This window comes from Psychromonas ossibalaenae ATCC BAA-1528 (assembly GCF_000381745.1).
Taxonomy (GTDB): domain Bacteria; phylum Pseudomonadota; class Gammaproteobacteria; order Enterobacterales; family Psychromonadaceae; genus Psychromonas; species Psychromonas ossibalaenae.
This window is the reverse complement of record NZ_KB907007.1, coordinates 1-43,821: the sequence shown is the minus strand read 5'-3', so window position 1 is coordinate 43,821 and position 43,821 is coordinate 1. Positions and strand designations below refer to the sequence as shown.

Genomic DNA, 43,821 nt, shown 5'->3' with positions numbered 1-43,821 from the left:
TCTCTTTTAAAAAGCCCGTAACTGAAAAACGTTACGGGCTTTTTGCTTTCTACGAGCCTCTACCCAGAAACCTTTGGGGCATTCATTGGTTCGAAGTCTCTATCACCCCCACATTTGATTAACCCGCTTGATATTTAAACGCAAAGCATTTTTTCGCCAGCCGTTTGAACGGGTTTATATCTATTGCTTATATTCATCACAAGGAGTGCTTCAAAGTAGTGCATTGTGCACTGTTTTTGTGAGTATATGGACAGATTGTTATTTTTTTATCGCGTTTACCTCCTACACGAAACCGAAATAACAAATTATTTAATTTATTCTTTCTTCTATTAGCGCAGAAGTATTTTTGGGAACAGTATCTTGTTCCCGGGTTGTAAAAATGAATTTCCCTTTTTCAAAATACTGTTTTCTGCAGTTGAATATTAAATGCAGATAGAAAAACATGAGAATAATTCTATCTGCAGTGTTTTATAAATGTATATGTAGAGTTTATCCATGAAATGTCGTTGACGTATCTGTTGTTCGGTGCTCTGCATTGCTGCCGCTGTAAGTCTTCCTAAGAAGAGGCTGCTCGAACTGTATTTCAGCTGTCTGCTGTTAGACCTGCTTTTTGGTATCTGCTGATATTTTTGATGCTTGTTTATTCCTGGCTTGTTAATTGCTCTGTAATAAAAAAGTTATTTACAACAGATAGGAAATTTAATGAAATTTAATAAATCGATACTGTCGCTGGCACTTGTTTTTAGTATTAATGTATTTGCGGCTGATAAACCTGAAGTTATGATACTTGGAACAGGCGGAACGATTGCCGGGGCTGCACAGAAGGCGACGGATGTTACCGGTTATACTGCAGGGGAAATTGCAGTATCAACGCTGATTGAAGCTGTTCCTGAAATTGCTAATGTGGCCGATGTTAAAGGAATTCAGGTGGCAAATACATCGAGTTCAAATATCAGCAGTGATATTTTACTGGAGCTGGCTAATACAGCCCGAAAAGCCCTCAATGGAGATACAAAAGGTATTGTTGTAACTCACGGTACAGATACCACAGAAGAAACTGCATTTTTTCTGGATTTAGTTAACCAGACAGAAAAGCCGATTGTTGTTGTCGGAGCGATGCGTCCGGCAACTGCAATTAGTGCAGACGGGCCGATGAACCTGCTTAATGCAGTAACACTAGCTGCCAGTGATGAGGCGAGGGGACGAGGCACCATGATCATGTTAAATGACTTTATCGGTGCGGCTTATTATACCTCTAAAACGAATTCCACCTCGTTAGATACTTTTAAAGCTTATGACCAGGGGTTCTTAGGTACATTTGCCGGTGGTGTGCCGAAGTTTTATTACGGGCCGTCACAAGCAACAGGCAAGCCTAGCTTCAATATATCTAAAATAGAGGCCCTGCCGAGAGTTGATATTATTTACAGCTATCTGGATATGCAGCCTGATCAGCTTAATGCGTTAGTTGATGCGGGCGCAAAAGGTATTGTGGTGGCGGGCAGTGGTAATGGTTCGACGCCTAAAGCAGTACGGGATCGTATAGCTGAGTTACAAAAATCCGGTTTTCCTGTCGTGCTGGCATCACGTACAGGGGCTGGTTATGTGACAGCGAAAGAACACGGTATAGGCTCCGGTATGCTTAACCCGCAGAAAGCACGTATTATGCTGATGTTAGGGCTAACTAAAACACAGGATCTTGCTGAGCTGGCTGACTTATTCGGAACACGAGCCTAACTGCTTCCTGTTTGCCTATGAAAAAACCGTCATTAGGACGGTTTTTTTACTCTCAAGACCATTCAGATATGGTTGTTTAAAACGGCTGGTTAAGCATTACCCACATGCTTGAACCTTCGCTTCCGTGTGCATACTCAAAGCGTACCGGTACTTTTGCCGCTAATGCGCGTAGACTAAATCCGACATCATATTTCATGTCAGAGAATAAAGTACTAATATCATAGCTTTCAGCGACACGACCCGCTTCAACAAAGAGTACGGTCTGAAACCAGTCAATGGCGAAAGGACTCCAGTTTTGATCCTGCATCGGATTAAATTCAGGGATAATTCGGTATTCCAGCGCTGTATATACCGCCGCTTTATCACTAAAACGGTTGTTATCGTAAGCACGCATTCTATTCCAGCCGCCTAATCGGGCACCTTCCCACATGGGAGTCTGGTGCTTTTCTAGAATACCATCATCATTAATTGTTTCGTCTATCTTCCATGACGGGGAGTAAGCGGTCCAGGCATTAAATGCGATTACATTCTGGCGAGTCCATGAAAAATTAAGCAGCTCAATATAATGTGCGTAATCAAATTCCAGTGAATTCCAACTCTGAGTAGAATTTCCTATACCGACGTCTGCTGAAAACTGGCCTTTAAAGGAGTAGCCGCGGGAAGGGTTGCTCGGGTAATCGGTGTTATTATGCTCTAAATAGAAGCGTACGCCATTGGTATTGATTGAGGGGGCTTCACTAAGTTTTTCCGCACTCCATTTAGAATAAAATAATTTACTGCCGAAAATAGTCTGTCCGGTTGAAAATGGACGCCTGCCTCCAATCTCGTCGCGATTAACGGCTATCCCCCGGTTCAGTTGTATGACGGGCAATATCTGATCAGCACTTTCCCCCCAGGGCATTACGTAACGAAAATCGATGTCAAACCAGTTATTGTAACCTTGAGATTTAAAAGGAGTTGAACTACTCGGATCGTTTGACTCTAAGTTTCTTTTTGAATCATTGCTGCCGTCCAGATAAAGGCGCTGATTAGGGTAGTATCCATATGCCCCCATTGCCGTAATAAACATACGCTCAGAGAAGAAGCTCTGATAACTATCGACAGCTATCATTGCGCCGGCGGCCCGTTCCTGTTTGATTTCCTGATCCGCCTGAACTTTTACGTTAAACTCTTCGCCGACAAAAGTGCTGGCAACAATATTCATCTGAGGCTGTATGTAGCCGTTAAAAATACCGACAGCACCTGCGGTAAGGCCCATGCTGTCTGAACTGAAAATATAAGGTAAAACAACCCAGCTTTTCTGACTGCCTGAGCGCTTGATGTCTTTGCTAATATATTCACCTGCGCCTGCCGTTAACTGCTGGCTCAAGACCAAGATAACAAAAATAAAGTGCTTTATTAAAGCTGATCGAGTTATTTTCAACATAAAATCCGTTTATGCATTGTAGACAACACCTTGTAGATGCACTTTTTGAGGCCTCTACATGCGACAATTGTTTCTAATAGAAAACTTAGCATCAGATCAAGATTTTATCTGAGATAATTCTCGATTATCCCTCTAAATCCTATGATATATTGATGAAATATGAGAAATATCAGCCGTGTTGTTAAGAAATAAACTTCGGCATAAATTGATATGTGCATGACTTTAACTTAAATAACAAGCTTGAGGCCGCTACAGTAAGATGTACGAATCACATTACTTATTGAGGAAACAGAGCATGAAAAAGACATTAATCGGTTTAACCTGTTTTACAGCTTTATTCACAACCACGGCAGTTAATGCCGATATAAAAGCAGGTTTTGCTTTTGATCAGGGGTTTGGTATTACTGCACAGTTTGAGAATATTAATACCTTCGTTGGTAATGATGGTGTGAGTCTTGATTATATTTTTAAGCAGGGTTCATTTTCGCAGGATGATATGCCGTTTAACTGGTATGTGGGCGGTGGTGCGTTTGCCGGCTGGGATGATGGCTACGGAGTGAGGCTGCCGTTGGGAGTAACACTTCCTTTTGCCCACCAGTGGGAGTTATACGGACAGGTTGCTCCTGATCTAGATTTTGATGACAGCTTTAAATTTGGTGTTGGAGCCGCTTTAGGTGTGCGTTACGCGTTTTAGTATTAGCTTTTGTTACAAATCATTTGTGTAAATCACCTTTGTCAGCCTAAATGGGTGTTATCCTGACAGGATAAACTTTATTAGCAGACTGGTATTTTCTTCTAGGAGTATGTAAATGAGCATGGTTCAAAAAGTATTAATGGCGGAGCAGGGCCCTGAATTTTCTCAGCTGGTGCAGGGGTACTGGCGTTTAGGTGAATGGAATATGGATGCACAGACGCGTCTGACCTTCCTTAAGCAGCATGTTGAAATGGGTATTACAACCGTTGATAACGCGGCTATTTACGGTGATAGTGAAGTATTATTCGGTGAAGCGTTAAAACTTGATCCTGCCGTGCGGGAGAAAATTCAGATTGTTTCTAAATTTGGTATTAACGGTATTCCTCCGGCTACCGGCGAAATACGAGTATCACATTATGACAGCAGCAAGGCGCTTATTTTAAGCTCAGCTGAAAATTCTTTAAAACGCTTAGGTGTTGAGCAGTTAGATGCATTATTAGTACACCGCCCAGACTTTCTAATGGATGCCGATCAGGTTGCCGAAGCATTTTCTGAGTTAAAACAAAGCGGTAAGGTAAAATACTTTGGTGTTTCTAATTTTACTGCCTCGCAGTTTGATTTATTACAGTCGCGTTTAGATACGCCGCTGATCACCAATCAGGTTGAAATTAATCCGATTAATTTTGCTGTACTGGAAGATGGTACAACCGATCAGATGCAGCAGTACCGCGTTCGTCCAATGGCTTGGTCATGTTTAGCCGGTGGCGGTATTTTCAGTGAGCAGACTGATCAAGCGAGGCGTTTACGCGGTGCATTAACTGAATTAGCAGAAGAGTTAGGTGCAGACTCGATTGAACAGGTTATTTTTGCCTGGGTGTTGCAACACCCGTCAAATCCTGTTGCTTTAATCGGCTCAGGAAAAATCGAACGGGTTAAAGATGCCGTTGGCGCGTTGGCGTTGAATATGAGCAGAGAGCAGTGGTATAGAGTATGGGTTGCATCAAAAGGTCATGGTGTCGCTTAACTTTGTCTGCTTAACTGTAAAGATATAAAATATCCCCGCTATAATGCGGGGATCTTTTTTCCCGCTGCACATCCGCCTCTCAATTAATATGGTAACTTTATGTCAGTACTTGCAGACTTTCCGATTCCTTTATTAGGTTTTGCCGCTTTTAGCGGTACAGGTAAAACAACCCTGCTGGAAAAGTTAATTCCTCTGTTAACCGCTCAAGGTTTAAATGTAGCTTTAGTAAAACACAGCCATCATGATATTGAGATGGATAAACCAGGCAAAGACAGTTACCGGCTGCGTAAAGCTGGAGCATCGCAAGTTGTTTTAGCGGGTACTCATCGTTCCATTTTATTCTCAGAACACGGTCAGAAGCGTGACAGCAGGCTGCTTGAACAGCTGGCGCTGCTGCAGACTGACAGTCTGGATCTGGTGCTGGTGGAAGGTTTTCGCGATGAAATTTTTAATAAAATAGAACTGCATAGAAGCGCTTTAAATAAACCATTTTTGTTTAAGTCTGACTCGTCTGTTATCGCCCTTGCCTGCGATCAGACGGTAAAAAACTGTCCGTTACCGCAAATAGATTTAAATGATCTGCATGCGCTTGAGCAGTTTGTACTTGAGTTTGCCAAGGCTTAAAGTTAGGCCTTTTATTCTAATAATGAGTATAGGTTTTTAACATCCTGCAGCTGTGGAATTAAATCCAGCTGCCGGCCGATATTATGCTGCTTTGCCAGGGAATAAATTAATCTTAATACCGAATAATCTTCAAGAGAGAAACCTACCGAATCATAGATAATCGTGCCGTCTTTATCTACATTTAATATTTTTTCTTTATTCACTATTTCATGAAGTTCAGTACAGGTGAAGTCGGCCGGCAGCTGCTGTATCTCGCCTTCAATTTTTGATTGAGGAAGATATTCAACAATCACTGTCGCGCTTTCAACTAAGGCTTTTTCCAGCTCTGTTTTACCCGGACAGTCTCCGCCTAGTGCATTAATAAAGACATCCTGATTGATCATATCTTTTGTTAAAATGGTTTGAAACCTTTTATCAGCAGTGCAGGTGGTGATTAAGTCGGCTCCGTCCGCGGCATCGCGGGCATCTTTACAAGGCGTGAGCTTAATATCAACCTGTGCCAGATTACGCTGGAACTTCTCCATGGCTGCCGAATCGATATCAAAATACCTTATTTCCTGCAGATCAAAAATAATAGAAAAAGCTAAATACTGGAATTCACTTTGTGCACCTGTGCCGATTAGGGCTAATACTTTGCTGTCTTTTCTGGCTAAATGCGATGCGGCCATTGCCGAGGCTGCCGCTGTTCGGAATGCCGTAAGCAGCGTCATTTCCGAAAACATCAGCGGCTCACCCGTTTCTGTTAATGATAACTGCCCGGTTGCCATTACCGTCGATTTTCCCTGCAGCGGGTTTTTAGGATGACCGTTAACATATTTAAAGCTGTACATCTTATTGTTAGAAATGGGCATTAATTCAATTACCCCGTCTTTAACATGATTAGCAAGGCGCGGGCATTTATCGAACTGCCGCCAGTTTTTATAATCTTCTTCTAATGTCGATATCAGCTCTAAGAAAAAGGCGCGATAGCCTATTTCAGACAGCAATGCTCTGATGTCTTTAATTTCGAGAACAATCATAGGAACCTCTTATTATTAACCCTTGCTGCTTTTAGTGTTGCTGTGTTTCTTATCATTAGCAAGTTGTCTATATCAGGTTCTTTATGTTCTGTTAAACCAAATAGAGGAATAGGACTAATATTAAAGTAGTAACATGTTATTAACATTTGTAAGCGCCAGTTCAGAATTATCAATAGGAGGGTTGTATGGCATTAATTCAGGCACCCGCTGCCGTAATTATGATTCGCCCCTGGAAGTTCTTTTCAAATCCAGAAACGGCTGCAGATAATGCTTTTCAAGCTGAAAGTGGGCGACCTTCCTGCGAAGTGGCTCTTCAAGCCAGGCAGGAATTTGATAACGTGGTTGATATGGTGCAGAAATGCGGTATCAAAGTGCATGTGTTTGATGATTTCGGAGAGAAAAACACCCCTGATTCAGTTTTTCCTAATAACTGGATTTCCACCCATAGCGGCGGCCATGTAGCTTTATATCCTATGTGTTCGCTGAACCGCCGTGGTGAGAGACGCACAGATGTGATTGAAATGCTCAAGTCGCAGTATCGTGTTCAGGATGTGGTGGACTTTTCAGGGTTAGAGATGGACGGGTTGTACCTAGAGGGAACCGGTGCGATGGTGCTTGATAACGTTAACCGCATTGCATACAGCGCAAAATCGAATCGTGCCAGTGAGGTTATTTTAGAACGTTTCTGCTCTCAGTTTCTTTATGAGCCGATGGCTTTTAATACAAAGCATGCATCGGGAAAAGCTGTCTACCATACCAATGTAATGATGTGTGTCTGTTCTGATTATGCGCTGGTCTGTTTAGAGATGATAAAAAATAAAATTCGCAGAGTGGTGATTAAGCAGCGCTTGATCGACTGCGGCTTAGAGGTAATTAATTTAAGTTTTGCACAGGTAGATAATTTTGCGGGTAATGCAATTGAGTTAACCGGAAAAAAAGGTCAAAGTTATTTGTTTATGTCGTTACGTGCAAAAAATTCATTAACCGAGGAGCAGTTAAATAAAATTGAGCTTTACTCGAAAATCATTGCAGTTAATGTCGAAACGATTGAGCTTGGGGGCGGTTCTATTCGCTGTATGATGGCAGGCATTCATTTGAATCCCAGAAATTAAACAGGCAGGGGAAATGGATGGATAAGAATTATGTAAAGTCAGCCTCGGGAGTATTAAAAGGTGTTTTGTTGTGCCCGCCGCGGTTTTTACGTTTAGAGCCGATCAATAAAATCGCTGTCTCCTGGTTAAATAAAGGCACAAGACTGGATCGCCGCAAGTGTTTAACGGAGCACCAGCAGCTGATTGATATTTACCGTGAAAATGCAGTTGAAGTTGAACTTCTCGAACCTAATGAGCTTTTACCCAGTCAGACTTTTTCACGTGATTTTGGTTTTAATATAAAAGAAGGTTACGTACTCGGACGTTTTAAAGAAAGGATCCGGCGTCCTGAAAGTGCTGAGTATGCGGCTAAGCTGCGGGCACTTAATATTCCTTTAATTGCCGCCTGTGATGAAGGTTTTATTGAGGGCGGGGATTTCTGGCAGTTAGATGAAAAAACTTTAGCGGTCGGGTGTGTACAGCGCTCTAATGAAACGGGAGTGGAGAATATAAGGCGCCAGCTGAGCCCTTTGGGTTATCGTATTATTTCAGTACAGGCAGATCCTGAATACCTGCACCTTGATATGATTTTTAATATCGTCGGCGACAGGGTGGTCGTTACTTATTATGATGCTCTGCCGGAGCATTTTAAACGTTATCTGCATGATACAGGGTTTGATCTGATTAAGGTTGACCGCCAGGGAGTGTTCAAACATTTTTGTAATCTGCAGGCCTTAGGCAATAAACGAGTGATCTCTTTAAAGGCGAATAAAAGAGTCAATGCCGAGTTAAGAAAGAGGGGGTTTGAGGTGTTTGAACTGGATGCTGCTGAAATATTGAAAGCCGGCGGCGGCCCTCACTGCATGACATTTCCGCTGCATAGGTCTTAATCTGTCAGCAGCAGAAAAGTTTCTGATTAACTGGAGCTGCAGTCAGGCAAAAGTTATAAATACAAACTCCAGCATGTTTTCCTGTAATGCCGAAATATATTTATCATAGGTGGCGGATTTGAGAGCAATAGCCGTCAGTACTGCATTCATAATTAGTAACTGTACAATAAGCAGGGTAAGCAGCCAGAATCCCAGTGACCGTTTTGACTTCTCTTTAAGTACTGCTCCTTCATTGACTGCATAGTTATCAGGAAACAATTCAGGAGTGGTTTTTCTATCTGAATACAGCTGTTGTTGTGACATATGATTCTCCTCAAAAATGATCTCAGTCTTAATCTAACGTATTAGAAAATTCTCTCTGATTTACCTTTTTGACATAAATTGACAATGTTTTGTTAATATAATCAATTTCTTTATACTTTCACAATGCTGCTTTCAATAAATTTGATCTGCTTAGAGTATTCACAGCACCTGCTTTTGTAATCTGTATCAGGGACTGCATTTTGTACAACAGTCCGCAAACCTGTAATGGTTAAGAACGATTCATATTAACCACACATAAAGCGCTGATATTTTATAGTCAGAGTGCAGCGAGTTTTTCTGATACTTTGCCTTGTGCGAATATTGAGTGCTTTTGATTTTATAGTCAGAGCGCAGCGAGTTTCTCCGATAATTTATATTGAGCTGCATTTTCGGGCAGCTGCTGGCGGTTTTTTCCGGTCATATAATTTTCTTTAAAGGTTTCAAATAAAAGATCCATAAGATGCGCATTATCTGACTCGCCGATGAATTCCAGCACTCGTCCGGCAACCTCTGCGGTTGCAAGCTGATTATCTTTTACGGCTTTACGCACCAAGTAGCGGGACAGTGTTTCCGGGGAGAATGACAATACCGGGAAGTCATTTAAGTAAGGGCTTTTATGAAATATTTTCTTTGCCTGTGCCCAGCTTCCGTCGAATAAAATAAACAGAGGGCGTTTATTATCCTCGAGGGCTTTATATTCGCTCAGCAGCCGTTCAGGTCTGGTGTATTCAGCAGGAAAAATAATAATAGGAAACCACTGCGGATCTTTTAACAAGGCTAACAGTTCAGGATTCGGCTGTGTGCGTGACCAGATATAAGCAAAGGTATCGGGAATCAAGTCGGCAATTAAGCGTCCGGTATTACTGGGTTTTAATATTTCATTATCGTGCATTATTAATAAAAAGGCGCTATCGCTAGTCACTGTTTTTTTAATGGCGCAGATGCATAAATAAGGCAGTAACATACAGTGAGTACAGCGTTCTATGCTACCCCCGCGCGCTAAAAAAGGGCGGGTGCATTGACTGAGGCGCCACTGGTAAAGTTTGTGCAGGGCATGGATGCGCATGGAGCTGTTAACCGTTATTTAATAAAAGAGCGTGTATTATATGTTATAAATGCTTTTCAGTTAATAATGGTTAAGGTTTATTGATGCACCAGTTACTTCAGCAGTACTTCGGATTTTCTACTTTTAGAGAGGGGCAGGAGCAGGTTATTCAGGCTCTGGTAAATGGAAACAGTGCGGCTGCTATTTTTCCAACCGGTTCCGGTAAATCCTTATGTTATCAGTTGCCGGCTTTACACCTCCCGCATTTGACGCTGGTGGTTTCACCACTACTTGCTTTGATTCAGGACCAGTTAGAGTTTCTACAGAGCAAAGGTATCAGTGCATCCAGTATTCATTCAATGCAGACGCCTGCTGAATCTGCTTCGGTTTATAAAGAAGTTGCTGAAGGCCGGATAAAAATTCTTTTCATTTCGGTAGAACGTCTAAATAGCGAGCGTTTCAGGATGTTCTTAAAACAGGTGCCGATTTCCCTGTTAGTCGTTGATGAAGCGCATTGCATTTCTGAGTGGGGTCATAATTTCCGTCCTGATTATTTAAAATTAGCGCAGTATCGCCGTGAATTTCAAATTCCACAGGTGTTGCTGTTAACTGCTACAGCAACCAGTAAAGTGATAAAAGATATGGGCGAAAAGTTTGCTATCGAGTCGCAGAATATCACTTTAACAGGTTCATATCGTGCGAATTTGAATTTGTCAGTACTGGGTGTAGCTGATCAGGATAAGCTCAATAAACTGGTTACCTGGTTAAATCAACGCAGTCATCAGGCGGGGATTATTTATGTCACTCTGCAGAAAACAGCAGAGGATGTTGCCAGATCATTGGCTGCTTCCGGCATAAGTGCGCAGGCTTATCATGCCGGCATGAGCAGCGAACAGCGGGTTTCGATTCAGCAGCGGTTTATGTCCGGGCAGCTCCCTTTAATTGTTGCGACTATCGCTTTTGGTATGGGCATTGATAAAAGTGATATTCGTTTTGTGGTGCATTATGATCTGCCGAAATCAATTGAAAACTATGCTCAGGAGATTGGCCGTGCCGGCCGAGATGATCAATCTTCGGACTGTCTGGTGCTGGCTAATAAAAATAACTTAAATATCTTAGAAAACTTTGTTTATGCCGATACCCCGGAGCCGAGTGCCGTTGACTTTATTTTAAATGAGGTTGCAAAAACACAAGGACAGTGGGAAGTATTGATGAACAGTCTTTCCAGCCAGTCAAATATCCGCTTATTGGCGCTGAAAACCTTACTGGTTTATCTGGAATTAGAAGGGGTTTTACAGCCAGCTTATAGTTATTATGCGGAGTATAAATACAAATTATTAGTGCCGGAAAACGAACTTTTAGGGCGTTTTAAGGATGAGCGTTATAACTTTGTGCAGGCAATTTTAAGTTCATCGGATAAAGCGCGTACCTGGGCGACGCTTAACTTTGAAAAAATGCAGTCTGTCTATTCATCGGATCGAAGCAGAGTGATCACTGCCATTGACTACCTGGATCAGCAGGGCTTGATTGAACTGCAGACCAAGCAGATGACCAATGTTTATAAAGTATTTAAAGAACAGATAAGCCCTGATTTACGGGATCGTCTGGTAAAACGTTTTGTAGATAAAGAAGACAGTGAAATTCAGCGTATCCATTTTTTATTAGATTTCTTTGCCAGTAAAAACTGTCTGAACCTGCAGCTGGCGTATTATTTTTCCGATCAGAATCTACAGCAGGACTGCGGGCACTGCAGTGTTTGTGCAGGATATCCGGCTGTTATGCCCGCTACCGAGGTTTTAAAGCCTTTAAGTGATTATGATTTTGCTGGATTAAGTGCTGATATTATTAATAAATTAGGCGCACATAATACACAGGTATTATTAGCGCGTTTCTTTTGTGGTTTGACTACGCCAATTTTCACTCGTTTAAAAGTACGCAGTGTAAAAGGTTTTGCTGTGCTGGAGAGATACCGCTTTTCACAAGTAAAAAGCTGGATAGAGGGACATTGCAGGAATAAATAAAAAAAGGATAAACAGCATTATTCTGCTGTTTATCCTTGCTAGGAAATTGTTCAGCATTAATTATTAATCAGTGCTGAGCTCTGTCCTAAAGTCGGGGAAACGGTGCCGGCCTCTTCCTGAGCCGGCTGTTCAAAACTAAATGAAGATAACTGCTCTTCTAACCTGTCAGTCTGCTGCTTTAAGCAGCTACTCGAAGAGGCTAACTCTCCGAGATCTTTGCTGGTTTCTGCCAGCTCGGTATTCAGGCGGTTGATATTCTGACTCATGGTCTCTGCAACGTTTCGCTGCTGCTCGGCGGCCGTGGCAATCTGCAGATTACTGTCATTAAGCAGCGTTATATCTTCGCTGATATCTGTAAATTCATTACCTGCAGATTTAGCTGCATTCATACCGGTCTCTGCTGTACTGACACTTTGATTAACCTGAGCAACGGCAGACAGTGCCTGATTATTAAGGCTGGCAATCATCTCTGTGATTTCACGTGTGGCTTCTTTGGTGCGGGAAGCCAGCTGACGAACTTCATCGGCAACGACTGCAAAACCTCGCCCCTGTTCCCCGGCACGGGCTGCTTCAATGGCTGCATTTAGTGCCAGCATATTCGTTTGTTCGGAAATGGCATGGATTGTATCGACGACTGAATCAATAGAAACGACTCCGTCTTTTACTTCAGTTACTGACTGTGCGCAGTTACTGAGATTGCCGCACAAAACTTCAAGTGCTTGAATGCTCTCATTTATCTGTTTAGAACCCTGCTGTGCGCGCCGATCCGTTGATTGTGTGCTGCAGCTTGCCGAGCCTGCGTTCTCTGCAACCTCAGCAACGCTGCAGACCATCTCTTCCATGGCGCTTGCCAGCTGATCTAAATTACCAAGTTCACTGCGGATCAGCTGGTCAGTATGATTAAGGCTGCGGTCAATTTGTAATGAAGCCGCTGCGATATTTGTACCGTTATCCGCCTGTTGTTTTAAAACCTGTTTTAAACTTGTCTGGCTGATATTTAAGGCATTCGCTAAAAAGGCCATTTCATCGCGCCCCTTTAGAATTACCGGAGTACATAAATCTCCTTTAGCCAGGCGCTGCATTGCTTTGTTTAGATAGTCAGCCCGGCTGTTAAGGTGTCTAGTGAGAATCGAGACAAAAATCAATACAAAAAGAGTGATTAATGCCATTGGAGTGAATATTTTCTGGTAGATGCTGAATAAAATAGCATCGGATTTATCTAAATATTCGCCGGCAATTAAGACCGACTTACTTTCTTTGATTGGATATAAATAAGCTGCTTTTAAGTTTGTTGTATCAGAGCCCGGCTTAGAGTGCGGATAATGCACCATCTCTGCAATACCGCGCCGGCTGGTACGAATGATTGCCTGCTCTAATGTTCCTCCTTCAAGAAGCTCGATGTTCACCATTTTATTGCCCTCTTTAGCCGGCTTCGGGGGATAAATGATATATCGACCAGTTGCACCATCAGCTAAAAATGCATAACCAGAATCATCACTATGCCAGCGTGCAGGATAAATAACGGCTTTTAATGCCTCAAGTTTTTTAGACGGAAGCTGTTTTACTGATTCTTGAGTGTAAGCAACAATTTTGGCGAGTGAGACCACATGTGATGAAAGAGCTTGATGTTCAACGGCAATAACGCCTGTACGTACGCTGTTGGTTGAGAAAACAGTGCTGATCAGTAAAGTTACAATAACCGTCAGAGATAAAATTAACATGAGTCGTGACAGCTTGAACTTACTAAGCAGATAATAAATCGAACCTAACATACATAACTCCCTGTGCGTTTTTTTATTTTCGACAAAAAAATCATGTCGGTATTTACGTTTTATACAAATACATTGTTTTAATTAACTAAAATAATATATTTTGTGCGATTGAAGTACTTCTTAGCCTAGTTTTACCCATTCGTAGTATCAATTAAAAATACCTTAAAAGTAAATGTGATGTATGCATGTTTGTTTTAAATCAAGTTTATTAGAAAAGCAGAGGTGTTGAATTAAGTTCCGTTATTGGCAGTTAGTTTATCGCCGAACAGTGATAATAGGAGTAGCTGGGTTAGCAGCTTACCCTTTGACGGTAAATTCAGTGCTTTTTATGGTTGTGTTTGGAATTAAACTGCAGAGAATCTTTGCTGATATTAATATCGTCATCATGCTGCGGCTTGAGTACTCTGCTTAAACTTACCTGAGTGATATTTAATGCATCTGCTAAAAATGCCGTTTCATTTCGTCCGGCTAAATAATCCATCTCATATAAATCGTCTTTAGTCCGGCCGCGCATGGTTGTGCTGAAATAATTTTCCCGGTAGTTTATATATCTGCTGAAAATAAAAATAAAAAACTGTACAAAAATCGTGCTGGCAATGACAGGTAAAACGATCTTTTTATACAGTTTAAGCTGTAGAAGATCGGATTTATTTAAGTAGGTTCCTGCGATTAAAACGTCACCGCCTTGTCTAAGGGGGTATAAATAAGCCGCTTTTAAGTGGATTTTGTCAGAGCCTGGCTGGGAGTGCGGGTAATGTATCATTTCTGCACTGCCGCGGCGGCTGCTGCGGATAATTGCCTGCTCTAAAGTTCCTCCTTCAATCAATTTAATATTGACCATTTTTTTCCCTTCTTTAGCCGGAGTGGGCGGATATACAATATATCGTCCAGTTGCACCGTCGGCTAAAAATGCATATCCGGAATCATCATTATTCCAGCGGGTGGGGTAAATAATATCCTTTAGGCTCTGCAGCTGCTGGCTCTGTTCTTGTTTTTGTGTTGTTTCTAAGGCTTTGGCTAGTGTGCTGACATGTGAAGCCAGGGTCTGGTGTTCCGCCTCCAGCACCTCGCTGCGCATGTTTGTTGTTGATAAAAGCGGACCGATCGTCATGGTAAAAATAACCAGGAAAGCGATGAGCAGAATAAAATGTGATATTTTAAGCTGATTCAGTATATGAGAAATCGAAGTTAACATAATAAAGCACCTGAAATATGTGTTTGAAAGCCGCTAAACTATCCAGCATGGTTCTGTTATGGGCTGATTTCATTGTAAATATTAGTTAGCAGACTTATCTGTGAGGATATTTACCTTCTTTTGACTTTATAGTCTAGTTTGCATTTCTCCAACATCAATTAAATATCACCACTCAATGGCTTTAGTTACTGTTCTGTGCGTAGGATCAAATTTCTAATATAACCTTTTTTAAATTTCGTAAAAAAAACAGGGGTAATATAAAAATGCATAATCTTGTTTTTTGATAAATTGCTCTGTTGTGTTTAGTGCCTACAATCAATAAGTCAGAGTGAATTAATCAGGTGAAATAAGTGATGAATGATAAACGCGATCATATATCTTGTTGTGCAATGCAGGTCTTAAAAGAGTCCGGCTGTGCCGGTTTTTCTATAGAAAATGTTGCTGTGCAGGCTAATCTGGAGTTGAGTACTGTACTGCTGTATTTTAAAAACAAAGAGATACTTGTAGAGTCGATATTGATCTCTTTTGTTGAGCAATGCACAGCGCACCTTAAGTCTTTTAAAATAGAAGAAAACAGGCATGCAGATAAGGCGTTAAATCAGTTTTTTCTGGATGTTCTTGAGTATCGGGAAAGTGATGCCTGTGCCGCTGTTTTCAAAGAACTCTGGGCTGTTTCCTTACATAATAAAGAACTGCGTTTAGTGTTAGATCAATATTATCGCGAGCTCTATCAGATTGTATTTCAACAGCTGCAGACTGCCGCACCTGAATTTTGCGACGAATTAAAAATAGATCATGCAGTCTGTTTTGTTCTGCCGTTTATGGAAGGTTATAGTTTGACCCGCTCAACCTTACCCGCTTCGGTTCTGTTTTTATCTGAGCAGCTCAGTAAAGTAGTAAAAGATATTTTATTTAATTGAAATCCTATTTCTGCTTTTTTACACATTCAGCTGTCGTTTTACTACTGTTTTCTATCTCTTGGTGATTCGTATTAATAATAAATGTCATTTTTAGATATTAAAGTCGAAATTGTTAAAGATAACCTTTCTGAATATCTGTATTAGCTGTTAACTTACGGCTGAATTAATTAGATGATAAATTAGATAAAAGAGAATAAGCATGGCTGATAAAAAAAGAATTTATATCGCATACACTGGCGGCACAATCGGTATGAAACCTTCAAAAGATGGTTTTATACCTGTGGCCGGTTATCTTTCGCAGACAATTGCAAATATGCCTGAATTTTATCATGAAGATATGCCTGAATTTGAGATTCATGAATACAATCCTCTGATTGATTCTGCGAATGTTTCTCCAGAAATCTGGCAGACTTTAGGTTTAGATATTCAGAATCGTTATCACGACTTTGACGGTTTTATTATTCTGCACGGCACAGATACCATGTCTTATACGGCTTCTGCATTGTCATTTGTTTTTGAAAATTTAAGCAAACCGGTCATTGTGACGGGCTCGCAGATTCCATTGTCGCAGTTACGTTCAGACGCACGCGTTAATTTATTGAATTCTTTATATATCGCTGCGCATCATCCAATTAACGAAGTGTGTATCTTTTTTAATAACCAGTTATTCCGCGGCAACCGTACAACGAAACAGTACGCAGATGGTTTTGATGCATTTGTTTCACCTAATTATCCAGTGCTGTTGGAAGCAGGGATTGAGATAAAAAATATTGCCGGGCAGACACAGAAATCGGTCAATACCCGTTTACGTGTCAGTGAGCTTGAGGCGCAGTCGATTGCTATTTTACATCTGTTTCCCGGGCTGGACTGGCAGGTATTGGATAATTTATTGAAAAGTCCGCTGCAGGCACTGGTATTATTAACCTATGGTGTAGGTAATGCGCAGCAGGATGAGCAGTTATTGGCAACATTAAAAGAAGCTAGTGAGCGCGGTATTCTGATTGTTAACTGCAGCCAGTGCCTTAAAGGCAGTGTCAATATGGAAGGTTATGCAACGGGCCACGCATTAAGCGAAGCCGGGGTGATCAGCGGTTTAGATATGACCACTGAAACTGTGATTGCGAAGCTTTATTACCTGCTTAGCCAGGGATTATCCAACAAAGTGATCCGCGAGCTGCTGGTGACTGATTTACGTGGTGAAGTAGGTTAATTGTTGTATAAAAGGCCCTGACAAAACAGGGCTTTTTGTATGCAGAGCTATTTACTAGTATGGGAGTAAGTTTAACCACCCGCCATTATTAAACCACTTCTGATGATGCTTCTGCAGTTCTCCTGACTTCTGCAGCTGCTGCAGCTTTTCCGTTAGTTTGTTTTCTAACAGCGGTTCATTTTTATTGAGTGCAATGCCGATCTCTTCAACGGCTAACGGCTCATTTAATTTAGTTAATTCTGTACTGTTGTCACGTATCAGCAGCAGATCACAGATGCTCAAATCAGCAATCAAGGCATCAGCCTGACCGGATAATACCGCTAGTACAGCATCTTCATAGTGAATAACGGTTGTTAAATTTGCTTTTTCTAAACGCTCCTGTGCCAGAGTTACACTGGTAGAATTTTCCAATGCAGTTAGATTTACCTGGGCATGATTAAACCCTGTACTGTTTCTAATTCGAGCCAGTGTTTTTTTGGTAGTCAGCAATGATTTTCCCACTTGCGCATAGGGACCGACAAAACTGACTTTCTGACGGCGTTGTTCGCTGATAGAAAAAGCTGAAATTATCACGTCGACCTTGTTTTCCTGGAGTGCGTTAAGCAGTTCTGGGAAAGGCATTAACGCTATTTCCATCTTTACACCCAGCGAATTAGCGAGCTCCTCTGCTAGCCCAACATCGAATCCGATAATGCCGCCTTTGCTGGTAACAAAATTATAGGGAGGTTGTTCACCAGACATGCCGACGACTAAAACACCTTTTTCAGTGATCCGTTTAAATACCTCATTATCAGCCTGAACGTTGTGGGTACAGCCAATAATAAAAATGCAGCATAAGAAAAAGCCTAATAACTGAATTTTTGCTGATAATATATTCATAGTGATCCTTTTATTTAGCCTGATTTTTTATCAATAGCGGCGTTACGGGATAGACAGCAATAACTCTTATTAGTTTATTTCTTTGCGATAAATTTCAAATCCTCTTGCCTGGTAATTATTTAAAGCACTTTTATGATCTAACGTGCAGGTATGTACCCAGACCCGCCTGGTATTTTTCCATGCCCAGGCGGATTTTATCGCATGCGATAAAAGGGGGCCGCCGAAGCCTAAGCCGATAAATTTTTCAGATAAACCAAAATACGCTATTTCAACGTCACCATCAGACTGTTTTTCTAATTCATAATAACCGGCAATTGAGCCTTTATAATAAGCAGTCCAGGTTCTTAGGTCTTCTCTTTCTGCATACTCCTGCCACTGCCGCTCTGTGAGTGACAGCTTGTCGGTCCAGCCCCAGTTAGCACCGATAAACTGATATAAAAAACGATTTAACTGATACTGTTTAATTTGTGCTTCCTGAATCTCAAAATCAGCCGGCAGTACTTTTTCATTGAGAGAACCTGCAGTTTTCATTTCCAGGTAATAGGTAGTGACATTAGACATAATTTAATTTCTCGTCGTTTTATTATTCAGGCGTTTAATTGGGAATTTTTTACTAATAACAAAACATATCTATTACTCATCATTAATTCAACAGATTGATTAGTAAGCAGTGGTTAGAAGCAGAGATAGTTGTTAAGACTGCTTGATCCTTTCTAAAGCAAGGCGGGTAAATACCGGGCCGATGATCTCAAAAAACACGGTGGAGCTGATAACTACCGTTAATAAGATCTGCCGATATTCGGGAAAGTGGTTGGCGGCCACTAGTGCCATACCGATAGCAACACCTGCCTGAGGGAGCAAGGCCGCCCCCATCCAGTTTTTGGTTTTTTGATCTGCTTTACTACATCGGCCGCCGAGTGCAGCACCGCAAATTTTTCCAATAATACGGCAGACAATATATGCAGCACCGATCATTCCAACTTCACTGACAGCATTTAAATCAAGGGCTGCGCCGGCTGAAATAAAAAAGATGATCATAAAAGGGCGCTCAATGCCGCGTATCGCATGGAAAGGGTAGTCGTGATGCCTGGCAAAATTGGCGATCACAGCACCCAGCACCATAGAAGCAATTAAGAATGAAACATTAAACCACAAGGCGATGCCTCCGCAGACAAATACAATGCCCAGCGCTTCTGAGAGTATCGGCTGACCAGGCTTAACTCTTCCGGTTAAAAATGCGGACGGAATACCGATTGCGATACCTAATATAATCGCCCCGCCAATATCTTTTAACGCAAATAGAATATAAGAATTGTCGGCATGTAATCCAGTTAATGAAGAAACCAGCGCAACAGCAAAGGCAAATAAAATCAGCGCCCACGCATCATCAAGTGCAACGATTGAAAGCAGTAATTTTTGAAATGGGCCTTTATAATTGGATTCTAAAATAACATCCATAATAGCTGACGGATCGGTCGCGGAAGCGAGGCTGCCGAGCAATATTGCAATTTCCAGCGGTACACCGATAAGTATCAGCCCGAAGGTGACAATAAATGCGGTGAGTACTGCCGCTGTTAATGATATCCACAGCACTTTATTTACTGAGCTGCGTAGTGAGTTTCTGGTCAGTTTTCCGCCGAGTAGAAATCCGATCATTAGTAAGGCCATATCAGTAATAAGATCAAATCGTTCGGAGAACACCGCGGGAATAATATCTAGCCCCTGTTTTCCAATGATCACACCAAAGATTATCAGCAGTGTTACGCGGGGAAGAAACTTCTGCCGACCGAGAGCAGCGGTTATTAAGCCGAGCAGCAGAATACCGCCCAGAGTTAACAGGAATAGGGCATCTGTATATGTGTTAGATGCATTATGCATTTATAAAAGACCTTTTATGCTTGCTGCTGTTTATATTTGATAAATATGGCACTACTTCAGAAAAGCACCGGTGTGCCTGTTAATATTCTAGATATTATTATTAACGAGATTGGGAGCTCTGCTTGATATTTTAAACCTGGCTCAAGTTTTTACTTCTCAATTAATCACTCATACCAGTAATTCTCTGTTACATTTTCTAAACACTCTGAGCACATGCCTTTTTTCGCCTCGTAGTGCTTTATTTCAGCCGCCGCCAGCCATTTACCGCAGTGTCCACAGCAGGTGTAATCTTCTGTTTCTGCACATATCAGGCATTGGCCTTTTACTATATGATTGTCGGTACTTTTTGCACTTAACCTGATAGAGTTATTTCCACAGCAGCCGCACCAGTGCGGTTCACCCTGTGTTGAGCCTTTCCTCAGCCTGCTTATCTCTTCCTGGCATTGTTGTACGGCTTCAGCCAGCTGACTCTCTTCATTTTCAAGTACTTCCATTTCATACTTAGGGATTATTGCTGACAGCGGCTGGTTATAGACTTCGACCCTAAGTTCATTAATCAAACCGCATAAACGAACAAAATCTGACTTAATTGCCGTTTCATTGGTTGCAAATTCATGGTGCATAATTTTACCGCGCAGTTCCATTGCTCTTCTTAGGGATTTTTGTGTATTACTTTGGTCAGGTGTCTGATTAATATAAGAAAGTCTTTTAAGGCATGATTTCATCGACACGCTTTTATTTGGTTTGTCGACATTTTCATATAAGAGCAGAGAGGAGTGATTTGCGAGCTTCTGCTTCAACAGCAGCTCCACAGCCTGAACTAACAGCATTAAAGAAACGGCTTTTTTATGAAGTGTACAGGGCTTGCGGCAGTATATGCTTACTGCTTCTTTAATAAAGTTTTCACAATTATCTTTAAGTGTAATTCGTTCCATAGCTTACCTCCGAATTATTGAGTGAAACTGTCTGTATAATTTACGTACACTCGCCAGTGATTTTCATTTATTTATAAACTGATAAATTTAGTGTAATCCATAATTCGCCCAGGTGTTTTTAAAGCTGCTGAACTGAAGCAGGAAACTGAGTATTTTATTACTTCAGGTACAGAAATTAGTTTTGGAGGAGCGGGAATTCATTTACGGCTGCTTATAAGTAGAAAACCGGTTAGCTAGTAACGTTAAAAGATGTTTTATTATTTAGGCGAAGACTTCTAAAAACTCATTATAGAATGGTTATGGGGAGATAGGAGGTTTCGGGATTGGAAAGGTTCGGATGAAAAAAAGCCCCGAATATTCGGGGCTTATCTTTATGAGATGAATGCTAATATTGGAGATATACAAAGCAGTACACCAGTACCAATTATCAGGTTTGTACCAATACCTTTATATTTGTGTAGATGAGGCATCTTGTGAACCAGGTAAGCAGGAATTAAGCATCCTACCAAACCAAAGATTGGGCTGCAGATTGAAGTGAATGACAGAATCGGAGCATTTAATGCAACCGCACTCCAAGAGAGTAGAATGATGAAAACAATAATCCCTTTCTCCACCAAATCCTTCTTGATCTGCTCCTCTTTAAACTTACGAAGAAGAATATTCATTGCCAAGCCTTTACAAGCCTCACGGAACGCTAGAAATACACCAAAGAATGAAGTTACCACTGCAAAGATGTTGATCACAACTCCTGCAACTGTCGCCCAGCTGCCGGGAAAGTAATGAGCAATGATAGCCAAGGCTGATATATTTTTGTTCATTGCATCGGCAGCTTGTTCCTGGCTAATAGCGAGTGTGAAAGAGACTGCAAAAAAGAACACAATGACAAATAGAATTGAGAATGCAGTTGTCATCGCTCGGCTTGCTTTGAAGCGCGCAACTTCAATTGATTTCTCTTTAGAACGGTATGAGATAACCATTGGGCTGAGAGACTGAATGAATAAAATTGATGTCAGGGTAAATGGGAGAGTAATGATCGCATCTTTAATCATCGGCATAACTTGGCCGGCTTCAGGGATATTGTTCAGATCCCATTTAGCAATAAGAAGAACGCCCATTACTGCCACAAGCGACAGCACTGTTACCGCCATAAAACCTGACAGCTTAAATAGAATTTTTTCACCTTTGCTGCCGATATAAGAAAGAACGCAGATTAAGCCCAAACCGTAAAGTACGTTTTCGCTTAACAGTCCTTCAGTCACTCCAAATGACTGCAGATAAGATGCGCTGTCGTTGGTTACTGCTAATGAATAAACCAGAACCCAGATCACCAGCATTAAGAAGTAAAGAATGCCAAGTGCAATGCCCCAGTTCTTGCCTAGATACCCTGAAATAACACCAGGGTAATCCGTACATTTTTTTGATTCAGCAAGAGTATTTATGAAGAGTTTTTGGAAAAGGTACATGGCCGGGTAGCCGATAACAGAGGAAAGCAGGAAAACCCACAATCCCATTATACCAACTTGAACTGGTAAGAATACGATACCGGCGCCGATCGCCATACCTATACTCATTACAATCCAGCCTACATCCACGCTGTCGAACTTGGTTGCTTTCTTCCACTCTTTTTCACTCATACCAGCTTGTTCCCAAGCAGCTGGTTTCGGTGTTACTGATATAGATCCAATATTTTCACTCATTGCTAACATCTCCCTTTAAGAATTTTCTAAAATGTATTTGAGATTTGCATTATCCACAACCTGTTTCTCTAAAACTCATTGAAATTTGAGAGGTTGGGCGTTTAACACCACGTTTTTGTGATGTGGGCTACACAAATGGTCGTTCTTGATGTTGTTTTCTCAACAAATGTTGAAAAAGCGCGTTTGTGTTGAGATGATGCGGTTGACGTAAATTGGTTAAAATTAAAAAATATATGAGGATTTCATGAGAAAGTTAATCGACTCACCTAAAGCGCCAGAAGCAATCGGCCCATACTCGCACGGTACTAGCTTTGAAAATCTAATTTTTACTTCCGGGCAGCTGCCGGTTAGCCGTGAAATTGGAAAGGTCGTTGCAGGTGGAATTACAGAACAAAGTCTTCAATCACTTGAGAACCTGAAGAGTGTACTTGAAGCCGGCGGCGGTTCTATCGATACCGTTCTTAAAACCACCTGCTACCTGGCAGACATCAAAGACTTCGCTGCGTTCAATGCGGTTTACGCAGGTATGTTTAATCAGGACTGCCCGGCTCGAAGCTGCTTTGCAGTTAAAGATTTACCTATGGGTGTTTTGGTTGAAGTTGAAGCCATAGCTCACAAAGCCTAATCGGAGCAAGTCATGAAAAAAGAGTGGCAACAGTATATCGACATTATTAAAAAAGTTGTTAAACCCGCTTTAGGCTGCACAGAGCCTATTGCAGCCGCGTTTGCTTCAGCAGTTGCTGCAGAGGAGCTAGGCAGTAAAGCACCTGACTCAATTGAAGTATTTGTTTCTAGTAACCTCTACAAAAACTCAATGGGCGTGTTCGTGCCGGGAACGGGCAAAATCGGCCTGCCTATTGCAGCTGCTGCTGGAGCAGTCAATGGCAAAGCAGAGGCTGAGCTGGAAGTTCTCGCCGGCATTTCAATGGATGATGTAGATAAGGCGCAGGCTCTTATTGATGCTGGAAAAGTAAAAGTCAGTCGTGTGGATAGCGACGAATTTATTTACTGTTCAGTAGTTGCCTCTCTAGGCAATATGCGTTCAGAGGTGACGATTCGCGGTGGTCACACCAATATCGTTAAAAAGACTCTGAATGGTGTTATTACCTTTGAAGCTCAAAAGGAAGATGTTCAGGCAACTGCTTCTGTTTGTGACGGTGTTGATATCGATATCGAGAAAATTTATGAGTTTGCCGTCAATGCTGAGTTTAACGATATATCTTTTATCCTTGAAGCCGCGGTAATTAATGAGATGCTTTCTGCTGAGGGTATCAAAAGTGGTTATGGTCTGGAAATTGGCCGTACAATGAAAGCGGATATCGAAAAGGGCTTTTTGAGTGAAGATTTGATGACCCGAATTCAGATGCTCACTTCTGCTGCTTCAGATGCTCGTATGGGTGGTGCGACCCTTCCTGCTATGAGTAATTTCGGAAGCGGTAATCAAGGTATCGCAGCGACAATTCCGGTTTGTGTTGCCGCTGAACACTTCGGCTCTTCTGAAGAACAGCTGGCTCGAGCACTCATTATGAGTCATCTTGGTGCAATATACATCAAATCTCATTACCCTCCCCTATCTGCATTTTGTGGAAATACGGTGACCAGCGCGGCTGCAGGCATGGCGCTTGTATATCTCGCCGGCGGTACGTTTGAGCAGTCCTGTTATGCCATTCAAAATGTAATTAGCGATAGTTCAGGTATGGTCTGTGATGGTGCTAAATCTTCATGTGCAATGAAAGTATGTACTTCATCAACAACTGCTGTTCGTTCATTTATGATGGCACTGCGTAATCACTGTGCCGCCGGGCAGGGGATTGTGGCTAAAGAAGTTGAGCAAACGGTCAAGAATGTTGGTAAAATGGTCAGTAAAGGTATGTGTGATACTGACACCGCCATTATTGACATTATGTCAGCTTAAATAGCCGATAAGGTATAGAAATTGGAATTACGAAAGCTAACTAAAGGTGATTATGACATTCTTAACGCTATGGAAAACGTAGTGGACGGGATTGCTAGAATGTATGGTGAATATACCGAGGTAGTGCTGCACAGTCTCGATATTAACTCTCCGTCGGTACTTAAAATAGCAAATGGTCATGTTACTGATCGTGAAGCTGGTGCTCCAATTACTAATCTTGCATTATTAAAACTCAAAGACGGCAAAGACGTATCCGACTCGTACATGACTAAGAGTTCAACGGGTAAGACACTGCGCTCAATAACCACCATTGTCCGCAACCCCAAGGGCAAGGCTATCGGGCTGCTTTGTATCAATGTCGATATGGATGCACCGATGCAGTCGTTTTTGAAAACAATGTTTCCTCTTGACTGTAACGGCGAATCATCGAACTCTCCCGAGACGTTCGCCAAAGACATTGACGAAACGGTAACCAGCACCATTGATGTGGTGCGAAGCGAGGTTTTGGATAACCCGTCAATTTCGCCTTCAAAGAGAAATAGGGAGGTTGTTACGAAACTTCATGAGCTTGGTATCTTTAAGTACAAGAACAGCATTCTCTTAGCTGCGAAAATACTAGGAGTATCAAGAGATACCGTCTACCTCTACTTAAGAGAAATGGACACTAAATAAAAAGGTTCATAGCTGCATGGAGCCGTTTCAAACTGTCTTTACCGTTGAAGCCATGCTGTTACAGAAAACAATATATACTATAACCCTGTGTCTAAGTGCAAAAGTGTAAAAACAAAAAAACCAGCTGTTATGCTGGTTTAGAGAGGGACTTAGCGTCTATTTTTACATTATTGTAAAATACAGCCTAGAACGGGATATCGTCATCAAAGTCCATAGACGGTTCATTGTATTGAGCTGGCGCCTGCTGCGCTGGTGCCTGCTGCTGTGCTGGAGCTGACTGTTGAGCCGGTGCCTGCTGCTGAGCCGGCTGGTAAGCCGGTGCCATTTGCGGAGCTGCCTGCTGTGCCGGCGGCTGCTGCGGGGCATTACCCCAGCTCTGCTGCGGCTGTGCATTCTGCTGCGGTGCGTTCTGTTGGAACTGTCCCTGGCCTTGTGCCGGGTTGCGTGAATCCATCATCTGGATTTCAGCTACAACAACTTCAGTTGTGTAACGATCCTGACCATCCTGTCCCTGCCACTTACGTGTTTGTAATTTGCCTTCAACGTAGATTTTTGCACCTTTTTTCAGGTACTCACCACACATCTCACCAAGACGGTTAAAGACAGTCAGGCGATGCCATTCTGTTTTTTCTTTACGTTCGCCGGTTTGTTTATCTTTCCAGCTTTCTGTTGTTGCCAGTGTCAAATTTGCCACTGCGCTGCCGTTCGGCATATAACGCATTTCCGGATCTTTACCTAGATTACCGACTAATACGACTTTGTTTACACTACGGTTAAACATGTTTTTGCTCCGCTTGCTGTTTAGGTTTTTCTTAAGTATTTGCTAAAATTTCTTTCGCTTTTTTCAGTGCAAACGCTTGGTTATTGACTTTGATATAAACTGTTTGTTCTTCGATGATCATCACTACTTCTATTACACCGCCAAGTGCAATGAGCTGCTGTGTTTTTAACTGTGCATCTGTTTCATCGTTTATTAATGCTGTAATGGTATGAGTGCGGACTTTGCTTGGATTATGCATGCCCCACGAAATGAAAAACCAAATCAGCATTAATGCGGCTAAACATAAAAATAAGCCGCTGCTGCCGAGTAGTTTATAGGATAAGCCCCCTAAAATACCACCGAAAAATGCGCCTAAAAACTGATAAGTGCTGTAGATCCCCATTGCACTGCCCTTTGCGCCCGCAGGAGAAATCATTGAGATAAAAGCCGGCAGCGATGCTTCTAAAAAATTGAAGGCGGTGAAATACAGTAAGACACAGATAAACATTAAGGTAAGTGATTGAGAAGTCAGCGCCATTGCAATTAAACTGCCTGCCATCAGTAAAATAGCAAACAGATAAAACTGCTTATTCATATTTTTACGGGCGGCCGTGATCAGCATGGGAATAATTAAGGTAAATGAAATTAACAGTGCCGGAAGGTATAAATGCCAGTGGACCTCAGCTGCCAGGTTCATTTCCTGCAGCTGCAGCGGTAGTGCGATAAACATAGCGGTAAGTGTCATATGCAAAATAAAGATACCTGCATCTAAACGCTGCAGCTGCGGATTTTTGGCCAGTCTGCCGAGTAAAGCTGGAATTGCTATTGTTTCACCGCGCGGGGCTTTGTTGACTACATGGGGAACAACAAAATGAACAATCACAATGCCGGCTAATGCACCGGCTGCTGTAATCAAAAATAAACCCTGCAGACCGATAAACGGTGCTAAAACAGGGCCTGCAACCATAGCAACGGCAAAAGCAAGGCCGATGCTTACTCCAATCATTGCCATTGCTTTAGGGCGCTGCTCTTCCCGGGTGACATCTGCTGCTAAGGCCAGAATAGCACTGGCAATAGCACCGGCTCCCTGTAGAGCCCGACCTGCTGTTACACCGTAAACACTGTCGGAATAGGCCGCGACTAAACTGCCGACGGCAAATATAATTAAGCCGCCGAAAATAACCGGGCGGCGTCCAAATTTGTCGGACAGCATGCCTGCTGGAATTTGTAATAATGCTTGTGTTAAACCATATGCCCCAATGGCAAAACCAACCCAAAGCGGAGAATAGCCGATCAGATCCTGTCCGTAGATTGCAAATACCGGCATGATCATAAACAGGCCTAACATGCGTAGTGCGAAAACTAAGGAGAGTGAAAAAGCGGTGCGCTTTTCAATAGGATTTAGAGCATCAGGTTGCATTGAATCTCCATTTTAGTGCAAATAATTCGGGCGGGGATAATAACATGCGTTTAAAGATTTAGGAGCTTATTTTTAGCGCAATAGCTGACAATTTTCATTATACCCGTTAACAATCAAAATGCATTTATCAGTCGCGAGATCGGACACCAAGGCAAGGCACAACATGATGATAATGGCTAGCCCTTCTCGAATGTTGTAACGCAGTATTGGTTTTCGATCTTGCGACCTACGAGGCAAGTCGTGAGGCAGACATCTTCGTTGTCTTTCGAGCGATTCACTTCGTGATTCCTCTATCGACATTGTTAAATGCAAGCATTTAACAATTCGTTGTGAAGTTTCGATTTAACCCGTTAGATCTTCACCTTCACGCCTAGAACCTGTCTACCTCATTACTTGCTGATTTTTGCAACTTGAATGCTAACGGGTATATACTGCGCGGCTTATTATATTTTTGTTTTTGGAGTATTTTGTGCTGAGCTATCGCCATTCTTTTCATGCAGGTAATTTTGCGGATGTGCTGAAACACACCGTTGCGGCTTCTATTCTTGATTACATGCTGAAAAAAGATAAACCTCTGTGTTATCTCGACACCCATTCTGGGTGCGGCGCGTATTCATTTCAGTCTTCAGAAGCGTTAAAAACCAAAGAATTTAATAACGGAATTTTTCCGTTATGGAAACGTGCTGACCTGCCTGCTCCGGTTGCGCGCTATGTTGAACAGGTTGTTGAGTTTAACGCACAAAGTAAATTGATGCATTACCCCGGCTCACCAAGTATTGCTCGTCAGATGCTGCGTGAGACTGACCGCATGTTTCTTTTTGAGCTGCATCCTAATGAATTTACCAATATGCGTGAAAACTTCTCTGGTGATCGGCAGATTAAAATGGCTAAAAAGGACGGTCTGGAAGGTTTGGTTGCAAATATGCCGCCCAAAGAGCGCCGTGGTTTTATCCTTATTGATCCATCCTATGAAATTAAAAACGAATATGATCTGGTTGTGGAAAGCCTTATTCAGGCGGTACGACGCTTTGCGACAGGAACCTACGCACTTTGGTATCCGGTAGTCAATCGTCAGGTAATTAACCGCATGGAGAGAGAGTTAAAAAAATCAGGCATTAAAAATATGCAGCTTTTTGAGCTGGGTATTCAGGCTGATTCTGCTGAAAGAGGCATGACCTCAAGCGGGATGATAGTAATTAATCCGCCATGGACATTAAAAAAAGAGATGCAGGAATCTTTGCCGTTTTTAGCTGATACATTAGGCCAGGACGGGCAGGGTTTTTATCGAATTGAAACTTTAGCTGCTGAATAAAATTCATTGAGTAAAAACAGCAGAGCTTAATCTGCTGTTTTTATTAGTCTGCTTAACTACGTTTTTTAAAGTGCAGTAGTGTTCTTAGCTTTGAGTAACGATCAGTCTGAGGTTTATCTTTACTCTTTGTCTCGCCGGCTTTTTCTATTTCAATAATTCCGGAGCGGTTCAGAGTGATCTTATAACGCTCAAACTCTTCTTTATATTTCCAGCCCTGATCCAGAGCGACGACGACATTGATCTGGTAGCGCCGTTCGATTGAGGTACTCTGAATCTTCTCTTTGTTAGAGGACGCGTCATTCTGCTCATAGACTTTACCTGTACCTCGCTCCAGATAGCGGGCAAAAGGGCGAAGGCTGAATAAAATAGTTTCTTCCAGTGTATCGTAACCCGCCTGAAAGTCGTAGTTATCAACTTTTGTTTCAATGCGGTAATGTAAAAGTTCAGCGCTTTGTATATTCTGCATATGGCGTCTGGCTAATAATTCTTTACTCTGTGTCGGTAGCTTTTTGGTTTTGATATAATCTAACCAGACTCTCTGTCTGGCAATTTCTGACTGACTGGTTGAGTCTTTTAAGATACGCGACCATTTTGGTTTACCTTTACGGATCCAGCGCCACAGAATATTTTTAAAATCGTCTTTAAAGACTTCACGCACGCCGTATATAACAGCCAGCACTAAAATCATTACTGAGGTCAGTTTACTCAGTGCGCCTTGAGTTTTAATAATTAAAACCAGCACTACACACATAATCAAAGCCGTCGCAACGCCGGTTACAATTTTACGGGTTATATTACCCAGCTCCTGTGTTTCACTTTTAAAAATAACACCGTATTCAATTAAGCGTCGTAATAAACGCATTTTATTAGCAATACGGTTTGGATCCTTAAGCGTTGCTTCGGAGTTATAAGCTTTTTTCTTGCGATAATTGTTTTCTTCTTCACAGATATTAAGCAGTGCGAGACGTGCATCTGAAAACTCGGCATTACGAGGTTTTTTTGCCAGCATGCGCAATATGCTCTGTTCCGTATACCAGGACAGGTAGTTGTCAACATTATCAAAAATAGACTGCAGCTTCGGATCTTTTAGGGTATGGCTGCGGTGTTTTTTTAAAATGGCCAGACTATGCTCAGTTATATCCGCCGCAGCATGGTAGAAATCACGCAGACTCTCGCTGTCATCCAGGCTTAATGTTTCATCGGTATCGGTATCGAGCGCAGTGATGTACTGATAGGCAAACAGGTTAAGGTTGGTTTTGTATTCTTCAGGAGAACGTTTCATACGGCTGGCAAAACGCGTATGTAATAGAGGCAGATGCAGGCCTTTGGTAAAATAGGCGCGACGGCCCTTGATAGCCGAATTAAAATAATCGGTTTCAGATAAGGTATTTTTATTAATGCCCATCTCTTTTGGTAAAGAGAAGTATAAATCGATTCTCCGTGATTCACCCTTTTTTATCTGATGGGTGACTTTGATGGACAGTTTGTCCTGCTGCTTGAGTTTTACCTTACGCAATCAATTCTCCTGTGTTTATTTTAATAATCTTGTTATTAACTTTAATTATATATCTAAGTGTTTGACTTGTACTGAGTATTTAATAATAAAAATGAAGCTATTTTTTTTAGAGGCATTTTGTTAACTTAGCGCGCTGAATTTTCCCTTATTTAAAAGGCCTAAGCCATGAAATTATCACTATTAACCCAGCCCGTTTATGATCATTTATACCGTGATATTATGCAGTTTCGGGAAACCTTTGATCTGCCTTGTGAAGATCAAAATTCGTTAGATGCTAAAGCTGATACTCTGCATAGCTCTTTGATTATTGAAGAATTAACTGAGCTAGCCGAAGCAGACTGTAAAATTGAACAGGCAGATGCCATTGTTGACAGCGTTTATGTTCTGATGGGGCGCCTGGTACATTTAGGTGCATCTAAAGTAAATGACAACCTTGAAATCAGTTACCTGATTGATCTGCTGCTGAATGTTGCTAAGCACCGGGAAATCAACTTCCTGCCCTGCTGGGACGAAGTACATTCAAGCAATATGAGCAAAGTCTGCCGTAATCAGCAGGAATTCCAGGAAACGCAGGTATTTTACGCTAAGCAGGGCGTCGCTTTGGTTGATAGTATTAAAGGTGACTTTGTTATTGCCAAGTGTGCGCAGGATGTAGAAATGGCAGGTAAAACTGTCCGCCAGGGTAAAGTGTTGAAATCTGTTTATTACCGTCCTGCTAATTTGGCTGAATTAGTGAGCTTTTAAACCTTTTGTACTAAAAGATGCTTTATTATATTTACTGCTCAATACAAAAAAACCACAAGCAGTGCGGCTTGTGGTTTTTAGTTAATCGATTTGCTTATCAGCAGGCTGTTAGCGGACACCGATTAGTATTGCACCCGGCAGTACAAAGAAAGTGCCCACTACATAAGAAAATGCTAAAAGTTTGTTTTTAGTACCAACTTCAGCAAGGTGTTCCGAAGCTTTAATCGGCAGTTCACGCAGGAACGGCACTCCATAAATTAAAGCAACGGCTAAGAAGTTAAACAGGAAGTGAACCAGAGCAATGGTTAAAGCTGCTTCGGCCATTTCACCGGAAATTGCGGTCGCAGCTAATAATGCAGTGATGGTTGTGCCGATATTAGCGCCTAGTGTAAACGGGTAAATCTGACGTGTGGTGAACATACCGCTGCCGGCTAGCGGAATCATCAGACTGGTTGTGGTTGATGATGACTGCACCATAACCGTCACTAATGCACCTGAAGCAATGCCTGATACCGGGCCTTTACCTATGGTGTTATGAAGAATATCTTTCGCTTTACCCACTAATACTTTCTTCAGTACTTTGCCTAGGAAAGTGACCGAGAATAATATTATGCCGACACCGGCAATAACCATGGCGATACCGCCCATTTTACCTGGAGCAAATGAGACCAGATCTGTCACCAGATTAACGCCTGGTTTAGTGAGCGGCTTCATGAAATCAAGGCCTTTCATGGAAATATCAGCATTGCCGACAAAAAGGTGAGCCGCGGAAGACGCCAGCTTTTCTAATATGCCGAACATGATCTCTAAAGGCAGGAAAATAGCGACGGCTATCAAATTAAAGAAGTCGTGCACAGTAGCTGCACTGAAGGCACGTTTAAAGTCATCTTTTTCTCGGATATGACCGATAGAAACAATCGTATTGGTGATTGTCGTACCCATATTAGCGCCCATAACCAGTGGGATGGCAATGGATATCGGCAGCCCGCCGGCAACTAAGCCAACCGTTACCGCGGTAACGGTTGAAGATGACTGCACTAAAGCAGTGGCTAATGTGCCTAATATCAATGCTACAAACGGATTAGTGGCGAACTGGAATATCTGCTCTGCACCGCTTGCACCGCCCGAGAAAATTTTGAAACCACCACTAACCGTGCTCACTGCAACCAACATGCAGTAAACTAAAAAGATAACGGCCGTCCAGTTGAACAGTTTGTTTAGTGACTGATTATTTTGATTTACACTCATTTTTATTACCTGTTGTAATTTATGACGATTATATTTCAGTTTTTTGACAAGCAGATTAAAACAGAGAAATGTGACAGAAATATTTCAATGGCTGTTTATTTGGCAAACAATTAATCATAACTAATAGAATCAATTGCTTAGTGTGGTAAGTTTTTCTTTAAAGTAGGTGTTTCGAGTTCTAATTAAGGTGTTTTAATGTAAATAAGTAAAAGGTGCAGAAGGCCGTTAAGATAACTTCTGCGCCTTTTATTACAACCGCTAAGCTTTTTCTTTAAGCAGATAAATTAGTTCTAATGCTTTTTTCGGGGTTAATTCATCGGGATCAATACTCTGCAGCAGATCCACCGCAGGGTGTGTTTCCGGCTCTGCAAAGCTTAATGCGGCTTGTACGGGTAGTTGATCTGCATTTAAGTTATGGCTTGATGCCAGCTCTAACTGCTGCAGCTTACGTTTCGCGTTCTTAACCACCTCTTTTGGTACACCTGCCAGTGATGCGACCTGTAAGCCGTAACTTTTATTCGCGGCGCCTTCCTGCACTGCGTGCAGAAAAGCAATGCCGTCACCATGTTCAACGGCATCTAGGTGAACGTTCACCAGCTCCGGGATACTTTCCGGCAGGGTGGTTAATTCAAAGTAATGAGTCGCAAACAAAGTATAAGCCTGGATCTTTTCGGCTAACTCCTCGGCACAGGCCCAGGCTAGTGATAAACCGTCAAAGGTACTGGTGCCGCGGCCTATTTCATCCATTAAGACTAAACTGTTTTTAGTGGCATTATGCAGAATATTGGCGGTTTCGGTCATCTCCACCATAAAGGTTGAGCGTCCGCTGGCCAGGTCATCCGATGCGCCGATGCGGGTGAAAATACGGTCTACAGGTCCGATTTTTGCGCTTTGTGCAGGAATAAAACTGCCGATATGCGCCATCAATACCATTAAGGCAGTCTGACGCATATAGGTTGATTTACCACCCATATTCGGTCCGGTGATAATCAGCATACGGCGCTGGTCATTAAGGTTGATCGGATTGGCAATAAACGGGGTTTTGCTAACCTGTTCAACAACCGGATGGCGGCCTTCTTCAATCTCGATACCGCTTTTTGCCTGTAGCGTCGGGCGGATATAATCGAGTGTTAATGCACGTTCTGCCAGATTATTAAGTACGTCTAACTCGGCTAATGACTGTGCGGTAAATTGTAAGTTGTGCAGATGCGGCATCAGCAGGTCAATTAACTGTTCATAAAGTTTCTTTTCCAGCGCTAAGGCTTTGCCCTGACTGGAAAGCACTTTATCTTCATGCTCTTTAAGTTCTGCAATAATATAACGTTCGGTATTTTTCAGGGTCTGGCGGCGCACATAATGTGCCGGCACAGCATCAGACTGTGAGCGGCTGGTTTCAATATAATAACCGTGCACTCGGTTGTAACCGACTTTCAGGGTAGCAATACCAGTTGCTTCACGCTCGCGAAGCTCCAGTTTCTCAAGGTAGTCAGTGGCCCCCTGAGCGAGGTTACGCCACTGATCCAGCTCTTCGTTATAACCCGGGGCAATCACACCGCCGTCACGGATAATTACCGGTGGGTTATCGATCACCGCTTTTTCTAATAATTCTAATAGTTCCGGGTATGATCCCATCTCTTTACTGAGCTTGCTGACCAGTTCAGGCGGCATTTCAGCAATCAAGTTCTGCAGCTCCGGTAATAACGAGAATGCGGTACGTAAACGGGTTAAATCGCGCGGACGTGCTGAGCGCAGTGCTAAACGTGCAATCACACGTTCAACATCGCCAATCTGTTTTAAAGGTTCAGCTAATGCACAGGTTAGATCCTGATCAATTAGCGTCTGAATCATGGTCTGGCGGTAGTTTAAGATATTAAAGTTACGAATCGGCTGGTGGATCCAGCGTTTTAATAAACGGCTGCCCATGGGCGTAACCGTAAAGTCTAAAACTTCCGCTAGGGTATTTTCGAATCCGCCGGAGAGGTTTTGAGTCAGTTCTAAATTTTTACGCGTGGCGGCATCTAAAATGACGCTGTCAATATTCTGCTCAAGTTTAATCGACTGTAGATGCGGCAGGCTGGTACGCTGCGTATCTTTTATATACTGCAGTAAAGCGCCGGCGGCACAAAGAGCCACTTCTGCTTTTTCGACGCCGAAACCGATTAAATCTTTGGTACCAAACTGCTGATTTAAGGTTTTTTTACTGGTTAAAAGTTCAAATTCCCATTCCGGGCGGCGGCGGATAGTCGGCAGGTGTTCGATTAAATTAATATGTTCGAAATTTTCCGGATATAAAAGCTCAGCGGGATTGAGGCGCTGCATTTCCGCCTGCAGTGTTTCCAGATGCTGGAACTGATTAATAATAAAGCGGCCGCTGCCGATATCTAATGATGCCACGCCGAAAGTGTTCTGCTGCTGATAGACGGCACATAGAAGGTTATCACGTCGGTCGTCAAGCAGCGCTTCATCAGTTATTGTTCCGGGTGTGATAATACGAACAATTTTACGTTCAACGGGGCCTTTAGAAGTAGCTGGATCACCAATTTGCTCACAAATTGCAATTGACTCGCCCATTTCAATTAATTTCGCTAAATAACCCTCTACACTATGATAAGGAACGCCGGCCATTGGAATGGCGTTACCACCGGTTTTACCGCGTTGTGTTAAGGAGATACCAAGCAGTTGTGAGGCTTTACGAGCATCATCAAAAAACAATTCATAAAAATCACCCATACGATAGAACATCAGGGTATCGGGTACTTCGCTTTTGATGGTTAAAAATTGCTGCATCATCGGCGTATGTTGTTTTAATTCTTGCGCAGTTGGCTTCATAATGAATACACTTAATTATTATTGGTTAAATAAGTTGGAGAAAACTTATGTTTACTGAAAAAACCGTTCAAGAATTAGCGCAGGTATTAGGTGAAAAACTGACTAATGCAGGGCTGGTTGCAGCAACTGCAGAATCCTGTACCGGTGGTGGCGTAGCATACGCTATTACAGAAATTTCTGGAAGTTCGCAGTGGTTTGACCGTAGTTTTATTACCTACAGCAATGATGCTAAAAATCAGATGGTCAATGTGGATCCGCTGCTGATTGAAAAATCTGGTGCAGTGTCAGAGCCGGTTGTAGAACAGATGGCTATCGGGGCGGTAAAGAATTCGGATGCAGATCTTGCTGTTGCAGTCAGCGGTATTGCCGGACCCGACGGCGGCACAGCTGAAAAACCTGTAGGCACAGTATGCATGTCGTGGTACAACGCTCATACATGCAGTAAAACTGAAACCTATTTATTTGTTGGAGATCGCTCGGAAGTCAGGACACAAGCTATTCGCCTGGCACTTCTTGGATTGATTGAAGCCGTCGAATAAAAAATAATTTAAACAAGCAGTCAAAAAGCACTTGATACTGTTCAAATCAACAGTATACTAATTGCTGTGTACTGAGTGCATATACAGTTAAAATAACGAAAGCACTTGATACAACATCTGCTAAGAACATATCAGTCACAAATTATATTTGTGTATACAGTTAAACAAATACGTTTATACGTGAATCTGGAGAAAACATGAGTCAGGATAAAAACAAAGAAAAAGCATTATCAGCGGCACTTGGTCAAATTGAAAAACAGTTTGGTAAAGGCTCAATTATGCGTCTAGGTGACGGCGCCGCTGCAATGATGGAAATTGAATCTGTTTCGACCGGCTCACTCAGTCTGGATGTTGCGTTAGGCATAGGCGGTCTGCCGTTTGGTCGTGTTGTTGAAATTTACGGGCCGGAAAGTTCTGGTAAAACAACGTTAACATTACAAGTTATTGCAGAAGCACAAAAAATGGGTAAAACTTGTGCGTTTATTGATGCCGAGCATGCTCTTGATCCTATCTACGCTAAAAAGCTCGGGGTAGATACTGATAATCTGCTTATTTCTCAGCCGGATACCGGTGAGCAGGCGTTAGAGATCTGTGACATGCTGGTGCGCTCAGGTGCAGTTAATGTGGTTATTATTGACTCCGTTGCGGCGTTAACACCAAAAGCCGAAATTGAAGGTGACATGGGTGATTCTCATATGGGGCTTCAGGCACGCTTAATGTCTCAGGCACTGCGTAAACTGACCGGTAATATTAAACAAACTAACTGTTTATGTATCTTCATTAACCAGATTCGTATGAAGATTGGTGTGATGTTCGGTAACCCGGAAACAACAACTGGTGGTAATGCACTTAAGTTCTATGCTTCTGTTCGTCTGGATATTCGTCGTATCGGTGCGATTAAAAACGGCGATGAAATTGTCGGTAATGAAACGCGTGTAAAAGTAGTTAAAAACAAAGTTTCACCACCATTTAAACAAGCTGAATTCCAGATCCTCTATGGTGAAGGTATTAACCACTTTGGTGAGTTAATCGATCTGGGTGTTAAACAGGATTTTGTTGAAAAAGCCGGTTCGTGGTATTCATACAACGGCGCTAAGATTGGCCAGGGTAAGAGTAATGCCAGTAAGCACCTGCAGGAAAACCCGGCATTAGCTGAAGAGTTAGAAGCTAAAATTCGTGAATCTTTAATGCCTAAAACTGAAGCTGAAGAAGAAAAATCAAAAGTAAAAACAGCAACTGAAGAAGCTTAAGCTTTTACTGCATATTAAGTAAGATAAAAGGCGTGAAACTTCACGCCTTTTTCATTTCTATAAAGCGGTTATCCACAGCCAGTAAATCTGTACTAGAGCTTCACAGCATCCATTTTAAAAATAGAAAAAACAGCATTCCTAAGCCGATGGTTTTCAACAGGTTTTTAGTCAGCAGTGCAACGGCCAAAGAAAACAGCGCTGCGGTTAAATAAACATTTGTAAAACTGATATCTAAGACACCTGCAGGCATTACAACTGAAGGAACGATAATTGCCGTTAGTACGGCAGGAGGCACAAACTTTAATGCTTTTTCCAACCAGCTGGGAAACTGCATCTTGCCGGCAAATGCAAACATGACAAAACGGATTGCAAAAGTCACCACAAACATACCGAAGATAAGATAAAACTCATTCATAAGAAAGCTCCTTTTTAGACAGCTGGATGACACTCAGCCCAACCGCTACGCCGATAACGGCGCTGATAATTAACCCCAGCTTATTAGGCAGATCGGCAAAAACAAGTGAGCTTAAACCTGCACTGATAATGGCCGCTATCATGGCTTTGCTGTTCATATAAGGTACAACCATGCCGATAAAAGTTACCGACATGGCAAACTCTAACCCCCAGCTGCTCATATCCGGAATCAGGTTACCCAGCAGAAGCCCAGCGATAGTGAAGCTCACCCAGGTAACATAAAAAGTGAGCATGGAGCCTAAATAGAAATAATGTGCATAGGTATGGTCTTTCTGCTGGTAACGCTGGCTCATATTCGCAAAGGTTTCATCGGTGAGACCAAAAGCGAGCAGTGCTCGTAAAGATAAAGGCAGATGTTTTACGTACTCAACCAGTGCCGTCGCATAGAGCAGGTGGCGTAAATTCACTACAAAGGTGGTGAGAATAATAATTTCTAAGGGAGCCTGCACGGCAATTAAAGCCAGAACAATAAACTGGGCTGAGCCTGCAAACACAATGACTGACATAGCAACTGTTGCTAGTGCAGATAAACCGCTGTTCGGCGCCAGCGTGCCGAATAATAAAGCAAACGGAACTGCGCCGACAATTAATGGTAGTGAAGCTTTTGCACCGCCGAAGAATTCCCTTTTTTGAATTGAAGTAAAGATCATATTTATGCCTTTGTGAGTTGTAATTCCATGTACATATCGGCTCGTGGATATGAGCTTTTACCTTCGGGGTGTTCTAGTGTTGTGAAACCGAAATTAGAATAAAGGTTAATAGCGCGTGTCAGCCTGCTGTTGGTTTCAAGCCAGACCTTATCGGCGTGAAGCCCGCGAACTTTATTAAGAGCGGTTAAAAGCAGGTGACGGCCGATACCCAGCCCCTGCGCCTGCGGATCTACCGCCATTTTGGATATTTCAAAGCTGTTGTTCTCACACAAGCGTAACGCCAGGGCCGCAACTATTTTGTCGGCCTGCCTGGCAAAAAACAGATAACCGCCGCGAGCAAGATAGAAGTCTTCCGGTGTGTTTAATGACTGCTGGTCAGTTTCGGTTAACTCGCCGTTAAAGTAAGTATTTAACCAGTTCATATTCAGCCTTTTAAAATCATCTTTGTATTGTGGAGCCCAGTTTATAATTTCAATATTTTGTGCTTTGCAGTTAAGTGTCTGTAGGACGCTGTTCTTAAAATTCTGCTGCTGAAATAACTTTTCAAACTCATTTATCGCGTCGAGAAGCGGCATTTTTTGGCGGGCCTCAATAAAATGAATCTGCTGCTGCAGTGCAGCCCACACCGGTTTTGCCTGTTCAATGATCTGCTCTGCTTTATCAGACAAACTTAACTGGCTGGCGCGTTTGTCTTTAGGATGGGGGCTTTTAATTAAATAACCCTCACGGATCATTTTATCGGCCAGTTTGCTGACTGCCGGGTGGCTGACGCCTAACATTTCAGAGGCCTGGGTAATTCCCTGCGGGCCTTGGTGGTGGATAAGTGTAAGCAGCGGAAAGTAGCTGGGGTTAAGTGAAATCCCCGTTTCATTATAAATATGGGCAACTTCGGACATGAGTGTATCGCTTAAGCGTTTAAGACGGCTGCCTAGACTCAAATTGCCAAGCTGGTGCATATAATCCATGGTTATTCCCTTAACTGTTTACGTAACTGGTTACGTAGTTAGTTTCTCCGTTTTTTAAACAGCTGTCAACTGATCATAAATAACACATTTATTCAGTGATAAAGCGCCTATTTGCCTACTTTCCCCGCACCACGCTCCATGCTATATTAGTCGGCATTTATTTTTCACCCGTTTGTAGTTTTATATTTATCTATAAAACGACAAAACAGATACTTTACATGGAATAACTCATGATCAAATCGACTTCTGAAATCCGTCAGGGATTTCTCGATTTCTTTGCTAAGAAAGGGCATCAAACGGTAAGCAGCAGCTCACTTGTGCCGGATAACGATCCAACCCTGCTATTTACTAATGCGGGAATGAATCAGTTTAAAGATACTTTTCTTGGTACTGAAAACAGAGCTTATACGCGCGCAACTTCAAGTCAGCGCTGTGTACGTGCTGGTGGTAAACACAATGACCTTGATAACGTAGGTTATACCGCTCGTCACCATACATTTTTTGAAATGTTGGGGAATTTCAGCTTTGGTGATTATTTCAAACGTGATGCAATTAACTTTGCGTGGGAATATCTGACTGTTGAATTAAAGCTGCCGAAAGAAAAGTTATGGGTAACCGTATTTGATCAGGATCCTGAAGCTGAAAAAATCTGGCTAGATGAAGTGGGAGTAGATCCTGCGCGTTTATCACGTATCGGCGCCAAAGATAATTTCTGGTCAATGGGTGATACCGGTCCGTGTGGTCCATGTACAGAGATTTTTTATGATCACGGCGAACATATCTGGGGTGGCCCTCCTGGAACACCTGAAGAAGACGGTGATCGTTATATTGAGATCTGGAACCTGGTATTTATGCAGTACAACCGTCATGCCGACGGCACTATGGAAGATTTACCAAAGCCTTCTGTTGATACGGGCATGGGTCTTGAGCGTATCTCTGCCATTATGCAGGATGGTCACTCAAACTATGATATCGATATTTTTCAGGCATTAATCGCCAAGGTTGCCGAGGTAACTGGTGCGAAAGATCTGCAGGATAAATCATTGCGTGTCGTTGCCGATCATATCCGCTCTTGCGGTTTCCTGATTTGTGACGGTGTTATGCCTTCTAATGAAGGTCGTGGTTATGTACTGCGTCGTATTATTCGCCGTGCTGTACGTCACGGACATAAGCTTGGTGCAAATGAAGTTTTCTTCTTCAAAATATATGAAGAATTAATTAAACAGATGGGGGACGCTTACCCTGAGCTGCTGCAGCAGCGTGTTTTTGTTGAAAAAATATTACGTTTAGAAGAAGAGCAGTTTGCTAAAACCCTAGATCGTGGTTTACAGATTCTGGATATCGAATTAGATAACCTTGAAGGTTCTGTTATCCCCGGTGATGTTGTTTTCAAACTGTATGATACCTACGGTTTCCCTGCTGATTTAACGGCTGATATCGCTCGTGAGCGTGAGCTGACTATCGATCAGCCTGGTTTTGACAGTGCGATGGCAGAGCAGCGCGCTCGTGCGCAGCAGGCAAATAATTTCGGTACTGATTACAACGATGTTTTGAAAATTGAACAGACAACTGAGTTTGTCGGTTACGACTCGTTAGAAATTACTGCGGGCGTTACCGGGTTAATTCATGACGGTGTCTTTGTTGAAAGCCTAAATGAAGGTGACAATGCTCAGGTTATCTTAGAAAAGACCTCTTTCTATGCTGAATCAGGTGGTCAGTCTGGTGATGCCGGTGAGTTAGTTTTCCCCGGCGGCGTTTTTGTTGTAACGGACACCAAAAAATCCTCTGATGCTGTCTTACATATCGGTTACTTAAGCACGGGCACATTAAAGCTTAATGATAATGTTCAGGCCTCTGTTGATCCTGTTCGTCGTAAATCGGTTGCGCTGCATCACTCAGCAACGCATTTACTGCATTCTGCTCTACGTCATACTCTGGGCGAACATGTTACCCAGAAGGGCTCATTAGTTGACGCTGATAAACTACGTTTTGATTTCTCACATTTTGAAGCGCTGTCACTGGCTAGTTTGCGTCAGGTTATGTTCCTGGTGAATGAAGCGATACGTAATAACTTTGAAGTTGTTACTAAGCTGATGGATATCGAGGAAGCGAAAGCATCTGGTGCGATGGCATTATTCGGTGAGAAATACGATGACATGGTGCGTGTGGTACAGATGGGAGATGTCTCTATCGAACTTTGCGGTGGTACTCATACTGGCCGTACTGGCGATATGGGCATGTTTTTAATCCGCTCTGAATCAGGTATTGCCGCCGGTGTCCGCCGTATCGAAGCTTCTGTCGGTATTGCTGCCGGTCAGGCGATCGATAACGTTTTACAGGAAGTAGAAAAAGTCTGCGGCTTAGTGAAAGGTGATCACTTTTCTCTAGGAGAAAAAGTTGAGCAGATCTTAGATCGTAATAAACTACTGGAAAAAGAGATTGCACAGCTGAAAGCTAAAATGGCCAGTGATGCCGGCTCTAACCTGACTGGTAATGCGATTGAAATTAACGGCGTAAAAGTTGTTATTGCTAACATCGAAGGCATTGATCCTAAGTCACTGCGTGACAGTGTTGATGAAATGAAAAATAAACTGCAGTCCGGTATTGTGGTTTTAGCGACTGCGGTCGGTGATGATAAAGTTAATCTTATTGCCGGTGTGACCAAAGACTTAACTAAAAAAGTCAAAGCGGGTGAGTTAGTTAATTTAGTTGCCGGCCCGGTTGGCGGCAAAGGCGGCGGTCGTCCTGATATGGCTATGGCGGGTGGTAATAATCCAGCAGCTTTAGCCGAAGCGCTGGCGTTAGTTGAACCTTGGTTAAGTGAACGTTTATAAAAAGACTGGCCTGTCTGAATAAAGGCAGGCCTAAAGGTGGGATATAACAATGGCATTAATAGTTCAAAAATATGGTGGTACCTCAGTAGGTAATATCGAACGAATAAAAGTTGTTGCTGAGAAAGTAAAGGCGACAAAAGATGCAGGCAATGATGTTGTAGTTGTTTTATCTGCAATGTCCGGTGAAACCAACCGTATGATTGCACTTGCTAAAGAACTGAACGCGAATCCGAGTCCGCGTGAAATGGATGTGTTACTGACAACCGGAGAGCAGACAACCATTGCTCTACTGGCTATGGCTTTACACCAGTTAGATATTGATGCGGTATCTATGACGGGTGATCAGATTCGTCTTAAGACCGATGCAAGCCACAGCAAGGCGCGAATTTTAGATGTTGAAACCGACAATATTGTGCGCAGCTTAAAAGCCGGGCGTGTTGTTGTTATCGCAGGTTTTCAGGGGCGTTGTGAAAATAATAATATCACGACCTTAGGCCGCGGCGGTTCCGATACCTCGGCTGTAGCTATTGCGGCAGCCTTAAAAGCCGATGAATGTCAGATCTATACCGATGTTGACGGTGTTTATACAACCGATCCGCGTGTTGAACCTAATGCCCGCCGTCTCGACAGCATTACTTTTGAAGAGATGCTGGAAATGGCAAGTCTGGGTACGAAGGTTTTACAGATTCGCTCTGTGGAGTTTGCCGGGAAATACAATGTCCCGCTGCGTGTATTATCAAGCTTTAAAGACGGCGGTGGTACATTAATTAGTTATGAGGAAAATAAAATGGAATCTCCAGTAATCTCTGGTATTGCTTTTAATCGTGATGAAGCTCGCTTAACCCTGTCCGGTGTTCCTGATCAGCCGACTGTTGCCGCGCAGATCCTTTCGCCGATTGGTGAAGCCAATATCGATATTGATATGATTGTACAAAATACGGTTGGTAACGGTAAAACTGATTTTACCTTCACGGTGCATCGTGATGATTATCAAGAAGCTAGGGAACTTCTTGAAGCTGTCTGTGTCTCACTGCAGGCTGAGGCCGTTCAAGGTAACAATGAGATTGCGAAAGTGTCCATTGTTGGTGTCGGTATGTGGAATCACCCTGGTGTCGCAAAGAAAATGTTTGATACATTAGGTCAAGAAGGTATTAATATTCATCAGATTGCCACATCAGAAATTAAAATTTCAGTTTTGGTTGACAGTAAATATCTTGAACTAGCCGTACGTGCTCTTCATAAAGCATTTGAATTGGCGACAGAGCCGACAGAAGAAAAATAATTGAGATATTACCGGGTAAAAAGATCTGAATTTTACTTTGTATTAGTTCATAATAAAAAAATGGATAATCTAATTGGAATAGGAGCAGTACATGCTAATTTTAACACGTCGAGTTGGTGAGACTCTGATGATTGGCGACAATGTAACAGTCACAGTTTTGGGTGTAAAAGGGAACCAGGTACGCGTTGGTGTGAATGCGCCGAAAGAAGTATCTGTTCACCGTGAAGAAATTTATATGCGCATACAGGCAGAAAAAAACGGCGAAGCATAAGCGAAGCCGTTAACTGTTATAAAAGAGCCTCTGGGCTCTTTTTTTGTGCCTGAAACTCATATATTCGCACTATTGTATCCTACGTGTAGAATTACCTTCGACTGCCTTAATAGCAGTCCCCTGAGAACTTTCTTTATTGTACGCCCACCTGAACATAATAAATCCGATAACTTTCTTTATAGTGTGCCTGTGGGGCAGAGCAAACCGATAACTTTTTTGTTGTTTACCCGTCTGCCCGGCATAAACTCGATAAACAGATATTTGCCAGCTGTAATAAAGGAGGCTGCTTTGTGACCGATTGAGTATGCACTGTTGTTTATTTGTATCAGGTGGACACTTATTAATATGATTATTGTATTTTTTCTGACTTGCTAAGTTTTTTAAGCCGCTGTAGCTCTTTAATTCAAAACTAACACTGCTCCAGCAGGATGAATAACAGCCACTTAACGGTGGTATTCTGTGCTATCAACTGTTGATCTTAGACGTTTTGTTTGTTTAGTAAGCAAATGGAATTTAATCACCAAAAAAAGTTTGACTTGTTTTCATAAGACAGTAATATACGCCTCAACAAGACGACGGTGGGGTGGCCGAGTGGCCGAAGGCGCTCCCCTGCTAAGGGAGTAACGGGTTTATAGCCTGTTCGAGGGTTCGAATCCCTCCTCCACCGCCATTCTTGTAGATTCTTAAAGCGGGTGTAGCTCAGCTGGATAGAGTACCTGGCTACGAACCAGGCGGTCAGGGGTTCGAATCCCTTCACCCGCACCATCTTTCTATTTGCACGAA

At 42.4% G+C, this 43,821-nt stretch carries 38 protein-coding genes and 2 tRNA genes; 21 read left to right on the top strand and 19 right to left on the bottom strand.

Features of this window, described 5'->3' with window-relative positions:
- Nucleotides 1-702 precede the first annotated feature (702 nt).
- Entirely contained in the window at nt 703-1,734 is a 1,032-nt protein-coding gene (locus tag G327_RS0117270) for an asparaginase (RefSeq protein WP_019616059.1), read from the top strand.
- Nucleotides 1,735-1,810: 76 nt separating this feature from the next.
- Here the strand turns inward: G327_RS0117270 and G327_RS0117265 are convergent, their stop codons facing one another.
- Complete coding sequence (locus tag G327_RS0117265; protein WP_019616058.1) at nt 1,811-3,160, bottom strand: BamA/TamA family outer membrane protein; 1,350 nt, start codon at nt 3,158-3,160, stop codon at nt 1,811-1,813.
- Between the two features lie 295 nt (nt 3,161-3,455).
- Between G327_RS0117265 and G327_RS0117260 the strand changes: the two genes are divergently transcribed.
- From G327_RS0117260 to mobB, 3 genes are all read left to right on the top strand, one after another.
- On the top strand, nt 3,456-3,854 hold the full coding sequence (locus G327_RS0117260) for a hypothetical protein (RefSeq protein ID WP_019616057.1): 399 nt from the start codon (nt 3,456-3,458) through the stop codon (nt 3,852-3,854).
- 115 nt (nt 3,855-3,969) lie between these two features.
- Nucleotides 3,970-4,878 (top strand): aldo/keto reductase, encoded by a 909-nt coding sequence (locus tag G327_RS0117255; RefSeq protein ID WP_019616056.1) that lies wholly within the window; start codon nt 3,970-3,972, stop codon nt 4,876-4,878.
- Between the two features lie 99 nt (nt 4,879-4,977).
- Entirely contained in the window at nt 4,978-5,502 is a 525-nt protein-coding gene (gene mobB, locus G327_RS0117250; protein WP_019616055.1) for a molybdopterin-guanine dinucleotide biosynthesis protein B, read from the top strand.
- A gap of 11 nt (nt 5,503-5,513) precedes the next feature.
- Here the strand turns inward: mobB and G327_RS0117245 are convergent, their stop codons facing one another.
- On the bottom strand, nt 5,514-6,521 hold the full coding sequence (locus tag G327_RS0117245) for an ornithine cyclodeaminase (RefSeq protein WP_019616054.1): 1,008 nt from the start codon (nt 6,519-6,521) through the stop codon (nt 5,514-5,516).
- A 185-nt stretch (nt 6,522-6,706) separates the two neighbouring features.
- Here G327_RS0117245 and ctlX point away from each other — a divergent pair, with 185 nt between their 5' ends.
- Complete coding sequence (gene ctlX, locus G327_RS0117240) at nt 6,707-7,633, top strand: citrulline utilization hydrolase CtlX (RefSeq protein ID WP_019616053.1); 927 nt, start codon at nt 6,707-6,709, stop codon at nt 7,631-7,633.
- A gap of 17 nt (nt 7,634-7,650) precedes the next feature.
- Complete coding sequence (locus tag G327_RS0117235) at nt 7,651-8,502, top strand: dimethylarginine dimethylaminohydrolase family protein (RefSeq protein ID WP_019616052.1); 852 nt, start codon at nt 7,651-7,653, stop codon at nt 8,500-8,502.
- A gap of 42 nt (nt 8,503-8,544) precedes the next feature.
- On the opposite strand, the gene G327_RS0117230 is transcribed toward G327_RS0117235, so the two are convergent.
- Both G327_RS0117230 and G327_RS0117225 read right to left on the bottom strand, forming a co-directional pair.
- Nucleotides 8,545-8,805 (bottom strand): hypothetical protein, encoded by a 261-nt coding sequence (locus G327_RS0117230; protein ID WP_019616051.1) that lies wholly within the window; start codon nt 8,803-8,805, stop codon nt 8,545-8,547.
- Nucleotides 8,806-9,148: 343 nt separating this feature from the next.
- Complete coding sequence (locus tag G327_RS0117225) at nt 9,149-9,871, bottom strand: tRNA-uridine aminocarboxypropyltransferase (RefSeq protein ID WP_026339417.1); 723 nt, start codon at nt 9,869-9,871, stop codon at nt 9,149-9,151.
- Nucleotides 9,872-9,954: 83 nt separating this feature from the next.
- Here G327_RS0117225 and G327_RS0117215 point away from each other — a divergent pair, with 83 nt between their 5' ends.
- Nucleotides 9,955-11,871 (top strand): RecQ family ATP-dependent DNA helicase, encoded by a 1,917-nt coding sequence (locus tag G327_RS0117215; protein ID WP_019616048.1) that lies wholly within the window; start codon nt 9,955-9,957, stop codon nt 11,869-11,871.
- Between the two features lie 56 nt (nt 11,872-11,927).
- Here the strand turns inward: G327_RS0117215 and G327_RS26185 are convergent, their stop codons facing one another.
- Nucleotides 11,928-13,643, bottom strand: a complete 1,716-nt coding sequence (locus tag G327_RS26185; RefSeq protein WP_019616047.1) for a methyl-accepting chemotaxis protein — start codon at nt 13,641-13,643, stop codon at nt 11,928-11,930.
- A 316-nt stretch (nt 13,644-13,959) separates the two neighbouring features.
- Nucleotides 13,960-14,838 carry a cache domain-containing protein gene (locus G327_RS0117205; protein WP_019616046.1) on the bottom strand — a complete coding sequence of 293 codons (879 nt, stop codon included), beginning with the start codon at nt 14,836-14,838 and terminating at the stop codon, nt 13,960-13,962.
- 353 nt (nt 14,839-15,191) lie between these two features.
- Here G327_RS0117205 and G327_RS0117200 point away from each other — a divergent pair, with 353 nt between their 5' ends.
- Together G327_RS0117200 and ansA are read left to right on the top strand one after the other, a co-directional pair.
- Nucleotides 15,192-15,758, top strand: coding sequence for a TetR/AcrR family transcriptional regulator (locus G327_RS0117200; protein ID WP_019616045.1), 567 nt, complete (start codon nt 15,192-15,194; stop codon nt 15,756-15,758).
- 199 nt (nt 15,759-15,957) lie between these two features.
- A complete protein-coding gene (ansA, locus tag G327_RS0117195; RefSeq protein WP_019616044.1) occupies nt 15,958-16,968 on the top strand; it encodes an asparaginase in 1,011 nt (336 codons plus the stop codon).
- A gap of 54 nt (nt 16,969-17,022) precedes the next feature.
- On the opposite strand, the gene G327_RS0117190 is transcribed toward ansA, so the two are convergent.
- The 5 genes from G327_RS0117190 to G327_RS0117170 form a co-directional block, all read right to left on the bottom strand.
- Nucleotides 17,023-17,847 (bottom strand): transporter substrate-binding domain-containing protein, encoded by an 825-nt coding sequence (locus G327_RS0117190; protein WP_019616043.1) that lies wholly within the window; start codon nt 17,845-17,847, stop codon nt 17,023-17,025.
- A gap of 69 nt (nt 17,848-17,916) precedes the next feature.
- Nucleotides 17,917-18,408 carry a GNAT family N-acetyltransferase gene (locus G327_RS0117185; protein WP_019616042.1) on the bottom strand — a complete coding sequence of 164 codons (492 nt, stop codon included), beginning with the start codon at nt 18,406-18,408 and terminating at the stop codon, nt 17,917-17,919.
- 132 nt (nt 18,409-18,540) lie between these two features.
- Entirely contained in the window at nt 18,541-19,725 is a 1,185-nt protein-coding gene (locus G327_RS0117180) for a cation:proton antiporter (protein ID WP_019616041.1), read from the bottom strand.
- Nucleotides 19,726-19,889: 164 nt separating this feature from the next.
- Nucleotides 19,890-20,660 carry a DUF3644 domain-containing protein gene (locus G327_RS0117175; RefSeq protein ID WP_019616040.1) on the bottom strand — a complete coding sequence of 257 codons (771 nt, stop codon included), beginning with the start codon at nt 20,658-20,660 and terminating at the stop codon, nt 19,890-19,892.
- A 371-nt stretch (nt 20,661-21,031) separates the two neighbouring features.
- Complete coding sequence (locus tag G327_RS0117170) at nt 21,032-22,294, bottom strand: aromatic amino acid transport family protein (RefSeq protein ID WP_211217246.1); 1,263 nt, start codon at nt 22,292-22,294, stop codon at nt 21,032-21,034.
- A 307-nt stretch (nt 22,295-22,601) separates the two neighbouring features.
- Between G327_RS0117170 and G327_RS0117165 the strand changes: the two genes are divergently transcribed.
- The 3 genes from G327_RS0117165 to G327_RS0117155 are packed head-to-tail and all read left to right on the top strand — an operon-like array spanning nt 22,602 to nt 24,944.
- Complete coding sequence (locus tag G327_RS0117165; protein ID WP_019616038.1) at nt 22,602-22,982, top strand: Rid family detoxifying hydrolase; 381 nt, start codon at nt 22,602-22,604, stop codon at nt 22,980-22,982.
- Between the two features lie 12 nt (nt 22,983-22,994).
- Nucleotides 22,995-24,272 carry an L-cysteine desulfidase family protein gene (locus G327_RS0117160; protein ID WP_019616037.1) on the top strand — a complete coding sequence of 426 codons (1,278 nt, stop codon included), beginning with the start codon at nt 22,995-22,997 and terminating at the stop codon, nt 24,270-24,272.
- A gap of 21 nt (nt 24,273-24,293) precedes the next feature.
- Entirely contained in the window at nt 24,294-24,944 is a 651-nt protein-coding gene (locus tag G327_RS0117155; protein ID WP_019616036.1) for a helix-turn-helix transcriptional regulator, read from the top strand.
- A 184-nt stretch (nt 24,945-25,128) separates the two neighbouring features.
- Here the strand turns inward: G327_RS0117155 and ssb are convergent, their stop codons facing one another.
- Together ssb and G327_RS0117145 are read right to left on the bottom strand one after the other, a co-directional pair.
- Complete coding sequence (gene ssb / locus G327_RS0117150; RefSeq protein WP_019616035.1) at nt 25,129-25,725, bottom strand: single-stranded DNA-binding protein; 597 nt, start codon at nt 25,723-25,725, stop codon at nt 25,129-25,131.
- Between the two features lie 31 nt (nt 25,726-25,756).
- Entirely contained in the window at nt 25,757-27,124 is a 1,368-nt protein-coding gene (locus G327_RS0117145; protein ID WP_019616034.1) for an MFS transporter, read from the bottom strand.
- 469 nt (nt 27,125-27,593) lie between these two features.
- Here G327_RS0117145 and G327_RS0117140 point away from each other — a divergent pair, with 469 nt between their 5' ends.
- On the top strand, nt 27,594-28,436 hold the full coding sequence (locus G327_RS0117140) for a 23S rRNA (adenine(2030)-N(6))-methyltransferase RlmJ (RefSeq protein WP_019616033.1): 843 nt from the start codon (nt 27,594-27,596) through the stop codon (nt 28,434-28,436).
- A gap of 52 nt (nt 28,437-28,488) precedes the next feature.
- Here the strand turns inward: G327_RS0117140 and G327_RS0117135 are convergent, their stop codons facing one another.
- On the bottom strand, nt 28,489-29,952 hold the full coding sequence (locus tag G327_RS0117135; RefSeq protein WP_019616032.1) for a hypothetical protein: 1,464 nt from the start codon (nt 29,950-29,952) through the stop codon (nt 28,489-28,491).
- A gap of 165 nt (nt 29,953-30,117) precedes the next feature.
- On the opposite strand from G327_RS0117135, the gene G327_RS0117130 reads away from it, so the two are divergent.
- Entirely contained in the window at nt 30,118-30,696 is a 579-nt protein-coding gene (locus tag G327_RS0117130) for a nucleoside triphosphate pyrophosphohydrolase family protein (protein WP_019616031.1), read from the top strand.
- A 108-nt stretch (nt 30,697-30,804) separates the two neighbouring features.
- On the opposite strand, the gene G327_RS0117125 is transcribed toward G327_RS0117130, so the two are convergent.
- Together G327_RS0117125 and mutS are read right to left on the bottom strand one after the other, a co-directional pair.
- Entirely contained in the window at nt 30,805-31,944 is a 1,140-nt protein-coding gene (locus G327_RS0117125) for a Na/Pi symporter (protein WP_019616030.1), read from the bottom strand.
- A 258-nt stretch (nt 31,945-32,202) separates the two neighbouring features.
- Nucleotides 32,203-34,773, bottom strand: a complete 2,571-nt coding sequence (gene mutS, locus G327_RS0117120; protein WP_019616029.1) for a DNA mismatch repair protein MutS — start codon at nt 34,771-34,773, stop codon at nt 32,203-32,205.
- A gap of 47 nt (nt 34,774-34,820) precedes the next feature.
- Between mutS and G327_RS0117115 the strand changes: the two genes are divergently transcribed.
- Nucleotides 34,821-35,312, top strand: a complete 492-nt coding sequence (locus tag G327_RS0117115) for a CinA family protein (protein WP_019616028.1) — start codon at nt 34,821-34,823, stop codon at nt 35,310-35,312.
- 197 nt (nt 35,313-35,509) lie between these two features.
- Entirely contained in the window at nt 35,510-36,562 is a 1,053-nt protein-coding gene (recA, locus tag G327_RS0117110) for a recombinase RecA (protein WP_019616027.1), read from the top strand.
- Between the two features lie 100 nt (nt 36,563-36,662).
- Here recA and G327_RS0117105 read toward each other — a convergent pair whose 3' ends face one another.
- The 3 genes from G327_RS0117105 to G327_RS0117095 are packed head-to-tail and all read right to left on the bottom strand — an operon-like array spanning nt 36,663 to nt 38,651.
- Nucleotides 36,663-36,977, bottom strand: coding sequence for an AzlD domain-containing protein (locus tag G327_RS0117105; protein WP_019616026.1), 315 nt, complete (start codon nt 36,975-36,977; stop codon nt 36,663-36,665).
- A complete protein-coding gene (locus G327_RS0117100) occupies nt 36,970-37,686 on the bottom strand; it encodes an AzlC family ABC transporter permease (RefSeq protein ID WP_019616025.1) in 717 nt (238 codons plus the stop codon). Before G327_RS0117100 ends, G327_RS0117105 begins: the two co-directional genes overlap by 8 nt.
- 2 nt (nt 37,687-37,688) lie before the next feature.
- Nucleotides 37,689-38,651: a bifunctional helix-turn-helix transcriptional regulator/GNAT family N-acetyltransferase gene (locus tag G327_RS0117095; RefSeq protein ID WP_019616024.1), complete on the bottom strand. Its 963-nt coding sequence runs from the start codon at nt 38,649-38,651 to the stop codon at nt 37,689-37,691.
- Between the two features lie 230 nt (nt 38,652-38,881).
- Between G327_RS0117095 and alaS the strand changes: the two genes are divergently transcribed.
- The 5 genes from alaS (at nt 38,882) to G327_RS0117070 (ending at nt 43,803) form a co-directional block, all read left to right on the top strand.
- A complete protein-coding gene (alaS, locus tag G327_RS0117090; protein ID WP_019616023.1) occupies nt 38,882-41,485 on the top strand; it encodes an alanine--tRNA ligase in 2,604 nt (867 codons plus the stop codon).
- Between the two features lie 49 nt (nt 41,486-41,534).
- On the top strand, nt 41,535-42,767 hold the full coding sequence (locus tag G327_RS0117085) for an aspartate kinase (RefSeq protein WP_019616022.1): 1,233 nt from the start codon (nt 41,535-41,537) through the stop codon (nt 42,765-42,767).
- 91 nt (nt 42,768-42,858) lie between these two features.
- Nucleotides 42,859-43,038, top strand: coding sequence for a carbon storage regulator CsrA (gene csrA / locus G327_RS0117080; RefSeq protein WP_019616021.1), 180 nt, complete (start codon nt 42,859-42,861; stop codon nt 43,036-43,038).
- Between the two features lie 577 nt (nt 43,039-43,615).
- A tRNA-Ser gene (locus tag G327_RS0117075) sits at nt 43,616-43,708 on the top strand.
- Between the two features lie 18 nt (nt 43,709-43,726).
- A tRNA-Arg gene (locus G327_RS0117070) sits at nt 43,727-43,803 on the top strand.
- The last annotated feature ends 18 nt before the right edge of the window (nt 43,804-43,821 follow it).

Coding starts and splice junctions, on each gene's coding strand:
- G327_RS0117270 (WP_019616059.1), top strand. CDS start 703: ATGAAATTTAATAAATCGATACTGTCGCTGGCACTTGTTTTTAGTATT.
- G327_RS0117265 (WP_019616058.1), bottom strand. CDS start 3,160: ATGTTGAAAATAACTCGATCAGCTTTAATAAAGCACTTTATTTTTGTT.
- G327_RS0117260 (WP_019616057.1), top strand. CDS start 3,456: ATGAAAAAGACATTAATCGGTTTAACCTGTTTTACAGCTTTATTCACA.
- G327_RS0117255 (WP_019616056.1), top strand. CDS start 3,970: ATGAGCATGGTTCAAAAAGTATTAATGGCGGAGCAGGGCCCTGAATTT.
- mobB (WP_019616055.1), top strand. CDS start 4,978: ATGTCAGTACTTGCAGACTTTCCGATTCCTTTATTAGGTTTTGCCGCT.
- G327_RS0117245 (WP_019616054.1), bottom strand. CDS start 6,521: ATGATTGTTCTCGAAATTAAAGACATCAGAGCATTGCTGTCTGAAATA.
- ctlX (WP_019616053.1), top strand. CDS start 6,707: ATGGCATTAATTCAGGCACCCGCTGCCGTAATTATGATTCGCCCCTGG.
- G327_RS0117235 (WP_019616052.1), top strand. CDS start 7,651: ATGGATAAGAATTATGTAAAGTCAGCCTCGGGAGTATTAAAAGGTGTT.
- G327_RS0117230 (WP_019616051.1), bottom strand. CDS start 8,805: ATGTCACAACAACAGCTGTATTCAGATAGAAAAACCACTCCTGAATTG.
- G327_RS0117225 (WP_026339417.1), bottom strand. CDS start 9,871: ATGCGCATCCATGCCCTGCACAAACTTTACCAGTGGCGCCTCAGTCAA.
- G327_RS0117215 (WP_019616048.1), top strand. CDS start 9,955: ATGCACCAGTTACTTCAGCAGTACTTCGGATTTTCTACTTTTAGAGAG.
- G327_RS26185 (WP_019616047.1), bottom strand. CDS start 13,643: ATGTTAGGTTCGATTTATTATCTGCTTAGTAAGTTCAAGCTGTCACGA.
- G327_RS0117205 (WP_019616046.1), bottom strand. CDS start 14,838: ATGTTAACTTCGATTTCTCATATACTGAATCAGCTTAAAATATCACAT.
- G327_RS0117200 (WP_019616045.1), top strand. CDS start 15,192: ATGAATGATAAACGCGATCATATATCTTGTTGTGCAATGCAGGTCTTA.
- ansA (WP_019616044.1), top strand. CDS start 15,958: ATGGCTGATAAAAAAAGAATTTATATCGCATACACTGGCGGCACAATC.
- G327_RS0117190 (WP_019616043.1), bottom strand. CDS start 17,847: ATGAATATATTATCAGCAAAAATTCAGTTATTAGGCTTTTTCTTATGC.
- G327_RS0117185 (WP_019616042.1), bottom strand. CDS start 18,408: ATGTCTAATGTCACTACCTATTACCTGGAAATGAAAACTGCAGGTTCT.
- G327_RS0117180 (WP_019616041.1), bottom strand. CDS start 19,725: ATGCATAATGCATCTAACACATATACAGATGCCCTATTCCTGTTAACT.
- G327_RS0117175 (WP_019616040.1), bottom strand. CDS start 20,660: ATGGAACGAATTACACTTAAAGATAATTGTGAAAACTTTATTAAAGAA.
- G327_RS0117170 (WP_211217246.1), bottom strand. CDS start 22,294: ATGAGTGAAAAAGAGTGGAAGAAAGCAACCAAGTTCGACAGCGTGGAT.
- G327_RS0117165 (WP_019616038.1), top strand. CDS start 22,602: ATGAGAAAGTTAATCGACTCACCTAAAGCGCCAGAAGCAATCGGCCCA.
- G327_RS0117160 (WP_019616037.1), top strand. CDS start 22,995: ATGAAAAAAGAGTGGCAACAGTATATCGACATTATTAAAAAAGTTGTT.
- ssb (WP_019616035.1), bottom strand. CDS start 25,725: ATGTTTAACCGTAGTGTAAACAAAGTCGTATTAGTCGGTAATCTAGGT.
- G327_RS0117145 (WP_019616034.1), bottom strand. CDS start 27,124: ATGCAACCTGATGCTCTAAATCCTATTGAAAAGCGCACCGCTTTTTCA.
- G327_RS0117130 (WP_019616031.1), top strand. CDS start 30,118: ATGAAATTATCACTATTAACCCAGCCCGTTTATGATCATTTATACCGT.
- G327_RS0117125 (WP_019616030.1), bottom strand. CDS start 31,944: ATGAGTGTAAATCAAAATAATCAGTCACTAAACAAACTGTTCAACTGG.
- mutS (WP_019616029.1), bottom strand. CDS start 34,773: ATGAAGCCAACTGCGCAAGAATTAAAACAACATACGCCGATGATGCAG.
- G327_RS0117115 (WP_019616028.1), top strand. CDS start 34,821: ATGTTTACTGAAAAAACCGTTCAAGAATTAGCGCAGGTATTAGGTGAA.
- recA (WP_019616027.1), top strand. CDS start 35,510: ATGAGTCAGGATAAAAACAAAGAAAAAGCATTATCAGCGGCACTTGGT.
- G327_RS0117105 (WP_019616026.1), bottom strand. CDS start 36,977: ATGAATGAGTTTTATCTTATCTTCGGTATGTTTGTGGTGACTTTTGCA.
- G327_RS0117100 (WP_019616025.1), bottom strand. CDS start 37,686: ATGATCTTTACTTCAATTCAAAAAAGGGAATTCTTCGGCGGTGCAAAA.
- G327_RS0117095 (WP_019616024.1), bottom strand. CDS start 38,651: ATGGATTATATGCACCAGCTTGGCAATTTGAGTCTAGGCAGCCGTCTT.
- alaS (WP_019616023.1), top strand. CDS start 38,882: ATGATCAAATCGACTTCTGAAATCCGTCAGGGATTTCTCGATTTCTTT.
- G327_RS0117085 (WP_019616022.1), top strand. CDS start 41,535: ATGGCATTAATAGTTCAAAAATATGGTGGTACCTCAGTAGGTAATATC.
- csrA (WP_019616021.1), top strand. CDS start 42,859: ATGCTAATTTTAACACGTCGAGTTGGTGAGACTCTGATGATTGGCGAC.